The sequence below is a fragment of the Desulfitobacterium sp. genome (genome assembly GCF_035539115.1).
GTDB lineage: Bacteria > Bacillota > Desulfitobacteriia > Desulfitobacteriales > Desulfitobacteriaceae > Desulfitobacterium_A.
In genome coordinates this window covers 1-40,440 of sequence record NZ_DATLJA010000049.1, presented here as the reverse complement: position 1 = coordinate 40,440, position 40,440 = coordinate 1, and the positions used below count along the sequence as shown (strand labels likewise).

48 protein-coding genes, 2 pseudogenes and 1 riboswitch are annotated in these 40,440 nt (G+C 43.6%); of the genes and pseudogenes, 3 read left to right on the top strand and 47 right to left on the bottom strand.

The genetic code is table 11. The features are described from left to right. Positions 1-318: 318 nt before the first annotated feature. The 3 genes from VM640_RS17270 to VM640_RS09480 all read right to left on the bottom strand — a co-directional run bounded on the left by VM640_RS17270 (position 319) and on the right by VM640_RS09480 (position 3,227). Entirely contained in the window at positions 319-618 is a 300-nt protein-coding gene (locus VM640_RS17270) for a HesB/IscA family protein (protein WP_475394580.1), read from the bottom strand. 121 nt (positions 619-739) lie between these two features. Beyond that, complete coding sequence (locus tag VM640_RS09485) at positions 740-2,542, bottom strand: HAMP domain-containing sensor histidine kinase (RefSeq protein ID WP_325391579.1); 1,803 nt, start codon at positions 2,540-2,542, stop codon at positions 740-742. Continuing rightward, positions 2,535-3,227 carry a response regulator transcription factor gene (locus tag VM640_RS09480; RefSeq protein ID WP_325391578.1) on the bottom strand — a complete coding sequence of 231 codons (693 nt, stop codon included), beginning with the start codon at positions 3,225-3,227 and terminating at the stop codon, positions 2,535-2,537. The genes VM640_RS09485 and VM640_RS09480 overlap by 8 nt, the downstream gene beginning before the upstream one ends. Positions 3,228-3,494: 267 nt before the next feature. Here VM640_RS09480 and VM640_RS09475 point away from each other — a divergent pair, with 267 nt between their 5' ends. Both VM640_RS09475 and VM640_RS09470 read left to right on the top strand, forming a co-directional pair. Continuing rightward, positions 3,495-3,974 carry a hypothetical protein gene (locus tag VM640_RS09475; RefSeq protein ID WP_325391576.1) on the top strand — a complete coding sequence of 160 codons (480 nt, stop codon included), beginning with the start codon at positions 3,495-3,497 and terminating at the stop codon, positions 3,972-3,974. Between the two features lie 112 nt (positions 3,975-4,086). Further along, on the top strand, positions 4,087-5,241 hold the full coding sequence (locus VM640_RS09470; RefSeq protein WP_325391574.1) for a 4Fe-4S binding protein: 1,155 nt from the start codon (positions 4,087-4,089) through the stop codon (positions 5,239-5,241). A 56-nt stretch (positions 5,242-5,297) separates the two neighbouring features. Here the strand turns inward: VM640_RS09470 and VM640_RS09465 are convergent, their stop codons facing one another. From VM640_RS09465 to VM640_RS09280, 38 genes and pseudogenes are all read right to left on the bottom strand, one after another. After that, the gene (locus tag VM640_RS09465; protein ID WP_325391572.1) at positions 5,298-5,645 is read right to left on the bottom strand and encodes a glutaredoxin domain-containing protein; all 348 of its coding nucleotides are present in this window, start codon (positions 5,643-5,645) and stop codon (positions 5,298-5,300) included. 15 nt (positions 5,646-5,660) lie between these two features. Then, positions 5,661-6,311 (bottom strand): DUF1638 domain-containing protein, encoded by a 651-nt coding sequence (locus VM640_RS09460; RefSeq protein ID WP_325391570.1) that lies wholly within the window; start codon positions 6,309-6,311, stop codon positions 5,661-5,663. A gap of 95 nt (positions 6,312-6,406) precedes the next feature. Continuing rightward, positions 6,407-6,595 (bottom strand): annotated as a pseudogene (locus VM640_RS09455) (glutaredoxin family protein); the annotation flags it as partial. A gap of 100 nt (positions 6,596-6,695) precedes the next feature. After that, entirely contained in the window at positions 6,696-6,920 is a 225-nt protein-coding gene (locus tag VM640_RS09450) for a hypothetical protein (protein WP_325391568.1), read from the bottom strand. Positions 6,921-6,927: 7 nt separating this feature from the next. Beyond that, a complete protein-coding gene (locus VM640_RS09445; RefSeq protein ID WP_325391566.1) occupies positions 6,928-7,482 on the bottom strand; it encodes a redoxin domain-containing protein in 555 nt (184 codons plus the stop codon). Between the two features lie 15 nt (positions 7,483-7,497). Further along, positions 7,498-8,214: a cytochrome c biogenesis CcdA family protein gene (locus tag VM640_RS09440; protein ID WP_325391564.1), complete on the bottom strand. Its 717-nt coding sequence runs from the start codon at positions 8,212-8,214 to the stop codon at positions 7,498-7,500. A gap of 16 nt (positions 8,215-8,230) precedes the next feature. Further along, positions 8,231-8,923 (bottom strand): hypothetical protein, encoded by a 693-nt coding sequence (locus VM640_RS09435; RefSeq protein WP_325391562.1) that lies wholly within the window; start codon positions 8,921-8,923, stop codon positions 8,231-8,233. A 10-nt stretch (positions 8,924-8,933) separates the two neighbouring features. Then, on the bottom strand, positions 8,934-9,104 hold the full coding sequence (locus VM640_RS09430) for a histidine kinase (RefSeq protein ID WP_325391560.1): 171 nt from the start codon (positions 9,102-9,104) through the stop codon (positions 8,934-8,936). Continuing rightward, entirely contained in the window at positions 9,097-9,300 is a 204-nt protein-coding gene (locus VM640_RS09425; protein WP_325391558.1) for a DUF362 domain-containing protein, read from the bottom strand. The genes VM640_RS09430 and VM640_RS09425 overlap by 8 nt, the downstream gene beginning before the upstream one ends. A gap of 88 nt (positions 9,301-9,388) precedes the next feature. Continuing rightward, positions 9,389-9,589: an FmdB family zinc ribbon protein gene (locus VM640_RS09420; RefSeq protein ID WP_325391556.1), complete on the bottom strand. Its 201-nt coding sequence runs from the start codon at positions 9,587-9,589 to the stop codon at positions 9,389-9,391. A 14-nt stretch (positions 9,590-9,603) separates the two neighbouring features. Then, positions 9,604-10,962, bottom strand: a complete 1,359-nt coding sequence (locus VM640_RS09415) for a radical SAM/SPASM domain-containing protein (protein ID WP_325391554.1) — start codon at positions 10,960-10,962, stop codon at positions 9,604-9,606. A gap of 269 nt (positions 10,963-11,231) precedes the next feature. Next, entirely contained in the window at positions 11,232-11,855 is a 624-nt protein-coding gene (locus VM640_RS09410) for a methyltransferase domain-containing protein (RefSeq protein WP_325391552.1), read from the bottom strand. A 46-nt stretch (positions 11,856-11,901) separates the two neighbouring features. Then, positions 11,902-12,786: an NAD(P)/FAD-dependent oxidoreductase gene (locus VM640_RS09405; RefSeq protein WP_325391550.1), complete on the bottom strand. Its 885-nt coding sequence runs from the start codon at positions 12,784-12,786 to the stop codon at positions 11,902-11,904. Continuing rightward, the gene (locus tag VM640_RS09400; RefSeq protein ID WP_325391548.1) at positions 12,786-12,944 is read right to left on the bottom strand and encodes a hypothetical protein; all 159 of its coding nucleotides are present in this window, start codon (positions 12,942-12,944) and stop codon (positions 12,786-12,788) included. The genes VM640_RS09405 and VM640_RS09400 overlap by 1 nt, the downstream gene beginning before the upstream one ends. A gap of 81 nt (positions 12,945-13,025) precedes the next feature. Further along, positions 13,026-14,018, bottom strand: a complete 993-nt coding sequence (trxB, locus tag VM640_RS09395) for a thioredoxin-disulfide reductase (RefSeq protein ID WP_325391582.1) — start codon at positions 14,016-14,018, stop codon at positions 13,026-13,028. A gap of 6 nt (positions 14,019-14,024) precedes the next feature. Then, positions 14,025-14,315, bottom strand: a pseudogene (locus VM640_RS09390) (thioredoxin family protein); the annotation flags it as partial. Positions 14,316-14,581: 266 nt separating this feature from the next. Next, positions 14,582-14,989, bottom strand: a complete 408-nt coding sequence (locus VM640_RS09385; protein WP_325391546.1) for a helix-turn-helix domain-containing protein — start codon at positions 14,987-14,989, stop codon at positions 14,582-14,584. 33 nt (positions 14,990-15,022) lie between these two features. After that, the gene (locus tag VM640_RS09380) at positions 15,023-15,889 is read right to left on the bottom strand and encodes a CoB--CoM heterodisulfide reductase iron-sulfur subunit B family protein (RefSeq protein WP_325391544.1); all 867 of its coding nucleotides are present in this window, start codon (positions 15,887-15,889) and stop codon (positions 15,023-15,025) included. Next, positions 15,886-16,470, bottom strand: a complete 585-nt coding sequence (locus tag VM640_RS09375; RefSeq protein ID WP_325391542.1) for a 4Fe-4S dicluster domain-containing protein — start codon at positions 16,468-16,470, stop codon at positions 15,886-15,888. Before VM640_RS09375 ends, VM640_RS09380 begins: the two co-directional genes overlap by 4 nt. Continuing rightward, positions 16,442-16,855 (bottom strand): 4Fe-4S dicluster domain-containing protein, encoded by a 414-nt coding sequence (locus VM640_RS09370; protein ID WP_325391540.1) that lies wholly within the window; start codon positions 16,853-16,855, stop codon positions 16,442-16,444. Before VM640_RS09370 ends, VM640_RS09375 begins: the two co-directional genes overlap by 29 nt. Positions 16,856-16,935: 80 nt before the next feature. Continuing rightward, positions 16,936-17,946, bottom strand: a complete 1,011-nt coding sequence (locus VM640_RS09365; RefSeq protein WP_325391538.1) for a CoB--CoM heterodisulfide reductase iron-sulfur subunit A family protein — start codon at positions 17,944-17,946, stop codon at positions 16,936-16,938. A gap of 14 nt (positions 17,947-17,960) precedes the next feature. After that, a complete protein-coding gene (locus VM640_RS09360) occupies positions 17,961-18,890 on the bottom strand; it encodes a CoB--CoM heterodisulfide reductase iron-sulfur subunit B family protein (RefSeq protein ID WP_325391536.1) in 930 nt (309 codons plus the stop codon). After that, a complete protein-coding gene (locus tag VM640_RS09355) occupies positions 18,877-19,587 on the bottom strand; it encodes a 4Fe-4S dicluster domain-containing protein (protein ID WP_325391534.1) in 711 nt (236 codons plus the stop codon). Before VM640_RS09355 ends, VM640_RS09360 begins: the two co-directional genes overlap by 14 nt. 13 nt (positions 19,588-19,600) lie before the next feature. Next, entirely contained in the window at positions 19,601-19,852 is a 252-nt protein-coding gene (locus VM640_RS09350; protein ID WP_325391532.1) for a hypothetical protein, read from the bottom strand. Between the two features lie 103 nt (positions 19,853-19,955). After that, on the bottom strand, positions 19,956-20,210 hold the full coding sequence (locus tag VM640_RS09345; protein WP_325391530.1) for a hypothetical protein: 255 nt from the start codon (positions 20,208-20,210) through the stop codon (positions 19,956-19,958). Positions 20,211-20,622: 412 nt separating this feature from the next. Beyond that, on the bottom strand, positions 20,623-20,907 hold the full coding sequence (locus tag VM640_RS09340) for a metal-sensitive transcriptional regulator (protein WP_325391528.1): 285 nt from the start codon (positions 20,905-20,907) through the stop codon (positions 20,623-20,625). Between the two features lie 62 nt (positions 20,908-20,969). Next, positions 20,970-21,545 carry a lytic transglycosylase domain-containing protein gene (locus VM640_RS09335; RefSeq protein ID WP_325391527.1) on the bottom strand — a complete coding sequence of 192 codons (576 nt, stop codon included), beginning with the start codon at positions 21,543-21,545 and terminating at the stop codon, positions 20,970-20,972. 75 nt (positions 21,546-21,620) lie between these two features. Beyond that, the gene (gene coaE / locus VM640_RS09330) at positions 21,621-22,226 is read right to left on the bottom strand and encodes a dephospho-CoA kinase (RefSeq protein WP_325391525.1); all 606 of its coding nucleotides are present in this window, start codon (positions 22,224-22,226) and stop codon (positions 21,621-21,623) included. A 9-nt stretch (positions 22,227-22,235) separates the two neighbouring features. Continuing rightward, positions 22,236-22,895: a sporulation membrane protein YtaF gene (gene ytaF / locus VM640_RS09325; RefSeq protein WP_325391523.1), complete on the bottom strand. Its 660-nt coding sequence runs from the start codon at positions 22,893-22,895 to the stop codon at positions 22,236-22,238. A 73-nt stretch (positions 22,896-22,968) separates the two neighbouring features. Beyond that, a complete protein-coding gene (locus VM640_RS09320) occupies positions 22,969-24,837 on the bottom strand; it encodes an ABC-F family ATP-binding cassette domain-containing protein (RefSeq protein ID WP_325391521.1) in 1,869 nt (622 codons plus the stop codon). A 34-nt stretch (positions 24,838-24,871) separates the two neighbouring features. Further along, positions 24,872-25,693: a DNA-formamidopyrimidine glycosylase gene (gene mutM, locus VM640_RS09315; RefSeq protein WP_325391519.1), complete on the bottom strand. Its 822-nt coding sequence runs from the start codon at positions 25,691-25,693 to the stop codon at positions 24,872-24,874. A gap of 38 nt (positions 25,694-25,731) precedes the next feature. Beyond that, complete coding sequence (polA, locus tag VM640_RS09310) at positions 25,732-28,410, bottom strand: DNA polymerase I (RefSeq protein ID WP_325391517.1); 2,679 nt, start codon at positions 28,408-28,410, stop codon at positions 25,732-25,734. A 219-nt stretch (positions 28,411-28,629) separates the two neighbouring features. Beyond that, positions 28,630-29,481, bottom strand: a complete 852-nt coding sequence (locus VM640_RS09305) for an energy-coupling factor ABC transporter ATP-binding protein (protein WP_325391515.1) — start codon at positions 29,479-29,481, stop codon at positions 28,630-28,632. Further along, positions 29,474-30,262: a cobalt ECF transporter T component CbiQ gene (gene cbiQ, locus VM640_RS09300; protein WP_325391513.1), complete on the bottom strand. Its 789-nt coding sequence runs from the start codon at positions 30,260-30,262 to the stop codon at positions 29,474-29,476. The genes VM640_RS09305 and cbiQ overlap by 8 nt, the downstream gene beginning before the upstream one ends. After that, on the bottom strand, positions 30,255-30,554 hold the full coding sequence (locus tag VM640_RS09295) for an energy-coupling factor ABC transporter substrate-binding protein (protein ID WP_325391510.1): 300 nt from the start codon (positions 30,552-30,554) through the stop codon (positions 30,255-30,257). Before VM640_RS09295 ends, cbiQ begins: the two co-directional genes overlap by 8 nt. After that, the gene (locus VM640_RS09290; protein WP_325391508.1) at positions 30,554-31,324 is read right to left on the bottom strand and encodes an energy-coupling factor ABC transporter permease; all 771 of its coding nucleotides are present in this window, start codon (positions 31,322-31,324) and stop codon (positions 30,554-30,556) included. Before VM640_RS09290 ends, VM640_RS09295 begins: the two co-directional genes overlap by 1 nt. Positions 31,325-31,345: 21 nt before the next feature. Next, positions 31,346-32,089: a precorrin-6A/cobalt-precorrin-6A reductase gene (locus tag VM640_RS09285; protein WP_325391506.1), complete on the bottom strand. Its 744-nt coding sequence runs from the start codon at positions 32,087-32,089 to the stop codon at positions 31,346-31,348. A gap of 302 nt (positions 32,090-32,391) precedes the next feature. Beyond that, positions 32,392-32,579, bottom strand: a riboswitch (cobalamin riboswitch). A gap of 76 nt (positions 32,580-32,655) precedes the next feature. Beyond that, positions 32,656-33,117 (bottom strand): HD domain-containing protein, encoded by a 462-nt coding sequence (locus tag VM640_RS09280; protein ID WP_325391504.1) that lies wholly within the window; start codon positions 33,115-33,117, stop codon positions 32,656-32,658. A 155-nt stretch (positions 33,118-33,272) separates the two neighbouring features. On the opposite strand from VM640_RS09280, the gene VM640_RS09275 reads away from it, so the two are divergent. Further along, a complete protein-coding gene (locus VM640_RS09275) occupies positions 33,273-34,196 on the top strand; it encodes a diacylglycerol/lipid kinase family protein (RefSeq protein WP_325391502.1) in 924 nt (307 codons plus the stop codon). Between the two features lie 10 nt (positions 34,197-34,206). Here the strand turns inward: VM640_RS09275 and VM640_RS09270 are convergent, their stop codons facing one another. The 6 genes from VM640_RS09270 to VM640_RS09245 all read right to left on the bottom strand — a co-directional run bounded on the left by VM640_RS09270 (position 34,207) and on the right by VM640_RS09245 (position 40,142). Next, complete coding sequence (locus tag VM640_RS09270) at positions 34,207-35,181, bottom strand: D-2-hydroxyacid dehydrogenase (RefSeq protein ID WP_325391500.1); 975 nt, start codon at positions 35,179-35,181, stop codon at positions 34,207-34,209. A 136-nt stretch (positions 35,182-35,317) separates the two neighbouring features. Continuing rightward, positions 35,318-36,016, bottom strand: a complete 699-nt coding sequence (locus tag VM640_RS09265; RefSeq protein WP_325391498.1) for an NRDE family protein — start codon at positions 36,014-36,016, stop codon at positions 35,318-35,320. 57 nt (positions 36,017-36,073) lie between these two features. Beyond that, on the bottom strand, positions 36,074-36,694 hold the full coding sequence (locus VM640_RS09260) for a DNA-3-methyladenine glycosylase family protein (protein WP_325391496.1): 621 nt from the start codon (positions 36,692-36,694) through the stop codon (positions 36,074-36,076). Between the two features lie 300 nt (positions 36,695-36,994). Beyond that, the gene (locus tag VM640_RS09255; RefSeq protein ID WP_325391494.1) at positions 36,995-37,828 is read right to left on the bottom strand and encodes a deoxyribonuclease IV; all 834 of its coding nucleotides are present in this window, start codon (positions 37,826-37,828) and stop codon (positions 36,995-36,997) included. A 179-nt stretch (positions 37,829-38,007) separates the two neighbouring features. Further along, positions 38,008-38,643 carry a hypothetical protein gene (locus VM640_RS09250; protein WP_325391492.1) on the bottom strand — a complete coding sequence of 212 codons (636 nt, stop codon included), beginning with the start codon at positions 38,641-38,643 and terminating at the stop codon, positions 38,008-38,010. Between the two features lie 131 nt (positions 38,644-38,774). Continuing rightward, the gene (locus VM640_RS09245; RefSeq protein WP_325391490.1) at positions 38,775-40,142 is read right to left on the bottom strand and encodes a sodium-dependent transporter; all 1,368 of its coding nucleotides are present in this window, start codon (positions 40,140-40,142) and stop codon (positions 38,775-38,777) included. Positions 40,143-40,440 lie beyond the last annotated feature (298 nt).

Genomic DNA, 40,440 nt, shown 5'->3' with positions numbered 1-40,440 from the left:
CTTTCGCCGAGCTTTGCGATAAAGAAGACTTGGCCAGCGCCAAAGCGATGGCCTTAGTCGCCTTATCCTGCCGGACTTAACTACTTGCATCGTAGGAAAGCGAAAACCGCTGGTTGCACTTATGCTATCTGCCAAAAATTTTATACTTTCTTACGAAAATGGACTACATTTTCATACCTCCCTGTGAATCGGCAGGTTCATGGAAGTTTCTGTTAGTAAAAAATAGACACCTAGGTGTCTATAGATCAAAACTAATGTGTGATCTTGTTGTTACTCCTCAAGAATTTTGTTTTTAACTTTATGGCTCATCGCTTCCTCCTAGCAAGACGATACTCTTCCACCTTTAAGAAAGAAACCTCGATTCAAAAAGTTATTTGAGTAATCAATGAGAGAATCAGTAATATACTCTTCAAAAGCGAGCAAATAGACGACCGTAATTCCTTGTGATTCAACCACTATATCATTTTCCTGTTTTAACTCATCCAGAGTTAATTTAAACTTGGGACCGCCTCAGCCAAATCCCCCCATAGAAACTCTCAACATCATCGATTGTGGATTTTTTTGTCTCGCGATGACGTCTTTGAGCTTTTCCGCTGCTTTCTCAGTTACTTTTATCACTTTCTTGACCTCCGGTTTCTTTATTCTTCTAAGCAACTTAGGTTAAAATTGCGCCTATAAAGCACACTCTCTATTACCCCCATAGGGTATAACCATAGAATAGTCTTTCTCCTTGTCTGTGTCAATTACCTAATATCCAGGGAAGATGTACCATTACAGCTGTCCCTTTCCCCAATTCGCTGGTTAAGGATACCTGCCCCTTGTGGAGCTGGACCAAGTGTTTGGCGATTGCCAACCCGAGTCCGGTACCCTTGCTTTGACGTGACTTGTCCGATTTATAAAAACGATCCCATACATAGGGTAGTTCTTCTCCAGGAATGCCGTAACCCTGATCCTGAATTTTGACTTCAAACGTGTTTCCTTTGATTAAGGTCGCTTCAACCGTTATCACTGTCGATGATGGAGAATACTTCACGGCATTATCAAGAAAGATCACAAATAACTGTCTTAAACGGTCATAATCAGCGATCAGGGCCGGAGCATCGGAAAGACCTTGATAGACAATTTCTATTTCTTTTTTATCCGCAAGGGTTTGAAGACTCTTAATGACATCTGAAAGAAGGCTCGGAAGATGGATTTCTTCCTTATGAATTGAAATTTTCCCAGATTGAAGACGGGAGAGCTCGAGAAGATCTCCAACCAGTCTCTCCAGACTCTTGGTTTCTGAGAGCATTCTCTGGTGATAGCGCTCAACATCCTGTGCTTGGTCAATCGTACCATCCATTAAAGCTTCTAGCGAACCTTTGATTACGGTGAGCGGAGTTCTGAATTCATGGGATACATTGGCTACGAAATCTCTGCGAAGTTGTTCAAGTCGTTCACTTTCACTGATATCTTGAACCAGGGCTACACTTCCCGTAACCTCATTTTGATTGTCAATTATTGGGGATAAGGTAAATTTAAGCTTTTTCCCCTTCCAATCTTTGAAGATTTGCAACGATTTCTTGTCTTTGATAATTCCTTCAAGCAAACCGTAAATGCCCAAATCTTCAAAATCCTTTTTTAAGGCTTCATTGGAGTATAGCTGAGGTTGATTCATGATCTCAGAAAGCGCGCCATTGACACTCAGGGGCACGAGTTCCAGGTCAAAAGCAACAATCCCTTCCGAAATGCTAGCGATGATATCGCTTATCTTTCCCTTTTCCTGAAAAAGTTGATCAATAGTGAAGCCAAGCTTAGAGGCGAGTTGGTCAAGGGAGCTTCCCAGTTGACCCAATTCATCCTCGCTCTTAATTCCTGTTCTTGTCGCATAATTTCCACGCGTCATTTCAATAGCGGTACGGTTCATGGCTTTCAACGGGCGCGTAAATAGCAATGAGTAGAATATGCCTAATCCTGTAGCTAGCATAAGAGCAGCTAGTAGACTGATCGCTAACATATTTGTCGCTTTGTCGAGTGTCTCTGTTATGCCTGTGACAGGAGCATGTAAGAGAACCGCGCCTATTACTTTTTGATCCGACTCTCGTATTGGAACCCCCACGGTAAGCGTCGCTTCGTTATACACACTGCTGAAATTTCGACTTATTGATTCTTGCCCGGATAAAACGTTCGTAATCACCTTTTGAGCTTCTGCGGGCAAGGGCTCTGAACTAAAAGTATTGCCCAGACCCATACCTCTACCCATTCCCATACCAGAGATCACCGCCGGATTACCCTTGTCATCAGTTAGCCAGACTTTCGCCTCGGCAAGTGTACCTAGAGCTTTCATTAATCCACCATATCTCTGCATCTGCCCACTGCTTTGCTGATTCTCACTGATCAACTCAGAAATGCTGCGCGCTCTTTCGAGTAGGACTTGCTCTTTACTATTGAATGTATACTGCCTAAACATTTGGATAAAAAACAAGCCGATCGTCAACATTGCTATGAGCACGATGACTACGAAACCTGATGTTAACTTAAAGGCAATCGTTTTTTTAATCATGCTTAACCTCAAATTTGTAGCCCACTCCCCAGACGGTCTTTATATCCCAATCTAACGTTTGGGCTAAGTCTATTTTAGATCTGAGCCTTTTAATATGGGTATCCACTGTACGCGCATCTCCAAAATAATCATAACCCCAGACCCGATCGAGAAGGGTATCGCGCGAAAAAACCTTTCCCGGATTTCCTGCTAATAACCAGAGAATTTCGATTTCCTTCTTGGTCAGATTAATAGCTTGACCCTTTACTTTTACTTCATAAGATGAAATATCTATCTCTAATCCCGGATACTTAATAATATCCTTATTTTCTTCATCTGAAATATCAATCCGTCTTAAGACAGCGCGTATCCGCGCCATAACTTCTCCTGGACTAAACGGTTTAACAATATAATCATCTGCCCCAATATCAAGACCCATGATTCGATCTCCGTCTTCTCCTTTAGCCGTAATCATGATGATCGGTACAGTAGAGGTTTCGCGAATCTGACGACAAACCTCAAAGCCGTTCTTTCTCGGCATCATCACATCGAGTAACAGAAGACTTGGTGTATATTCGATAAATTTCAAGATGGCTTCTTCTCCATCATGAGCAAGGATCGGCGTATAGCCCTCCTTGTTCACATAGCGTTGCATTATTTCGAGAATATCCTCATGATCGTCGGCGATCAAGATTGACTTATTCATGAACGCTTCCTCCAATCGCTATCTTTATCTCTTTTCTGTTTTCTCCCATTCTAAGTTCTACTTGGAGCTACCTAGCATTAATCTACCACTAAATGAAAATTATGTGTGTCATAATTATGGCACATTACACTCGTTACAGAAACGGATCTAGTCGCGAATGTCAAAAATCTTTCGAACTTTTGCCAAAGTTTTGCCACATTTCTTGTCTATAATTCATATCACAAGGCGAATTCAAAAAAGCTAAATTTAAAAAGGAGTGTGTAAATTATGAAAAAAATCAAAAAGCTCATCGTCGTAGTTACAGCACTAGGAGTCTTAGGAACTGCAGGAACTGTTTATGCGGCAACACTCAAAACCCCTTCCGAAATCGCATCTGAGGTGACGGGGAAATCAGTGGATACAGTAATTGAAGAACGAGCCACAACGGGTAAAACGTATGGGACAATTGCTAAAGAGGCTGGCAAGTTGGATGAATTCAATACTCAAATGTTGGAACAAAGAAAAGCAGTTCTTGACGAACAGGTCAAAGAAAAAGCAATAACCCAACAACAAGCAGATGACATCTACAATGCAATCAAGAATAATCAGGCCCTTTATGGTACGAATGGTAGAGGATATGGCATGAGAGGCTATGGGCAAGGTCAAGGCTACGGTTGTGGAGGAGGGTTAGGAAACGGCTATGGTTGCGGGCTAGGTTCCGGCCGGGGTAGCAGTCAAGGTACTGCTCAGGGTACCTCTTTAAAATGAGCTATGGTCACTGGGTAAATTAGATAGCTAAGGATCTACCAAAAAGGGCTGCATTACGGTATGAATTATCCGTATGTAGCTCTTTTCATAAAGAGAGGGGAAGTGGTGATAATTGAAAGGAAATAAATATGTAAAATATTTACGTTGGAGTCTTTTAGCCCTTATTACAATATTTATAACGACTGAGTCATACCTACATATTACCCAAGGGGGCGGAATATCACCCTCAATTCACGCCCTTTGTCCCTTCGGCGGACTGGAGAGTCTCTATCAAGTATTCACAACGGGAAACCTCATCAGTAAAATATTTGCAGGAACGTTGATTCTGTTTGGAATCACAGTCGTACTTGCCCTCCTTTTCAGACGAAGCTTTTGCGGGTTATTGTGTCCTTTTGGTGCCATACAGGAATTCTTTGCTAACGTCGGTCAAAGGATTTTCAAAAAAAGATGGATTATGCCCCAGAAAATAGATCGACCTTTAAGATATTTAAAATATCTGGTTCTACTCCTTACTGTATTTTACGCCTGGAAAACAGCTGGATTATGGATGTCTTCCTACGACCCATGGTCAGCATATGCCCATCTACCGGAAGGTTTAGGAAGTGTGTGGGAAGAATCTGCAGTTGGGTTAATCCTCTTGGGCATAACCTTAATCGGATCACTACTTTATGATCGGTTCTTTTGTAAATATCTCTGCCCAATGGGCGCACTTTATGGAATTCTCGGTAAAGTCAGCCCATTTAAGGTTGTGAGAAACGAAGACTCTTGTATCAATTGTGGGAAGTGTAACAAGGTATGTCCAATGAATATTGATGTTCAGCACGTCAAGGAAGTAAAGAGCGCTGAGTGTATCAATTGCCAGTCCTGCGTTTTGAATTGCCCTAAAGCTGGAGCCTTGGAAAGCAAGGAAGGTTCGAAAGCGGTAAAGCCAATTGTCGTCATTGCTCTCGTCTTGGTCGTATTTTTCGGTTCGATCTTTGCCTTCCAGGTTTCAGGTTTATATAAGCTTTTGCCTGAACCGCTCAAAGCTGGAGAAACGATAAATCTTGATGAGATAAAAGGGTATATGACGATTAATGAGGCAGCCGAAGCCACCCATATCGAGCTCAAGGAATTCTATAAAAAGTTTCAAATTCCTGAAAGTGTCCCCGCGGAAACCATGATGAAAGAAATTAGTAAAACTGTTCCAGGCTACGAGTTTAGTCAAATCAAAGCGACTCTAGAAAATTCAATCAGTGACGGTAACTCAGAACCGATCAAAAAGTAATCAAGAAAACAGGAACCCGCAAACCATTATCTGGGATGCGGGTTTCTTGACCTCAATTAAAGTTCGCTGGGTGTAACATTGAAGCTATGGTCACACTTTGGACACGTGACCGCGATTGTTCCTTTACCGAGTGGTACACGCATTTTGGCATGACATTCTTCACATTCGATGACACGATGGTCAATAAGTTCAATAAGTTTAGCTTGATCAAAGCCAACCACGACTTCGTCACCGATAAGAAAAGCAGGTACTCCACTGATGTTTCTGCGGATTAATTCGGATCGAGCTTGATCATCAACGTTGATATCCTTTTCAATAAAGTATATATTGTGCTGCGAAAGAAACTTCTTCGCCATAGTACAATACGGTCAGGTTTGCGTTGTAAACATAATGACATCTTTCATAAGAAATCCCTCCTATTATTTAGGTTCCTTTTCCATTGCCTCAAGTAAGACATTCTTTAAACGATTTAAGCTTATCGAACGCGCTTCCAGAGGTATTGAGGCCCAATCGGAAAAATCCAAAATTTCCTCAACATGTTCCATGGCATAGTTATCAAAAAAGCCTAAACCGTCAAGCATAATTCCTCCGCCAGTATATTGCGGGAAATTTTCATTGGCATTCGCTTTATCCCAGCCTTTAAAGACAAAATCGCGGTATTTTAGCCATCCAGGGGTACAAAACCATACATTTTGCCCTTCGGCCAATTTTTCTCGATCTTCCACAGTTGCAAGCATGTCTAAACAATTTTCTACTTCAGTCCTAGCTATATAATACCCTTCTTCACGTACGTCATCAATAACACAATCAATCGTGCGATATGAATCTTTTAAATTGATATAACAATACTTTCCGCCGTACACCACAATGATTTTCTTGGCATGTTCTTTAGCCACTTTGAGTTGTTCGAGCAATTGCTTTTCTAATTCATCAAGGGCCTGGTGTAGGCCCGGGGCAGTATAAATGATCACTCCCTCCAAAAAACCAGTCTCTTTCAAATAGTTTAGTTCCGGTATCATGGTCCCACAAGCCACAATCGCGTATTCACTGGATATACCACTTTCCACCATTCATCACTCCCAACCTCTCAAAACGTTTCTGCTATCAGGTGAACCTTTCAATTCGCCACTTTTCTTCCTGTTACCATGCATATTAGGCTTATTTTCTAAGACCAATCTTTGAATACTTCCTCATACTCTTGAGCGGAATAACCGACTAAAACCCGATTTCCGACTTGAACGACGGGCACAGTTAACGTATCCGTTACTTTTTGCATCTCTTTTCGAGCCTCTGGCATCAAGATATTTTTCTCAACCCATTTAATTCCTTTACCCTCAAGGAACCGCTTTGCGCGTTTACAGTGTGGTCAAAATGGAACAACGTACATAATAACTTCTTCCAAAATCTCACTTCCAATCTGCAAATTTTTTACTCTGTCTGAAGTCCAATCGAGCTTATCCTCTCTTAGCCAATTCGGCTTTGAGTTCGGCGATGGACAAACTTAACGCCTCAGTTTCTGACTGATATCGTTGCGCTTTGACTGCGCCGATATGCAGTCCTGTTTGCCTAAGAACGTAGTTTTTCTCCTCTTCTAATTCTTCAAGTTCCTCTTCAAGTTTCTGCATCCTCCGCTTAATATCGGCTAAACTCAGCTTGTCAAGGTCTTCCAATTTAAACACCTCCACCTTATTTGATACTTTTTAACATAGATTTCATTGAATCATAGGTCATAGGTCCAACAAATTTTCGTTGAATCACTCCCCACGAATCAATAATAAAGCTAGCTGGTATTGAAGATACATCGTACTGCTGACTTACCTTGCCTTTTTCATCTAGAGCCACAGGAAATGTAATATCATATGCTTTCATAAAACTTGGGACATCCGCCCTGCTCTTTTCTATATTGGTTAGATTGACTGCCAGGATTTCTACCCCATTATCTTTTTGATCGACATAGAGTTTTTCCATATCAGGCATCTCTTGGCGACAGGGTGGACACCAACTAGCCCAGAAATTCAGAATGATCTTTTTCCCTTGAAGACTGGAAAGCTTTATCGAATTGCCATCTACCCTTTGGAGCTCAAAATCTGGCGCCAAATTGCCTTCTTCAAGACCCACTTTTAACTGGTTCGCCTTAGAGGATACCGTATTTGAATCAGAATTGGAGTTGTTATTTTGGACACTTATGAATCCCCAAATAACCAAACCGATTAAAATAATAGCTGCTAAGTATTTCCTCATTCTTTCACTACTCCTCTAGTTTACAAAGTATGTAAATTGGGACAACCAAGCACTTATCTTCTGTAACTGGCCTGCGTACAATAATAGCCCCATCCCCACCAAAATCCACCCACTGATGATCGAGAGGATACCTAATCTCCGATTAATGGATTTGACGATTTTAAAGGAATACGTGATGATTAAGGAAATTGCCAAAAACGGGATTCCCAAACCCAGGGAATAAACTAATAGCATAAACATTCCGCTATAAACTGTATTTGCCGATCCGGCCAGTAAAAGAATAGAGGATAAGGCTAAGCCAACACAGGGAGTCCAGCCCGCTCCAAAAGAGATCCCCAAAATCAAGGAACGCCAAACTGAATTTTCCTGCGTTTGTTTGCCTTCCCAGCGTTTCTCCATCATGAGAAAACGCAGTTTAAGCACTCCGGCCATTTGTAAACCAAAGATAATAATCAAAATTCCACTGATCTTCTGGATGATATCACGATTGTGAGTAAATAGATGACCCACCACGCTGGCGGATGCCCCCATTAACACAAAGATTAGACTAAAACCAATGATGAAACTGAGCGAACGCGTCAGTAATAACCGCTTAGAAACCTCGATCCGATTATCTCCGAACGTCGAACCCGTTAGATTTGCTACATAAGCCGGAATTAAGGGAAATACACACGGGGATAGAAAGGACAGCATCCCTGCCGTAAAAGCAAATAGTACTGTGACATTCTCCATTTAATTCCTCCCCAGATCACTTAATTAGACTGTTCTTCGCCGTGAAAAAATCGATCATAATACAGAACGCAGCAAGGATCAAAAAGACAATTTGCAATTGGGAAAAACCCCACCAAAAATTTTGTCGCCATGGACTTATAAAAGAAACAAACACTTGCCCCAGGCTAAACCAGGTCAACGCCTGATTCAAGTTGTTAAGTCTAGCTGTTCCCTTACTATTCCTAAAGTAGAGCTGATAAAGAAGCAGCGCTAAAAGAATTTCACTCCCATAAATCCAGGCCCTTTGTTGATTTAGCCAAAGAGCAATTACGGAGTACGCTACCATCCCGATCAAAAAGCCAGCAGCTAATAAATCTCCATAAACCCCTATCGGGATATGCTCTTTTTTTGAATGGTAATAAAAATAGACAAGAACGACGACTAGAGCTAACCCGATTCCACGCTCTCCCCCTGAATAATAAAGGATGGCTAAGGGGCTGGTCACGATACGGATCGGATCAAAAAGAACCACGCTGAATTTCCAGGTCAGAATTGCGATAACAGCACTTTCTTCAATCGATACGATGATCTGATCCTTAATCGAATCTTCCAGATCTGCAAATCTCTTTAAGCGATACCTGATCATTAAATTTCCAATGAATATTGAAAGAATTATGACCAACCATTGAATTCTGAGTACCAGTGGACCAATCTGAAGGTTAGCATTCATTTTTCTTCCTCTACTCAGCCAAAAGTTTCTGCAGGTCGGCAATTTCTTCTTCCAAGTCGTCCAATTTGAAGATCATTTCAGTTTTAACCGAGTGAGCAGGCCAACGGGCTTTAAGATCCGCCAACTCCTCTTGCAATTTCTGCAGGTTTAGCTCTTGAGTTTTTCTTTGATTCTCATCCATGGACAATTTCCTTCCCCCCGTCCTCGCGGAAAGTAATCGCTCCCTGCATACAGACTTCCATACACGCTTCACATTCGATACACAGTTCAGGATTAACAATCGCCATATGAGCGACCATTTGAATCGCATTTTGTGGACAGGCATGGACACAGCGTTGACAGCCACGGCATAATTTTTCTAAGATAAACGCCGACATCTCTTATCCTCCCCTATAACATCCTCTTCCCAAGCGCTCTCTTCCTTGATTAGGATTATGGAAACTCACGGTCTCCTTAACAACCTGCTCAGCCAAAATTCGAAGTTTTTACAGGCGCTACGGATGCACCCGTACTGCGTTTGCTTCCAGCAATATTAACTGCCGTAAATCTTTGATTAATCTTCGGACTTTGACAATCCGGACAGATCTGTTGATCCTTGTGGCTAATACTACAGAAAACTGAAAACTTATGCCCACAATCCTGGCAAACCATATCATAGCTTGGCATTTAGCCTCTACCTCCTAGTATCCCATTTTTAGGATCTGATCGCCATAGTAGTTTAACCCTAACGTGAGAAGTTCTTTAATCGGTCGACAATTGGGTCCTTGCACACGGCCTGTTCGATCTTTAGCAATAGCCCCACATCCGCCGCCACAAATTAAACTAACCTCACAATCCTTGCATTCCGGAATTGTTAAGACACTACGGTCTTGCCATTCTTTAACTTCTTGATCCTTAAGCTGGTACTCCGGATAAAAAGTCCCCAGTTTAAATTCATCCTGTCCAGCAGAAGCCGTACACCCATAGATATCTCCATAGAGATCAAAAACCCATTCTGTTTTACACGCTGGGCAAGTATCGTATGATGGCAAATAGAGCTCTCCCGTCTGGACGAGATGATTGATTCCTTTAAATTCTGGGGTGTGGAATTTCTTCAGGATCGGATGTTTTTCAGCTAACTCCATAAACATTGCCCAATGCTCTGCCTGACCCAGAAGGTATTGAGGCGTAGCCGAGCATTCAAATAATTCGTAATTACGACCAATTGCCGTTTTAAATCGTTGCGGTGGAAGGTCAAGCCAACCACGGCTATCCAAATCTTCAGCTAAAATCACTAAATCTTCAAAATTAGTTTTATCGACAACTGCACGCAGATTAATGGGGACTTTTCTTTGAATTGCTTCTTCGAGCCCCTCCATAATCTTATCATACGTTCCTTGTCCGCCTGCGGTTGGTCGACGTTGATCCTGGACAACCTTGGGGCCATCAAGCGTAACCTGAATTTCCTTGATCTCAGCTTGTTGTAAGATATCCAGATATTCTTTCAAATCATATCCATTCGAGACAGCCGATATGGCGTATCCTCCAGAGGCCGCTTCTTTGACGATATAATCGATCATTTCCTTCTGTCTCACCGAATTTTGGAGAGCTTCCCCGCCAAATAAAGTGATGAACGGCTTTTGATCTGGAAATTGCTGAGCTAAATATTTAAAGAAAGTATCGACAACGTCCTTGGTGATCAAATCCTTTTTATGTTTAATCCCATTTTCATAGCAATAGGGGCAGGCCAAATTACAAGTATACGTGGGTACCAGGAGAACCTGAGGAGACGTTTCATGAAGAGCTTGATTAAATTCTGGCCAGCGCTCTTGCAGACGTTGGTTTTCATCCTCCTTATTCTGGTAAAGATACCCCCTACTCTGCAAGTTAGCCAGGAACTCAGAATCCTCGACTATTTCTCCACTCTTTAAAGCCATCAGCTTTTCATAATCTTCTTGAGAGACAAGATCAAACCCTCCCGAGAGAGAATTCAAGATCGCATACGGGAACTTAGGATTTTCTTTCATCGGTAAAATTAAGTTATATTGACTAAAGTACATTTCCCCACCCATTTCTTTTTAAACTTCATCTAATTTATTTAATTCCCAATGAAGGGTAACAATTCATGGCAAAAGGCGACAGAAATTTTCTGCCGCCAAACATATCAGTCGTGACAACCCGCGACGATTTGGGAAGACTTCGAACAACATTGGGCAACGTTGAGTGCTAGACTCGTATTGCAGCAGGCCGAAGATGTTGAGGTAATTGGACGCATCACTCTCACCTCCTTTCCATCATTAAATCTACCATTTCTTCTAAGATCGACTTCTCAGCTCTCTTTATATCCTTGAAAAGTGCGGCTGATCATTTCATAGCCATTCTTCAAATAACGTCGTTCCTTGAAAACCTCTACTTTAAAGAAACCCGCTTGACTTAGAGATTCTTCATATTCTCTAATCGTGATTGCCCCACCAAAACAGTCCGCCACCGCTTCCGGATCCTCTTTAATTTCTTGAGGCAAGGGGGTTTCAGTCATGATATCGGAAACAACAAAACGTCCGCCAGGTTTCAACACGCGATACATTTCCCGGTAGACAGCAAGCTTATCCTCAACATGGTTAATCGCACAATTGCTAAGAACCGCATCAAGGCTGTTATCCTTCAAGGGAATCTGATCCATAGACCCTAAAATAAATTTCACATTAAGAATCTGCTCATTTCGTGATCGTTCCTGAGCGAGATCGATCATTCGAGGGGTCAAATCTAAACCCCAGACGAACCCTTGAGACCCTACTTGTTTGGCAGCTTCGACCGTTTCTCCGCCACGACCACATCCCAAATCCAGGGCTCGTTCCCCTTCCTTAAGCTCTAGATATTGAATATTTCCACCGCAACTTAAATTTGAGTTTTTATCTTCCTCTGTATACCTTTTCACAATCTCAAAAGTAGACACATTTTCCTCCAATTTCCCCGCCTCTTAAAAGGACACTCTTTATTTTTTACTTATTTTCTTGAAGTGTATCAAGATATTTTATCGCGTTGAGAGCTGCAGTTCCACCTTCTCCAGCAGCTTTTAGGAGTTGGTAGGGCTGACCCGTGCAATCACCCGCTGCATACAAGCCAGGAATATTCGTTTCTAATTGATGATTGACGGCGATCGCCCCTTTCTCCATCCGGAGATCTAAAACCAGTTGTTCCGCAGGCAAATTTTCCCGGAAGAGAAAGACTCCATCAACCTTGAGCTCTTCCGCTCCCAAAATGAGAGCCTCAACCTTTTGGCTTCCCTTGATACTTTTTATTTTATCTTTCTTTTGGATAATGCGTTCATCGAGATGTCCTATTTTTTTGTAGAAGGGGATATAGTAAACTACTGAGCAGATATCTGCCATAAAGTTAGCTTCAGCCTCCCCTTCCCTATCATAGGCAATGATTGCCACCGTCTTTCCTTTATAGAGCGGCCCATCGCACGTCGCACAATAGCCAACGCCACGTCCCAGCAATTCTGCCTCTCCCGGAACTAACTTTTGAGTTGAGACTCCGGTTGCTAAAATAACACCATCTGCTTCGAAGGACTGATCCTTCCCGACCAAGGTGAAGGGCGGACCCGGGTAAATGTTTGTAACTTTCCAGGGTACAATTTCAATTCCCATTTCTTTTAAATGGTTGAAGAACCGCTGCCGCAATTCTTCTCCTTCAATTTCGGGAAACCCCAAGAAATTATCGACTTGGGGAGCCTTCGCTAATTTAGGACTACAAAATTCTGATCCCAATAAGATAAAATTTTTATTTCTAATCTTGGCATTGATTGCTGCAGCCATTCCCGCAGTTCCACAGCCCACAATTGCTAATTCATAATGAGATTTAAAAGTAAACGTTTTAGACATTATCGACTCACCCCAGCTTGAAGTTTACTCATCACATTCTGTAGCTTTTGACAATCCGGACATTGATGAGCAGGTCCGCCTTCTCGGCAAGTGGTGAGACAGTTACTTCCTGATTTTAAAAGGATATTAATTTCGTCTTCAGTTAAATCGATATTCATAGGGGAAAACCTCCTCAGATATTTTCTGTTAGAAGCTTTCCCATATTTTGCGATCTTACTCAAACCAAACATTTTCATAAATTATTTTTGAGAAGCTCGAGAGGCTAGATAACGCTCTACGTTAACTGCTGCAGCAGCCCCATCACCTACTGCGGTAGCAACTTGACGAACGGTTTTGCTCCGGACATCGCCCGCAACAAAGACCCCTTTGATATTCGTCCGCATCTCGTCATCTGCTTCAATATATCCCCAGTCGTTGATCTTTAGCTGTTCTTTCAGGATTTGCGTGCGGGGTTGCATGCCAATATAGACAAATACTCCGTTAGCATCCACTACACTCATTTGATGCGTTTTAACATTTTCAATTTCCACACCAGTTAAGTGTTTTTCACCGACGAGTGTACGCACCTCAGAATCCCAGATTACGCTAATCTTATCATTCATTGCAGCCTCTTCTTGAGCTGTTTTTGACGCTTGGAAATTATCAAACTGATGAACGATCGTAACATGTTTGGCAAATTTGGTCAGGAAAACTGCTTCTTCCACAGCAGAATTTCCACCACCGACAACAATGACATTTTCAGCATCTTGATACATAGCGCCATCGCAAGTTGCACAGTAGTGGACACCATTCCCTCGGAAATCAGCTTCCCTTTCTACAGGAAGGCGGCGGGATTCTGCACCCGTCGCAACAACAAGTACTGGAGCACGATAGATCGCATCTTCCGTAATGATTTCTTTCATCTCACGACTCAAATCAAGGCTAAAGACCTCTTTTAAGTCATGAATATCAGCTCCAAAACCTTTCGCCTGACTAATCATGTTATCCATGAGATCTTTACCGCCAATAGTTCCAGGTGTTCCAGGATAGTTAGCTATATGAAACGTCGTTGCCGCTTGTCCGCCTGGAATACCTTCCTCAACCACTATCGTCCGAAGTTTAGCCCGCGAGGTGTAAATCGCCGTTGTTAAACCGGCAGGACCTGCTCCCAAAACAAGAACATCCGCTTCCAAAGCTTCCTTTTCAATCTGCTCACTTTCAATGCCCAGCAGATTTTCCAAAGTTATCCGCATTTGCGATTTGGCAATATATCCACCTAAGCGTTCTCCAACCTCTTGTCCGTTTTCAAAAAAGAGAACAGTAGGACTACCTTTTACCCCGAAGCGCTCGGCTAATAGACGATGAGATTGACGCATCATCTTCACAAACTTGACCTGAGGAAACTTTTCAGCCATTCTCTCATAAATTGGAGCTAATTGTGCACATGGCGGACAATCTTCAGAAAAGAAATCTAATACTAACATGCCTTGATGATTTTTTAATTCCTGATCAAATTCTTCAGTAGATAAATATAAAATTTTATCACTCATTTTTCCTTCGCCCCTTTGCGCATTGTCCCATAAACCCCCGGGGGGTATACTTAATATATCTATAATATACATGATACCTTTCTTTTTGTCAATAACTTGATGATTTGCTCTACCCATTCAATCACGAAGAAAAGCTGCGCGTAACGTGAAAACATTACTAACGCAGCTTTTAATATTTGATCTTTTAAGATAAGTTTCGCTATAAAATTTTCGCACCTTTAGAACTCCGGATTTGCCCAAATTCTCAAAGAGGGGACTTCATACTTCTATAGAACTTGATTTGGATTTAATAATGCAGTTTTAACAATTGAATTAAAATTTTGGTAGATTTCTTCCTTCTCTTGTTCCGATAACGCCGACATACCCATCTCTTTGAGCGTGTCTTGTAAGAGCGCATACTGATCCAGCTCTTCACGGGCAATCAAGGGAGCTTTACCTAGACAACTAAAAATATAGTTCTCATCAAGTCCACAGTTCTCGGTCAAACTTCGAATAAACTTATCGTCTGGGACCCGCTCTCCTCGTTCGACTTCACGCAGGTAGGAGGGATTCACGCCTAAACGTACACTCAGTATCTGCAGCGACATTTTTCTGTTGACCCTACACTTATAGATATATTGTCCGATTTCTATAAAAGGTTCTTGATGTTTCCTCAGCTCGCGACTCAAGGACATCACGGTACTCCTCCTTTGTTCTCATGCGAAACTTTAGCTAATTTTAGAAGTTACCGTCGTGGTACTCACCACATGTTTACGGGTTCCTAACTCCGAATTTGGAATTCCTAAAGCCATCCCCAAAAGTTCTGTAATATACATGACAGGAACCTTAGTTTCCTTACCAGTGGCTTTTTCAATTGCACCTTGGCGCAAATCCAGATTTGACATACACATTGGGCAGGCCGTGGCAATGGCATCCGCATGCGCTTCTTTAGCCTGGTAGACTATTCGTCCGGTCAGTTCGAGGACGACCTCCTGCCGAGTTAAGACGTGAGCTGCACCACAGCAGTCTGTTTTCGCTCCCCAAGAGACAACTTCTGCACCCAAAGCTTCTAATAATCGATCCATACTTTGCGGATTTATTGGATCGTCAAACTGAGCAATTTTCACAGGACGGGTCAACATACACCCGTAATAGGGAGCAACCCTTAACCCTCTCAACGGTTTTTTAACCTTTTTCGCGATATTCTGGATCCCAATTCGATCAACTAATAGTTCAAGGATATTGAGAACGTGAACTTGATTTTTATAGTTCATCTCAATCGCCTTTTGAACTTCTTCATGCTTTTTTTTATCTTCGGCACACTCCACCTCGGCTGTACGCAAATGGTTAAAGCAAGCCGCACAAGGGGCCATGACTTCTTTCATTCCGGCCTTTTCTGCTAAGGCTAAATTTCGGGCAGATAAAGACAAGGCTAAAAGATGGTCCGTTTGATGAGCAGGTGTCGAACCACAGCAATTCCAATCAGGGATCTCTTCTAACTGAACTCCCAAGGTTTTAAGCACAGCTTGAGTTGATGATTCATAGTTTTTGGCGGTGGAATGAAGGGAACACCCCGGGAAGTATCCAGTTTTCATCTCGCATGTCCCCCTTGCATTTTCTCGACATTCTCAAAAATCTTTGCCACAGCTTGTTGCCCTTGAATTTTATGAGCCAAGATATCTCCAGGTCCCATAATTCCTTTCAAGAACATCGGTGGTCCAATCGGGATCAACGAGGCGGCATCTTTAACAAATTGCCCTTGATTCAGCATATTTTTAAGCATCAAGTTCACTTCATGCATGCGCCCGTTATTCTTCACTTCGCCAAGAAAAATACCATTCATTTTAGGAATCTTTTTCTCATTTGAGATGTATCCTTCTTCTTTTGCCATCGCCCTCAGGACATTCATCACTTCATACATTTCAAAACCCGCCGGGCACTGAGCTCCACACGTTCCACATTGAATACACATTTGAATTGACTTACTCGATAACAGTTGATCTTTCATGTTGTAAACAATCATTTCCAAAATGGAATTGGGCGCATATTCCATAATTCCGGAAAACGGGCACCCTCCCGAGCATTTACTACATTGGTAACATTCCTGAACTTTCTGCCCGCTCCGGGCCTCAACCTCTTCCAAGAAGCTATGCTTCTCGTCCATCCATACTTTCACTCGCTTCACCCTCTCTTCGGTGTTTCGCACAGTGGTTAAATTTATGATAGATCAGAGACGGTTGTTCATATTTCGGCTTTATGCCTTGTTTCTCCGCCTCTTCCCTAAGCACTGCCATGATTTCATTTAGGGGCAACCCAACCGGGCAGACTGCCTGACATCCAGTACAATTTCGACCACACAGCCAAATCATCCGACTCTCTAAAACCCGTTCATCCTGACAATCCAGTAAGGATTCAATAACTTGACGCGGGGTAAGATCGAACTCCTCGGTATGAGCACAGCCACCTCCACACTTTGAACATTGCAGGCAGGCGGTCAGGGGTCTTTGAATCCCCTCTTCTACGACATTCCGAATTCCGCCTTCATGAATACGTAAGCGCATCAGGTTTCACTTCCTTATCTCACTCTAAAAGTTCATCAAGGTCCGGTGAATCTTAAATATCCTTTAAAACTTCTCGGAATTTACCGGGCTAAGATCAAGGCTTCAGTTGCCGCCAATCCTCCCATGCCTACCGCACTGGCAATTTCCATCGGCTGAGTACAACTCCCGGCCAGGAACACCCCAGGTTTAGTGGAATGGCAGGGACGAACATTAGCTTCGATCTCTTGGAAAAAGCCATACTCATCCGTCTCAATCCCTAGAACTTGAGCTAACTCACGTGAACCCACGGGTGGCTCCATGGCCGACGCTAAAACAACTAAGTCTGCTTCGACTTCAATCGGATTACCAATCAAGGAATCCTCCGCCCGAACCAATAGTTTTTCTCCTTCGGGAAGAACTTTTGCAACCCGTCCCCGAATATAGCGAACATTATACTCTTCCATCGCCGAACGGATAAATTCTTCATACCCCTTACCTAAAGCGCGGATATCAATATAGAATACATAATTTTTCGATTCAGGATTCGTTTTTTTCATCATAATGGCATGCTTCGCTGAGTAAGAACAACAGATTTTTGAGCAATAGCGATACCCTTTAGCTTTATCGCGAGAGCCGACACAGTGCACAAAAACCACATTGACTTTGCCCTTGGGCAAGCGACCTTCCGCTGCCATTTTTTCAAACTCAAGGCTCGTCACAACCTTAGAACTGTGACCATAGAGATATTCGGTGTAGGCCGTTGGCTCCATATAATGAAATCCCGGAGCAGCAATAATTGAGGCCACATTTTCTGTGCGTTTACCAGCGGGAGTACTCAGTTCAACAGTGAAATTTCCCGCGCTGCCGTTAACTTTTTCTAAAGTTGTACCCTTGAGGATCTCAATTCCTGTCAGGGATTGAGTGGCATCAATTTCTTTGTTGAGTAACGCCTTAGCATCACCGAGAACAGGGAAGGTAAAGGTTAATTTAGCAAAATTTCCACCCAATTCATTTTCTTTTTCAATGAGGATGACTTCTGCTCCATTTTGGGCAATCTTTTCGGCAGCTGTAATTCCTGCTATTCCTCCACCGATGACTAATGTCTTTTTCACGTTCTTTCCCCTTTCTAGCGACCGACTCGGTCGAGAACCTTTTCCAAACGTTCACGCCCACTAATATGAGCAGCAAAAGCGAGTTTCGGAACTGCAACCCCTAAGGCCAAACCTACAAGTTGCGCTATGTGAATGACTGGAGTTTGATAGTCCCCTGCATTGTGGTAATTTAGCTGTTGTTGAACCCGATCGAGCTGGCTATGACAATAAGGGCATTGGACAACCAAGAGATCGGGATCTGCTTCTTTCACAGAATCCAATTTAAGCTGAGTGTGCTCCAAGGATGAATCTTTGCCATTGATAATCTGGGTAAAGCCGGTACCACAACATTCTCTATTCGCTGTATAGGGGACAACCGTCCCTCCCATCAGTTCGATGAGTTCTTCCAAATAAGAAGGCATTTGGGCATCATCGATGGCCGAATACTTTCCTCCGGCGAGATAATGGCATCCATAGTGAGTGGCAATTTTAATTCCTGTGAGCGGTCGCTTCACATTTTTAGCGATATCATCTTTAAGTCGGTAAAACATCTCAGCGATATGATAAACATTGCTCGTTCCTTTGTACTCACGGCCCATCATATTCATCATCATGTTGACACTGGCTTTGACTTCCTCGTTATGATTCATAAAGTGGCCGAATTCATTAAGAAACGTCCAACATCCGTTACAAAGGACACATGTATCTAAGCCCTTTTCCTCGGCGAGAGAGAGATTACGCGCGACAGCTGGCATCGAAGCGGTCGGAGCGGCTACATTAGCAAAGGTCACAAAACCTCCACAACAGGTCTGTTCATCGGATTCAACTGGTTCAACTCCAAGAATTTGGAGGGTTTCCCTCCCGCACGCTTCAGTCCCAGGATACTTATTACTGGCAACACAGCTTCTAAATAAAAAGATCTGTTTTGGTTTAGGAATTTGCGCTACAATATCAAGCCTCGGCATGTTTTTTTCCTCCCGGTTCCCCATAATTATAGAAACGCAGATGTGTTTTCGTTTTTCCGACCCGTGATGGCATCGGTTTGTGCTTGCACTTTTTCTCCTGTTCGGGAGTACACGTGCGGCAATCCAAAAGCTCAACCCCACCGATCTTTTTCATAAAAGAGGTCATTCCTGTTAAATCAGAGAGCATATTGATTTCGGCTATTGCGCGATCACTAACCTGGCGTTTACTCGTTAATCCTGCAGCCTCACGGATTTTGCTGATATCTCCACGGGTGTCAACGACAAAGGGATTTCTTTCAAAATCCGAAACAGTAACTCCATTTTTCAAATAATCTTTTTCCGCATAGCCTTCGAGTTGTTTAACATCTTCCCAGCCATACCCTTCATTCATCGCCGCTAAACGTAGCATGAAAACAAAAAATTGAAAGTTAATATCCATGGGACATGCCGCATAGCATCCCCCACAAAAGAAACATTGCCAAAGCTCCACACTTGACAAAACCCGTTTAATATTGCCATTGACTAAATCCCGGATCATTTTACGTGGGTTATAGCTCGGCGTTACAGCAGCCGCGGGACATTGTCCTGTACACTTCCCGCACTGCAAGCATTTTTGCGCTTCATTGACGAAGCCCATCGCAATGGGTTTCCATTTTTCGTAAAAATCGTCGTCCCAGTCTTTGGTTTGTTCGAGCACCGTGGTCCCCCCCTTATTCCTCTTTCTTGCCCGTAATGGCTTGCTTTACCATGGGCATCATTTGAGGCATAAACTTCATTAAATCATCCCGTTCGCCTTTCCCGGCCATCATGAATTTGACCATTCCCGGCATCATTTTCATCATTCGGGACATCGGAATTTCCATACTGAAGAGTTCACTAAAATAATTGAGAGTGCGATCTCCCGCGTCTCGGCTTGTTTCCTTGCCATACGCTTCTAAATAGTTGTTATAGTTGTTAGCCATAAGCTCCACCTCCCTTATTCGCGATTTTCTCTCGTTAATCGCTTCACAAGTAACCACATATATAAGAAATAGGACAAACAAAATGATCTCTGATGGAGAATTTTTAATAATCCTGCAGGCATTGGCCTCGACAACCCAAATTAAGAATTTGGGTTGGATTCATCGGATTCATGAGTGGGTTATAAAATTCACAAGACTGGGAGCAGTAGTTCAAATTGATCGCATAGTTAAGGGCGTGACAGTTCGGACATAGGATCTCTTTCACATTAGGCGGTAAAGGATCCATTTTCTCCAAAACCATGAAGAACTTTGGGCGAAATTCTGAGATGAGTACGCCGCAATGAGAACATTCTAACAATCCTACCCCCCCTATCCCCCCCTGGGTATTTTCTTCGATTCAAATATACCTCCGATTTTTATCTGCGTCAATATGTTTTTCTCAAAATCAACGTATATATAAAGAAAACCCGGCTTTCGCCGAGCTTTAGCGATAAAGAAAACTTGGCTAGTACCAAGCCCTAGCGAAGGTGCTAGCCCTAGTTGCCTTATCCTGCCGGACATAAATACATGCATCGTAGGAGAATGAAAACCGCTGGTTGCACTTAGAGTTTATCTGCCAAAAATTTATACTTTCTTACGAAAATGGACTACATTTTCATACCTCCCTGTGAATCGGCAGGTTCATGGAAGTTTCTGTTAGTATAAAAAAGGTGCTTCAAATGAAGCACCTCTATTTTCGTCCTCTTAAATTCAAACGATCAACCCTCAGCTTACTGATTTAATTTCATCAACGTTTCAACCGCTTTATTCATAACTTCCTGCTGATTCTCTCCCTTTTCCAATGCTTCAATCAGACAGATATTCGCATATCGCTGAGCAATAACAACAGAAACCTTCTGAACCGCTGAACGGATCGCAACCAGTTGATGTAGAACCTCACCACACTCCTTTCCTTCTTCAATCATTCTTTCAACAGCCGCAACATGGCCTCTAACAGTTTTAAGACGAATCTGTATTTTTTGCGTTTCCTCTGGATCAATATCATTCATATTCATTTATGTTCCTACTTTCTGCAAGTTCTCCCTAACCCTTGAGCAATACGGAAGGTATCTTTGAATTAGTTGCCATAAAGTGCCCTATACTCAGCATAAAACTGCCAAACACGTTGCACATACTGGCGTGTTTCCTGGAAAGGAATGTCCTCGACCCGTAAATTATTGGGATCCAACTGTTGGGATTTGATCCACTCTTGCACATGCCCCCGACCACCATTATAGGCGGCAATAGTCAATGTTGTATTCTTAAATTCCTTCTGCAAATTAGCGAGATACCAGGTCCCATATTGAATGTTTTTTTCAGGATCCTTCAAGTCCTCTTGGGTAAAGCTTTTATCACCTATACTCTGGGCAATCCCCTCCGCGGTATTCGGCATAAGCTGCATTAGTCCCAAGGCTCCTTTATGGGACTCCGACTGCGGCATAAAATTGCTCTCCGCACGGATCACAGCGATCACTAAATAGGGATCAACCCCGTACTGCATCGCAAACTTTTCGACTACAGGGCGATAAGGATAAGGGTAATAAATCTTCTGTACAGACGGCATCTGCAGAAGTAATCCTATCCCAATAATTATGATTAGAAGCGTAATTAACCTTCTTTTTAATCTTTTAATTCCTGACCGTCTCTTTCTCAATTCAAACTTCCTGTCTTAATCAATATAGTGCTCTCGGAACCTGCTGTTTCTATTTTACCGTTTTCTATTCTACATTTATAGGGAAATTCTATTTTTTATTCTAACCAAAAGTGCTTCCAATTGAGACACAGTGTACTCCCACGTTCCTGAGTTATCAATCACGACTTCTGCCATTTCTTTCTTATCGTCTAAGGGCCATTGCGCTGAAATTCGAAGTTCTGCCTCAGAACAGGTGAAAGAATCCCGCTTCATCACCCGCTCAAGTTGAATCTGAAGCGGGACCCAAACAACCCAAACTTCATTCATCGATGTACTGAAACCGGCTTCAAAGAGAAGCGGCACATCCCAAAAGCAAAGCTTCACCCCAGATGCGGCCAGAGCAATTTGTTCGGAGAACATCTTTCCTCTGGCTAAGGGATGAAGGATTTCCTCCAGGCGTTTTCTTGCTTCGTCATTATTGAAAACTTTGATTCCCAGTGCTCTGCGATTGATTTTCCCCTGAGTATCTAAAATATCTTCCCCAAAGGCTTGAGCCACGCGACGGATCGTCGTCTGATCCTCAGCAAGTAACTGATGTACCGTTTGATCCGCATCTAGAACCGGGATTCCGTGTTCCTTCAGCCAGTTCGCTACCGATGACTTACCACTCCCTATTCCGCCAGTTAAACCAATAGCCCACATTTTCCCACCTCATATTAACTTTCCAAATCCAATGAGAATTAGCAAGGTTCCGGGCAAGAACCCAATCCGTTTTAGAACCTCTCCCGGTACAATTCCCGTAACATTTTGACCCAATCGCAATATCAGAACCTGGGTCAGTGCCACCAATAAGATGACAGGTAACGAATGAATGATTCCTGCCGAAAGGCCAATCGCTAGACCTGAGGCAAACGCATCCAAGGATAAAGCTGTCCCTAATAATGCACTTTCCTTGATCGTAATTATTCCTGAGCCATCTAAGTCTGCTTGTTCCGGGTATCTAAGGACTTGAATCACAATCCCTAAGATCTCGAACTGGAACTTAATAACGGGTTCTCGAGCTACTGCCCTCAAAGATGAAACTTCTAAGGCTTCGACCTCTGGAACGTTCCTTTGCCTCCAAGCATGAACCACTTGGTAGACGCCTAGGCTAAGTAAGATTATTGCTCCCAGGACATTTGGGGGGAGAAACTTCACCCAGTGGACAAACCAGCCCCCAAATAATACGGCCGAACTCATCGCCACAATCGTACAGAAGGCAATCATCAGCATCGACGTCCAGGGAATATGAATTCTCCTCAAACCATAAGCCATTCCGACACCGAATCCATCCAGGCTTAAAGCTACAGCTAGCAAAATTGCAGTCCCCATAATCATCCTCCTCTTTACGTTCAGGATAATATATGGGTTACCAAGCGTTGGGGTGCTTTTCCCTACCCCTCTGTTAGCTTAACTCTTCGGTAAGCTCAAGCCATTCCGTCATCGTCGAATCTAAGTTCTCTTTCATAGTGTCATATTCCTGCTGCAATTCCATCGCCCGCTCATAATTTGCTGCGGTTTGAGCAAGTTTACTCTCAATTTCCTGCAATTGAGTTTCCTGTTCAGCGATTTGTTTTTCAAGGCTCTGAACACGTTTCTGCTTCTTTTGCGCCTCGCGATCCCGAATCCCTCTTTCCGAAGCAGAAGAAGACATCGACGAAGAATTCCCAGCATCTACGGTAGCCGAATCTTTCGTTTCTTCCTCCTGAACTTGGGCTTTATACTCGCTATAATCTCCTTCGTAAACTTGAAGGCCGGAAGGCGTTAAATGGGCAATTTTATTCACTACTCGATCCAAGAAATAACGATCGTGGGAAACTACGAGCAGTGTCCCTTCATAATCGGCCAACGCCTCTTCCAAAACGTCACGCATCTGAGTATCCAAGTGATTGGTTGGTTCGTCCAAAAGGAGAAGATTACCCTGCGCTAAAAAAAGCTTTGCTAGCTCCAACCGGCTCTTTTCTCCTCCACTTAAAACACTCACCGGTTTGAAGACTTCTTCCCCTATGAAGCCAAAACGAGCTAAGAGGTTTCGGATCTCTGGATCTTTGAGCGCAGAGTCACTACGGATTTCGTCAATAATGGTCCCCGTCAGATGAAGGTCTTCATGCTCCTGGGAATAATAGCCGAGCTGAACCTTCGCACCAAGTCGAATTTCCCCTTGATACGGAACTTGTTGCGAGATTGCCTTGAGAAGGCTTGTCTTGCCGACTCCATTCTTTCCCAAGAGGGCCACTCGATCTCCACGTCGCAAGTCCAAATGAACATTGCTGAAAAGCGTTCGTTCGGAAAAACGAATTCCTACCGCCTCAAGCATCAGGACTTTGTCCCCGCTCCGGGCTCCCGTTTGAAAATTAAAATGGACTTCTTTTGAGGATTTCGAAGTTTGATTCGGTTTAAGCTTGTTTAACTGAATTTCTCTTCCCCGAGCTTGCCGGGCATTAACACCCGCCTTATTCCGGCGAATATATTCTTCCAGACGGCTAATCTTGGTATTCAGCTTTTCCGTTTCCCGGGCAAGCGTCGTCGCTTCGACCGCCCGTTGTAACTCATACTCAGAATAATTTCCTGTGTACGTTTTCATTTCTCCATTTTCTAAATGGAGAATCTTTTGCACGACTCGGTCTAAAAAATAACGATCATGGGAGACCATGAGAATTGCTCCCGCGTACCCGCGTAAGAAACTCTCGAGCCATTCCAACGCTTCCATGTCAAGATGGTTCGTGGGTTCATCCAAAACTAAAAGTTCGGGAGCACTAAGTAGGAGCTTACTCAAGGCCAAACGGGTCTTTTGTCCGCCACTTAAGCGCTCGACCGGAGTTTTAGTTTCCTTTTCCAGGCCTAAGCCGAAAAGGATCTTCCGAATTTGGGCTTCCAAAGCATACCCACCGGAACGTTCATAGCTCTCCGTCAGGGTGCTGTATTGTTCGAATACCTTTTCCTCGGAATCAACAGCCATGCGTTCTTCAAGTACCTTCATCTGTTCGCGCATCTGAATGATCTCCGCGCGCTCCTCCAGCATACTATCCCAAACCGTGCCCGTCTCAGCAAGGAGCGGATTTTGAGGCAGATAGCCATATGTTCCCGTAATTTGAACCTGTCCACTCTCTAATCGGAGTTCCCCCAGACACGCTCGCAGTAAGGTTGTCTTACCGGCACCATTCGGACCGACCAGACCCACTTTTTCACCCGGTTCTATGCCAAACGTCACTTGCCGGAAAAGAGCCTCACCTGATACATCAACTCCGCAATTCCGGCAGTAAAGTATACTCATCTTCGACTAGACTCCTCATTCTTCAATTTACAGTTTACTTTTGGCAGTGTAAACAAAAGACCGTCGTCCTCCCACCTAAGCGCTTACGGACAAGTAATCTTCCACATAGGGTACATTTTTCTCCACCCCGGCCATAGACCTGAAGCGCGTTCTGAAAACTTCCTTTTTCTCCATTGGCATCCCGGTAATCACGAAAAGAAGTACCTTGGGCCTCAATTCCGGCTTGCAAAACAGATTGAATGGCAGAATGTAACGACTTCAGCTCCTTGGGTTTCAAGGAATTCGCTATCCGTTCAGGAGATAGCCCCGCTCGGAATAACGACTCGTCCACATAAATATTTCCTAAGCCCGCAACCACCTTTTGATCCAGTAAGGCGCATTTTAAAGCTACGCCTCTTTTCTTTAAGCGCGAACCGAGAACTTTAGGTGTAAAATCCTCCTCGAGCGGCTCAGGTCCGAGCACCCGTAGAGAGGGATGATTGAAACGTTCTGCTGTCGGGACGAGAAGAATCCTGCCGAACTTGCGCGTATCCGTAAAATGCAGTTCCCCATTCGATAACTTAAAAACAACATGGGTATGCTTTTCCGATTCATGAGCATCGTTATAAAAATTCAATCGTCCGGTCATCCGCATATGAGCGATCAGAGACCAACCTTCATCGAGCGTCACCAGCAAATACTTTCCCCGCCGTTCTATACTTTCAATGCGCCGCCCTCTGACTTCTTGTTCAAACGGGAATATGTCCCATCCTTTGACCGCCCCAGACCAGCGCAGTTCAACATCTTCAATCGTTTGGTGGAGAACATGTTGGCATAACGATCTTCGAATCGTTTCAACTTCGGGTAATTCAGGCATAATATTTCATCTCACTTAAGATAGTAAATTTAATAAAACTAATTGTTTCGTTCAAAAAATAAGGGTTGCATCTCATACCAATTGAGTCCTGTCTTGCATTCCACCGTCAAAGGAACGGATAGAGGGAAGGCATTTTCCATTTCCTCACTGACGATCCTGGCGACCTGATCGAGTTCCTCTGGAGCTGCCTGAAGCACCAGTTCGTCATGAACCTGCAAAAGGACATCTGCCTGGTAGGGCTTCAAGGCTTGCGCGACACCCAGCATCGCGAGCTTCATAATGTCGGCAGCCGTTCCCTGAATCGGGGAATTCATCGCGATCCGCTCCCCAAACTGTCTTCGATTATGATTCGGATGACGAAGCTCAGGAATCCGTCTTAACCGATTAAGAAGAGTCCGGACTTCTCCTTGCTCCTTCGCCTGGATCACAACCTCATCTAAGTAACGTTTCACTCCAGCATACCGAGCAAAATAGGTTTCAATATAATACTTCGCTTCTTTCCGTGGAATTCCTACATCCCGGGAAAGTCCAAAATCTGTTAGCCCATACACCAAGCCGAAATTAACCGCTTTCGCTTTACGGCGCATATCCTTAGTGACTTGATCCATCGGTACCCCAAAGACTTCCGAAGCTGTCCGCGTGTGCACATCTTGATTAAGGGCAAACGATTCAGAAAGGAGTTCATCCTTAGAATAATGGGCTAAAATCCGAAGTTCAATCTGCGAATAGTCAGCCGAAAGTAGCACCCAGCCCTTATGCGGGGCTTGGAAAACCTTCCGCAGCAAACGACCCTGTTCCAGGCGAATTGGGATATTTTGAAGATTCGGTTCCGTGCTCGATAAACGTCCAGTCGCGGTCACCGTTTGTTGGAAGGTCGTATGGATTTTACCCTCCCGGATTTGCGCGAGCAAGCCATTCACATAGGTTGACATCAGCTTACTTAATTGACGATAAACCAGAACTTCTTCCACAATCGGATGTGAGGGACGCAGTTCTTCAAGGGTTTCCGCATCAGTCGAATAACCTGTTTTCGTCTTTTTTACGGGAGGTAAGCCGAGGACTTCAAAAAGAACATGCCCCAGTTGGTGAGGAGAATTGAGATTGAAAATTTCTCCAGCCAGAAAATAGATCTTCTGTTCTAAACCTTGAAGTTCCCCCGTTAACTTCTGACCAAACGCTTCAAGTTGTGAGGCATCCACGCCAATCCCGATTCGCTCCATGCATGCTAAAACAGCGCTCAACGGTTCCTCCACTTCATGAAGTAACGCAGTTAAGCCCAATTTTTCCAGATCTTCCGTGTAATGCGCTGCAACTTGAGCGAGAGCCGAAGCTTCTTCCGCTAATCCTCCGAACTCAGGATGTCCTGGTACATATTCACGGACCAATTCCACCCCTTCAAATTTAGTCTGGGAGGGATTAATCAAGTAAGCAGCTAAGCTTAAATCTAGGCTGACTCCCTGTAAAGTCATTCCTTCATTCATTAAAACGCCATTTAAGGTTTTGCTATCCAGCACCGTCTTAGGTGCCTGCTGATCTTCTAAGAAGGATGCCATGGCTTGTTTCACTGTCAGGTCTAAATCCTCCCACATTAGGTTGAACGCTTTCCCCTGGATGGCAATTCCCCATTCAGTCACGCGCGCCCAGTGGGGATTTCCTTTCGTGATCTTGCAGACAAGGGTAACTGGGAATTTCATCTTGCGCCAATCCTCAATCTGACGAAGCCATTCCTCAGTTCCTAACTCTTGAACAGGCCAGACTTCTAGAACAAGTTGCTTTGCTTCGCCGTTTGGCTTCTCTTGCTCACTTGCTTTTTCAACTCCACCGGTTGGGGTTTTCAAATCTGCGCTTTGCGCATGATTTTGCTGCCAAAGTCGAGCAACATTTTTTAAGGTATATTTATCAAGAACAGTCGCAAAGGTAGTCTCCTCAGGACGACGATAGACAAACGTATCCAGATCCATTTCCAGGGGAACCTCGTGCAGCATCGTCGCTAACTTTTTGCTCAATAGGGCTTGGTCAGCATAGGTACTTAGTTTTTCTTGAAGTTTCTTCCCCGAAATCTGGGTTGTGTTTGCCAACACATTTTCAACCGTCTCAAATTCCCAAAGGAGTTTCAACGCGGTTTTTTCCCCCACACCTGGTACCCCTGGGATATTATCTGAGGCATCCCCCATCAACCCTTTCAAATCGATAATTTGAGCGGGACGGAGTTGATACTTCTCATAAAGTGCTTCTTCATTATAGGCATCAACCTCGCTGATTCCCTTACGCGTTAAATAGACCGTCGTTTGAGGAGAGATAAGTTGAAGTGCATCTTTATCCCCCGTGTAGATTTGGACCTCCCAAGCGCGCGCTTCCGCTTGCGTCGTTACGGCAGCAATCAAATCATCTGCTTCATACCCTGCGCATTCGATGATCGGCACCGCAAAAGCTGTAAGCACTTCTTTTAAATAATCAAACTGAGGTTTTAAGGCCTCGGGGGTTTCTTTCCGCGTTCCTTTATACTCCGCATATTGCTCAATCCGTACCGTAGCTTTAGTCTTATCAAAAGCGACGACCCAATAATCCGGTTTTTGTTCGGCGAGGAGTCGAAGCAGCATCGTCATAAAGCCATGTAAAACATTCGTTGGCTTACCATCCGTTGTGGTAAGTATAGGTAACGCATAAAAAGCCCGATTAGCCAGGCTGTTTCCATCGAGAATTAGGATTTTTGGCATAAAAAAACCCCTTTCTATCCAACATTACTATACCATACCGTGACAGTTTGTGCCAAACTGAGCGCGAAAAAGCTTTCAACAAAATCGTTGAAAGCTTCTGCTTTCTCGCAATCGAGATTCGCCAAACTTTTGGGCCTTCATCAAGGTCTGCCTAATCATATTCGTTAACGAAAGCATTTTTATCCAGAACACCTGATGTGGATACCTCCAGTAGCAGTCTTAACCGATATTTCTTTGGACTCTATCCAGACTTTCATATAATTCCTCTTTGGTTCTCGGCAAACAACTACTCGGTGGTAATAACCCGATACGAATAAATTCGAAATGTGTTTCCACAAGCCAAGGAAGATTAAGGTCAGCTGCCCTAATCACATCTTGGCGGCAAAACACTTCTTCTGGTTTGCCTTCTGTAAGCACCTGTCCCTGTTTCATAACAAATAGCTTGTCTGCCCAGGAATAGGCTAAATCAACGTCATGAGTGGAAATAATGATCGTTTTCCCCTGTTGACTCAGTTCATCGAGGATTTGCATAAATTCACGGGCATGTCTGGGATCCAGCCAAGCTGTCGGTTCATCAAAAATGATCACTTCTGGTTCCATCGCCAAGATATCCGCAATGGAAACCCTTTTCTTTTGCCCGAAACTCAGCATATGGGTCGGTCTATCGATCAGGTCACTGGTTTCCGTAGCTTGAAGAGCCTTATCTACACAACGGCGCACTTCTGCCTCTGACAAGCCTAAGTTCATCGGTCCAAAAGAGACTTCCTGTAAGACACTCGCGGAAAACAACTGACTATCCGGATCTTGAAAGACGATGCCTATCTTTCGGCGCAGTTCCATCAGTTTAGCGCCTTTGTAAGAAATATCCTGTCCTCTGAAGCGAACGCGGCCCCTTTCGGGCTGTAAAATACCGTTAAAATGCAAAAACAAGGTCGTCTTGCCTGCTCCGTTTGAGCCGAGCACTGCTATTTTTTCGCCTCGATGCACCGCCATATTGACCTTTCTTAACGCTTTTGTACCATCGGCATAAGAGTATTCTATGTCTTCTGCTTCTAAGATCGTTTCAGCCAAAAAACTTGCCTCCCCCTAAGTACAGATTGAACAAAACCAGGGTCATTTCGACAACGATTACGAAAACATAATTACGCATTGAACGTGGAAATTTTTTCTCTAAAACCCTAATCTCCCCCTGATAGCAGCGGGCTTCGAGAGCAGTAGCAACCGCTTGAGATCGTTGAAAGGATCTTATGAATAAAGCGTAAAACAACTGACTCGTTGAACGAAAAGAACTTTTCAGGGTCACGTAACCGAGCCGAGAACTCTGTGATGTATGAATAGATGCTGCCGAATCCAGCAGAATGAAAATAAATCTGTAAATAAGACTCATCAGTTCGAGAAAAAGGGCGGGAACTTTGAGTCTGCGGAGCACGGAGATGATTTCCAACATAGGTGTCGTAAGAGCAAGGAAATAGAGACAAGAAACAGCGCCTAAAGACCTGCTAAAAAGAAGAGCTGCCTTATTTAAATCCTGAGCAGTAACCCCGATAAGGGTGCCACCCACAGCAAAATGATATAAGAAACCTCCGGGCTGATCCGATATTGAAAAAGCAATGGTGAGTTCGCCAATGACCAGAAAAGTAATGGGTAACAACATCAGATGGCTAAAGAACTTGACGGGAATACCCGCCTTAAAGATAATCAAACCCGCCATTAAAACCATGGCAATTATGGGCGTGTAGATTGAAGTTGAAATCAAGCAGGCAACCATGGTTGCTAGGGCCAAGAAAGATTTCTCGGCAGGATGAACCGCTAAAAGCTTGTTCGCATAAACATACTGATCAATATTAATCATGATGGAGTTCTTCCTGTCTCTTTTTTTGTTGCCCTTTTTTGTAGCCTAAATAGAAACAGACAATTCCACTTCCCAGTGCTGCTTGTGTCGCGAACAAAAAAGATTCAACCTCGCTGCTTGCCGGTTGATAAATATGGGCAAACCAAGGTTTGTAATTTGGGTTAATGCTCGTGATTGTAGCTGTCGACAGGTCATCAGCACCGCTAAATTTTCCTTTAGAGATGAATAACGGCGTAAGCGCTAAAACGACAACACAAACCGCCAACACGCTATTTTTTACAACCGGCTTCATTATTTCACCTCAAGTTCTACATCTTTTTTGTTTCCAAAGACGGCAAGTTGTTTTAACTCCTTACTACTGTATGTAGTCAAGAGATTAAACACCAGAACTGTCAGTAAGCCCTCACTGATCGCCAGCGGAATCTGAGTCACGGCAAAGATACCCATAAACTTAACGGCCGAGGCCATAACCCCTCCCTGAGCGGATGGAAAAGCCAAGGCAAGTTGAAACGCCGTCGTTATATAAGTCATAAGATCTCCTAAAGCTGCAGCAAAAAAAACACATACACCTCTTGAAGCACCTAACTTTTGGAGGCCCATATATATACCGTAAGAAACGAAAGGCCCCACTATAGCCATGGAAAAAGTGTTCGCCCCAAGAGTAGTTATCCCGCCATGGGCCAAGAGGACCGCCTGAAAGATTAAGACGATGACCCCGAGCACGCTCATCGCCGTGGGTCCAAAAAGAATAGCACCTAAGCCTACACCTGTAGGGTGGGAACTACTTCCGGTGACCGAAGGAATTTTCAAGGCCGAAAGAACGAAAGCAAAAGCACCCGCCATCGCCAGCAACATTTTGAGGTTAACATTATCTTTAACCGTTTTCTTGATTGAGCGCAACCCCACAATGAGAAAGGGAAGCATGACAATCCACCAGAAAGCAGCCCAGTTCATAGGTAGAAATCCTTCGGCAATATGCATGGCATAAACGCTATTCGGAAAGATGACAAATACGGATAAACAGTAAACTAAAGCAAGTAATATGCTTCTTACTCTCTCCATTTTGATGATCCCCTTTATTTTCTAATCCCTTTGAGTCCATCCCGCTTGTTGATACTTATCTAACCATTCCAGCAATTCATTAATACTATACACAGTCAACCCGGTGCTAACTTTAGTTTTTGTGATAAGCACAACGTTCAACCCCAGTTCTAAGGCGGCAGATATTTTCGTATCCGTCCCACCGGCATGACCACTATCGCGAGTTAAAAGAATATCTGCTCCATAAAACTTAAATAGTACCCGATTTAGCTCTTTAGAGAATGGCCCTTGCATCGCTACAATATCTTTAGGGGGAATACCCATATCCTGACATTTATGTACGATACGTCCTTCCGGAAGAACACGCACAACCAAACGAACAGAGCTGGCAAAGGAACTGTCCACAATACTTTCGAGTTGATGGCTGCCTGTTGTAACAAAAATGGTTACCGATCGCCCTTTCTTGAGATACAACGTGTCGACGCATTGTTCCAACTGCAGCAAAGCTTCCTCCCAATTATGTACTGGAGAGATTAAGGAACTGGTAGGAATTTTAGTCTCAGGTCTTTCGAGCCGGAGATAAGGAATGCCTTGTTGTTCGCACCATTGGCTTAACGAGGCAAACTTAACACCACAGGAAGGATGGCTAACATCAAGAATGACAGAAGGCGTTGGCATATAGCCATTTTCCGACCAAGTTTGTATCCGTTTATACTCAATCCCCCTGTTTTTAAGACGTTCACTAACCTCACGTGCCGCAGCCGTTTCTCCCAAAAGAATGATCATTCGTGTTAACCTCCTATAAAGAAAACCCGGCTTTCGCCGAGCCATAGCGATATAGAAAACTTGCTATCGGCAAGCGCTAGCGCAATCGATGGCTTAGTTACACTTATCCTGCCACACTTAACCACTTGCATCGTAGGAAAACGAAAGCCGTTGGTTGCACTTATACTATCTGCCCGAAATTTATACTTTCCGTTAGTAAAATAAAAAACCCTTCACTAACAGAAGGGTTCAGAGTTCATAACCAGTATCCGGAAAGAAGACCAAAGATACAAGCATTCACCTCCCTAACATCCCGTAGGTAGTCGTACTGTTTGGTATGAGCAGGTCTCCTGGCTCAAGATCTTCATTAACTCACGTCTTCCCGAGTATATCCCCAGTGACACTATGTAAGTTAACTCCCTTTTACAGTGGCGGGTACCGCGTCAGCTTGCACTGACTTCCCTTTTAAATTTTTCCCTCAGGAAAAATCACTCATGTCCAGATATTCAATTCTTGATAATTATAGCATTAAATAAGATCATTTGTATAGATTGTTCTGATCATTATTGTTGATGACCCAATACCCACTATTTAAGCAGATTCTCCAGCCGCGCGACATGAAATGATTTCTTGACTTCATCCCCATGGAGATAGCAATCAAGGATATCCGCATCCTTGACAATTTCCTCTAAAGGAGAACCCACTTTTTCTTTTTCCGAGTGATGAATCACAGCCTGAATGACTTCTTCTTTCGTTTCTGCAGACAGAGAATTCTTCTCTAAAAAGCGGCGTACTGGTTCTTCACCATGACGGGCATGATCGGCCTGACGTCCCGTATACCATCGACCGATATCATGCAGCGAGCAAGCAAGCGCAGCCAGCTCCATATCTACTCCCCGCTTTTTCGCAAGTAATCTCCCGATTTGTGCGCAACTCGTGGCATGGACTCGTTCCCAAGAAATCGGATAATCCCGCTCCAACTTTTCCTGTTCCAAATCACGCAAAAGAGCGTAAATCTCTTCCATGTGATTAATGAATTCCCACTTCATATAAAATCCTCCCTGATTCTATTATTCTATTAATTAATCGTTTTTCTTTTGTAACAGGTAACAGGTAACAGGTTTCTACCCTCAGAATGTAGAATATCATCCTATTCCCACAAAATCACTAAAAGTTTTTACATGAAATACAGGAGAATGTCAACATGAATAAAAGTCCCTGGTTTGCCATCGTAAATCCCGTATCTGGCAACGGACGAACAAAGAAAGAGTGGCCCAAAATCCATAAACTTCTGGTTGAAAATAATGTGAATATTGATTATGCCTTGACGAACTCTCCTGGACAAGCCACCTTGCTGACTCGACAAGCATTAAGGGATTATACTCAGATTTTATCCGTCGGAGGAGATGGTACACTCAATGAAGTTGTGAACGGATTCTTCGAAAACCAGCAACCCATTAACCCAGAAGCAAGTCTCGGAATTTTATCAAATGGAACCAGAGGAGACTTTCTCCGCTCCTTAAACCTTGAACGAGGAATTGCTTCTTTTCTTGAGGTCCTTCGCCGCGAACGAATTATTCCAGTCGATTGTGGCCACGTTCAATATTTGGATTCTCTCAGTGCCCTACATCACCGTTATTTTCTCAATGTCGCGGATGTGGGATTAGGTGGGGAAACTGTAACCAGAGTTAATCGACATAGTAAATTCTTGGGTGGAAAGCTATCTTTTCTATTCGGAAGTCTGGTGAGTATCTTGGCTTACAAGAACAAACGCATGAAATGCGTCATTGATGGGAAGGTCGTTGTGAACGACCGAATCAACAGTATCATGGTTGCCAACGGCCGCTTTATCGGCGGAGGGATGATGATCGCCCCAGATGCTAATCTTACCGATGGTCTCTTTGATATTATCATTCTGGGGGACTTTACTACACTGGAACTCCTGCATCATTTACCCAAAATTTATCAAGGAAATCACCTTAATGTTCCCGGTGTTTCCGTCCATCGTGGGAAGGAGATTACAATTATATCAGATCCCCTCGGACTCCTCGACCTCGATGGGGAACAACCCGGATGTACTCCCGTACATTTTTCTCTTATACCCAGAGGGATCAGGATTTGGACGTAGTTTACTCACGTCATTGATTTACAACATTCACCGGATTCCCCTCTAGGAATTTCTCTAAATTATCAACTGCGATATCCATCAATCTCTGTCTCGACTCTACCGGTGCCCAAGATATATGGGGCGTTATAAGACAGTTCTTTGCAGTAAGTAGTGGGTTATCTGCTTTGATCGGTTCGCAGGAAACAACATCTAAAGCAGCTCCCCCTACTTTTCCACGATTCAGGGCTTCAGCTAAATCTTCTTCCACAACTAAAGGTCCCCTTGAGTTATTGATGATCATCACGCCATCCTTCATTTTGGCGATTGTTTTTTTATTGATAATGCCTTTTGAACTTCCAAGAAGAGGACAGTGTAGAGAAATAACATCTGAATGAGTAAATAAGGCATCTAAGTCTACATATTTCATCGTTTCGCTTTCTAACCCTTTATTTGGATGAGAATCAAAAGCGAGTACCTTCATCCCGAGAGCTTGGGCAATTCTACCTGTAGATTGGCCAATTCTCCCATAGCCGATAATCCCCATGGTCTTTCCTGAAAGCTCAATCAAGGGATAATTCCAGTAGCACCAGTCCGCATTATTTGCCCATTCTCCTCTTTTAACTGAATCACTATGCGCCCCCACATGATGGCACATTTCCAACAAAAGAGCGATGGCCATTTGGCCAACGGAATCCGTACCATAGGTAGGAACGTTCGTAACAACAATTCCTTTTTCTTTGGCCGCTTCGATATCAACGACATTATAACCTGTCGCCAGAACTCCAATAAATTTCAAGCGAGGCAGTTGATCTAAGACCTCTCTTGATAAGGGTGTTTTGTTGGTGAATACTGCTTCCGCATCCTTTGCTCTTTCGATGATTAATCTTTCCCCGCTTCGATCATAGGTCGTACGCTCGTAAACAGTTAACTCACCTAGTTTTTCTAAGCCTTTCCAGGTGATATCACCCGGATTAAGCGTGTAGCCATCTAAGACAACAATCTTCATGAAACATTCCTCTTTTCAGCAATATCATAAAATGATTTAGAGAAATTGAGCTCAGCCCTTCCCATCAATCAATTATACTAAATTCATAGGAAACTTCGTTTCCCCTCTCCAATTTTTTCAAGGGAGAACGGCGTTCCTAAAACTGAACCCGATTATGATGGTTCACGAGCAAAATCGTCGTTGACCGCGTACCATAATCAGGGCTCACGATATATAAGGATGAGAGCTTGCGTTCCAATTCCAAACTTACTCCGGTATGTGGCAACTCAGAGTCACTTGGTCGTTCCTGATCAGTCATGATTTCAAATAACTGCTCCACCTCAATATTCTGCTCCTGCAGACAACCTTCGAGAGCTTTTACTCCTTTCCTCACTTTAGGCCAAGCGACATCGAGCAAACTGTTACTAAGGCCGTGAAAGCCCTTTTCAACTCGTCGAATAGCCTTTTCCTGGTTGGAGTAGTAATAAAGCGTTTGAGTCGTTCCTGTCAGCAGATTAAACCCATTATACTCCACTCTCCCAGCACGCAGGTCCTTTAAGTAGGATTCCGGAGAAAGATCACTGTTTAGGTAATCCCGCACCAAGTACCCACGTGAAGGAGCCTGTGGCTTTTCCTGAAAGGGATCCCGATAATTCGTCAACGCAGCAAAACGGCCGGCCGTGGTTATCCCCATCCAAGTTCCCCCTTGTTCCAAATCTCTTCCAGCTAAAATATCAGGATTATCCGGCCAGAAATTCGCGGGTAAGGTTGGTCGTTTGTAAAACTCGTCTCGATTAGCCGCTATCACAAATTTGTATTGCGGATGACAATCATACGCCAAAAGGATCAGACACATAACTTTGAATTACCCCCTTCCTTTAGGTATCTCGTTCTAGCTATCCTTACTTAATTGTTATTTTTCAAACGATAGCTTCCACAGATATATGGAAGCAACAGAACCATAAGGGGAATATCGTTTTCTATATTCGTCAAACTGTTCCTTCGTTAGATCAGTTAAACCGTAAAGTTTCATGATACCGCGCCGGATTGCAATGTCGCCCCAACTGATCACATCGGGGCGTTCCATAGAATTAAGTAACAACATTTCAGCCGTCCATTTTCCGATCCCCTTGAGAGAAGATAATCTCTTAATGATATCCTCATCGGACAACACATAGAGCTCATTCAGATTAAACTCACCCTGCGCCACATTTTTGGCAATATCTTTGATACATACCGCTTTTCGCATCGTGATTCCACAGCCTTGGATTTCATCTGCTGAACGGCTTGAAATATTGACGGGCATGATTTCGCCGAAGCGCTCCTGCATCCGATCCCAAATCGTATGAACAGCCTTTACCGAAATAAGCTGCCCCACAATTGCATAAATGAGGGTAGCGAATAAGTCTGGGATGATAACGCGCTCAACTCTCCCCATTCGCTCCATCGCTGTCCCCAGTGTTTCATCCGCACTTTTTAGATAATCTACTTCTTTTTGGCTATAATCAAAGAATTTTGTTTTAACCGTTTGCATTTTGCTTCACCATTTCGCACTTCCGTTTTCAGTAATTCCAATCTAACCTATTTCACTCTCCTTATTATAACCATGTCACCGTCAATCTGTCTTTCAAAATATCGCTTATCAATATTCATAATTACTATACAGAAAGTGATATATTAGGACAATTAAGACAAATGGGCTATCCAACACGAGTCCGTGTTCAATAAATGGTAGCGATTGGTGGGTTTGAGCTATAAAACAAGCGTGGTTAGGTCATCACTGACCAAACCACGCTTTATTCAAGAGCGTTATTCCCTCTAACAAGCCCCCTTCTTATTCCTTGTAAACACCTCTGAGTAAAGCAATTTCCTGAGCATAGCCTGAGAGGTCGTTAGGGGTTTCGAGGAAGAAGGGTAGGTGACGAAGTTTGGGGTGATTGATGATTTTCGTGATGGCTTCTAAACCAAGGGAGCCTTCACCAATTTTGGCATGACGATCCTTATGACTACTCATCGGGTTCATGTCGTCATTGAGGTGGATCGCACGGAGCCTATCCAATCCGATGACGTTATCAAACTGCTCAAGCACCCCGTCTAGGTCATTAACTATATCATAACCACCATCATAAATGTGGCAGGTATCCAGACAGACGCCCATCTTTTCGGATAGGGTTACACCGTCTAAGATCTGTTTCAATTCTTCAAAGGTACGACCAACTTCCGTGCCCTTACCTGCCATCGTTTCAAGCAAGACAGTGGTGGTCTGCTCAGGCTTTAAGAGCATGTTAAGCAACGAAGTAATCTGCTGAATGCCTGCTTCTGCACCTTGACCAACATGACTGCCGGGGTGAAAATTATAGAGGTTGTTAGGTAAATACTCCATCCGAAGCAAATCGTCTGCCATGACTTGAGTCGCAAACGCTCGCGTTTTTTCGTCAGCTGAGCAGGCGTTGAGGGTATACGGAGCATGAGCCAAAAGCGTAGCGAATTGATTTTCCTTTACGAGCTCAAGCAATCCCTCTACATCCTTTGGATCAATTGCCTTGGCTTTACTTCCCCTTGGATTTCGGGTAAAGAATTGAAAAGTATTGGCGTTAATTTTCAAGGCCTCTTTCCCCATCGCCTTAAAGCCCTTGGCAACGGACAGATGGCAACCGATATTTAACATGATTATTCCCCCGCTTTCTTATGGAGTGCTATGACGAGTCCAACTAACCTTAGATAAGCAAAAGCAAAGTTTTACGACCATTTTCTATGTCTCCATCGTGATCACGGAGATTGTTACAAAGTAAGCCGACTGAAGCAAGCCACCATGACGAAGAAGTGCAGATATTTGGGTTTATCGATTCATCTCGTAAAATATACAAATCCACCGCCCAGCTTTGTTGTATTGTACCATAACGCAAGGTTAATTTTCTTAATCAGCCCTTCATCTAGAATATTTACAAAGGCACCGTTTCTATCCTCAGAATAATCAAGTGAAATAATGGTAACCCAATGCCAGCGATCAAGGTTTTTCTCCTCGCCGTTACATAAATTCAAGAATGCTACGGGTGCATCTTTGGACAAAGCTTCTTCTAAAAAATCTAATGTCTCTTTCAGCGCAGGGCGTTGGGACTTATCTTTAGGCACGTCACAAACACAATATCCGACATCTATTCCCTTTGATTTCGTATAAGCAAGCATGGGTTCATAAAACATCTTCGTTGTATTGACCCCTCGGATTGAGGGAGTGATATACTTCCACATTTCCTCCATCAATGATACCCAATTTTTCTTGCTGTTGGAACTCGGCTCTAACTCGAGAGGAGACTGGGTATGACTTAAATAAAAGAAGATATTTGAAGCCGCCGTAGGGCCACATCCCGAAAGACGTTGCCACTTTGTAGGGTACCATATTTGATTACAGCCATAATAGGTTTGCTGCGCGCTTTCATCGATTACCTTAAATAAATCTAGATTAGTTAGTGACTTTGCTGTCATCTACCACACCCCCTGCTCCTCTCTTCTATTTTACATCTAAACTCTTGAACATTACACTAGCTGATGCGTTTTTAGCTGCCAACGCGCAGATGCTCAGATAATTGATCGATCTCCATCCGTCTTAATGGAGATTAAAAAACTCCTAACCCGGCTAGAAGGACAAGTGTTATGGCAATGGGAGCAACAAACTTAACGAGAATGAAAAAGATCTTAGCGACTCCCTCATTTCTTAAACGTCCATCATTGCTGAACTCCACGAGCATTCCTTTATATCCCCAGCGCCAGCCAACAAAGAGGGCAAAAAAGATACCTCCTAAGGGCAACAAAATGTTAGAAGTCACAAAATCATAGAGATCAAAAAGATTCTTGCCAAAAAACAGGTGTTGCGAAAGCAAACTAGTAGACAAGGTTGCAGTGGAACCCACTAAAGCGATCGCCACAATCGTTAATAACGTCGCTACTCGTCGCGTGAGTTTGTGCTCTTCAACAAGATAGGCTACTGGGACTTCAAGCAAGGAAAGCATGGCTCCCGTTGCTGCAACTGCTACTAGAATAAAGAACAGAACCATAAAGAAACGTCCAAAGGGCATCGAAGCAAATACTGTGGGGATCGTGATAAATAAAAGAGATGGCCCAGACTTAGGCTCGAAGCCAAAAGCGAAAACAGCGGGGAAGATCGCGACCCCAGCCATAATGGAAACGAGAGTATCCGCTAACATGACTTTAAGCGCTGTTCGGGGGAGATCCTCCTCCTTACCCATATAACTTCCGTAGGTCGTCATCGTCCCCATCCCGACACTTAATTTAAAGAACGCTAAGCCTAAGGCGGCTAACACCACCCCAAAACTAATCTTGCTAAAATCTGGCAGAAATAAAAACTTTAACCCTTCCGCAGCACCCGGTAACGTCAAAGACCGGATATCTACGATAACGAGTAGCACAAATAAAATGGGCATCAAGATTTTAGTCACCCGCTCAATTCCTTTGGCTACCCCGGCCATAATGATAACGCCCGTAATTCCAAGAACTAGGATTTGCCAAAAAAGCGGTTCCCCTACTCCACTAACCAATCCCTGAAAAACCGCCGAAGTTTGTTCAGGATTCGTAGAGTGAATCGTTCCTGTAGCCGCTTTGAAGATATACGAAAAGACCCAACCAGCTACGGTCGTGTAAAACGCCATAATCAGGAAAGCACTTAAAACCCCAGATACTCCGACTAAAAACCAGGGTTCACGCTTTGTTAATTTTTTAAAAGCGCCCACTGCATTCGCATTGGTTTTCCGTCCAATCATCAATTCGGATATCATGACTGGCAAACTGCCGAGAAGAACAGCAATCAGATAGATCAAGATAAATGCTGCTCCCCCATTTTGGCCGGTAACGTAAGGGAACTTCCAAATGTTACCCAGGCCCACTGCTGAGCCCAATGTAGCGGCGATTACCCCAATACTGCTGGAGAATCCTTCACGTTGAGCTATTTCTGAGCGTGTTTCTTCCATTGACTATTTCTTCCTCCTCGATACTAATACGATAGTTTTCAACAAATTAGTGCATATTAATCTACATTACCCTATATTACATTATTAATTAGCCATTGAGTAGAGGGAGCACACGAAGATCTTTTCCTCGTGTACTCCCTCTACTCAAATAAAAAACATAAAGGCTTTTGAGCCTTCCTCTATTCTATCTCAACTCCTGTGTTTTCTAGGAATTTAAGATTGCAGGGATTCATTAATAGAATCTAGCGCCCTTTAAAGACCGGTTTCCGTTTTTCCAGAAAGGCGTTCATCCCTTCCT

Excerpts from the sequence above, each read along its gene's own strand:
- VM640_RS09485 (WP_325391579.1), bottom strand. The coding sequence starts at position 2,542 with ATGATTAAAAAAACGATTGCCTTTAAGTTAACATCAGGTTTCGTAGTC.
- VM640_RS09480 (WP_325391578.1), bottom strand. The coding sequence starts at position 3,227 with ATGAATAAGTCAATCTTGATCGCCGACGATCATGAGGATATTCTCGAA.
- VM640_RS09475 (WP_325391576.1), top strand. The coding sequence starts at position 3,495 with ATGAAAAAAATCAAAAAGCTCATCGTCGTAGTTACAGCACTAGGAGTC.
- VM640_RS09460 (WP_325391570.1), bottom strand. The coding sequence starts at position 6,311 with ATGGTGGAAAGTGGTATATCCAGTGAATACGCGATTGTGGCTTGTGGG.
- VM640_RS09445 (WP_325391566.1), bottom strand. The coding sequence starts at position 7,482 with ATGAGGAAATACTTAGCAGCTATTATTTTAATCGGTTTGGTTATTTGG.
- VM640_RS09440 (WP_325391564.1), bottom strand. The coding sequence starts at position 8,214 with ATGGAGAATGTCACAGTACTATTTGCTTTTACGGCAGGGATGCTGTCC.
- VM640_RS09435 (WP_325391562.1), bottom strand. The coding sequence starts at position 8,923 with ATGAATGCTAACCTTCAGATTGGTCCACTGGTACTCAGAATTCAATGG.
- VM640_RS09430 (WP_325391560.1), bottom strand. The coding sequence starts at position 9,104 with ATGGATGAGAATCAAAGAAAAACTCAAGAGCTAAACCTGCAGAAATTG.
- VM640_RS09425 (WP_325391558.1), bottom strand. The coding sequence starts at position 9,300 with ATGTCGGCGTTTATCTTAGAAAAATTATGCCGTGGCTGTCAACGCTGT.
- VM640_RS09420 (WP_325391556.1), bottom strand. The coding sequence starts at position 9,589 with ATGCCAAGCTATGATATGGTTTGCCAGGATTGTGGGCATAAGTTTTCA.
- VM640_RS09415 (WP_325391554.1), bottom strand. The coding sequence starts at position 10,962 with ATGTACTTTAGTCAATATAACTTAATTTTACCGATGAAAGAAAATCCT.
- VM640_RS09405 (WP_325391550.1), bottom strand. The coding sequence starts at position 12,786 with ATGTCTAAAACGTTTACTTTTAAATCTCATTATGAATTAGCAATTGTG.
- VM640_RS09400 (WP_325391548.1), bottom strand. The coding sequence starts at position 12,944 with ATGAATATCGATTTAACTGAAGACGAAATTAATATCCTTTTAAAATCA.
- trxB (WP_325391582.1), bottom strand. The coding sequence starts at position 14,018 with ATGCGGATAACTTTGGAAAATCTGCTGGGCATTGAAAGTGAGCAGATT.
- VM640_RS09385 (WP_325391546.1), bottom strand. The coding sequence starts at position 14,989 with ATGTCCTTGAGTCGCGAGCTGAGGAAACATCAAGAACCTTTTATAGAA.
- VM640_RS09380 (WP_325391544.1), bottom strand. The coding sequence starts at position 15,889 with ATGAAAACTGGATACTTCCCGGGGTGTTCCCTTCATTCCACCGCCAAA.
- VM640_RS09370 (WP_325391540.1), bottom strand. The coding sequence starts at position 16,855 with ATGCGCTTACGTATTCATGAAGGCGGAATTCGGAATGTCGTAGAAGAG.
- VM640_RS09360 (WP_325391536.1), bottom strand. The coding sequence starts at position 18,890 with ATGCCGAGGCTTGATATTGTAGCGCAAATTCCTAAACCAAAACAGATC.
- VM640_RS09350 (WP_325391532.1), bottom strand. The coding sequence starts at position 19,852 with ATGGCTAACAACTATAACAACTATTTAGAAGCGTATGGCAAGGAAACA.
- VM640_RS09340 (WP_325391528.1), bottom strand. The coding sequence starts at position 20,907 with ATGAATATGAATGATATTGATCCAGAGGAAACGCAAAAAATACAGATT.
- coaE (WP_325391525.1), bottom strand. The coding sequence starts at position 22,226 with ATGTGGGCTATTGGTTTAACTGGCGGAATAGGGAGTGGTAAGTCATCG.
- ytaF (WP_325391523.1), bottom strand. The coding sequence starts at position 22,895 with ATGGGGACTGCAATTTTGCTAGCTGTAGCTTTAAGCCTGGATGGATTC.
- VM640_RS09320 (WP_325391521.1), bottom strand. The coding sequence starts at position 24,837 with ATGAGTATACTTTACTGCCGGAATTGCGGAGTTGATGTATCAGGTGAG.
- mutM (WP_325391519.1), bottom strand. The coding sequence starts at position 25,693 with ATGCCTGAATTACCCGAAGTTGAAACGATTCGAAGATCGTTATGCCAA.
- polA (WP_325391517.1), bottom strand. The coding sequence starts at position 28,410 with ATGCCAAAAATCCTAATTCTCGATGGAAACAGCCTGGCTAATCGGGCT.
- cbiQ (WP_325391513.1), bottom strand. The coding sequence starts at position 30,262 with ATGATTAATATTGATCAGTATGTTTATGCGAACAAGCTTTTAGCGGTT.
- VM640_RS09295 (WP_325391510.1), bottom strand. The coding sequence starts at position 30,554 with ATGAAGCCGGTTGTAAAAAATAGCGTGTTGGCGGTTTGTGTTGTCGTT.
- VM640_RS09290 (WP_325391508.1), bottom strand. The coding sequence starts at position 31,324 with ATGGAGAGAGTAAGAAGCATATTACTTGCTTTAGTTTACTGTTTATCC.
- VM640_RS09285 (WP_325391506.1), bottom strand. The coding sequence starts at position 32,089 with ATGATCATTCTTTTGGGAGAAACGGCTGCGGCACGTGAGGTTAGTGAA.
- VM640_RS09280 (WP_325391504.1), bottom strand. The coding sequence starts at position 33,117 with ATGAAGTGGGAATTCATTAATCACATGGAAGAGATTTACGCTCTTTTG.
- VM640_RS09275 (WP_325391502.1), top strand. The coding sequence starts at position 33,273 with ATGAATAAAAGTCCCTGGTTTGCCATCGTAAATCCCGTATCTGGCAAC.
- VM640_RS09270 (WP_325391500.1), bottom strand. The coding sequence starts at position 35,181 with ATGAAGATTGTTGTCTTAGATGGCTACACGCTTAATCCGGGTGATATC.
- VM640_RS09265 (WP_325391498.1), bottom strand. The coding sequence starts at position 36,016 with ATGTGTCTGATCCTTTTGGCGTATGATTGTCATCCGCAATACAAATTT.
- VM640_RS09260 (WP_325391496.1), bottom strand. The coding sequence starts at position 36,694 with ATGCAAACGGTTAAAACAAAATTCTTTGATTATAGCCAAAAAGAAGTA.
- VM640_RS09255 (WP_325391494.1), bottom strand. The coding sequence starts at position 37,828 with ATGTTAAATATCGGTTGCCATCTGTCCGTTGCCAAGGGCTTTAAGGCG.
- VM640_RS09250 (WP_325391492.1), bottom strand. The coding sequence starts at position 38,643 with ATGACAGCAAAGTCACTAACTAATCTAGATTTATTTAAGGTAATCGAT.
- VM640_RS09245 (WP_325391490.1), bottom strand. The coding sequence starts at position 40,142 with ATGGAAGAAACACGCTCAGAAATAGCTCAACGTGAAGGATTCTCCAGC.